The organism is Desulfovibrio ferrophilus (assembly GCF_003966735.1).
Lineage (GTDB): Bacteria > Desulfobacterota > Desulfovibrionia > Desulfovibrionales > Desulfovibrionaceae > Desulfovibrio_Q > Desulfovibrio_Q ferrophilus.
The window spans coordinates 3537501-3595171 of the sequence record NZ_AP017378.1 but is presented as its reverse complement, the minus strand read 5'-3'; the positions used below and the strand labels follow the sequence as shown (position 1 = coordinate 3595171).

The 57671-nt window shown below is 55.9% G+C and carries 44 protein-coding genes, 1 tRNA gene, 2 rRNA genes, 1 pseudogene and 1 riboswitch (2 of these 49 cut by a window edge); of the genes and pseudogenes, 25 read left to right on the top strand and 23 right to left on the bottom strand.

Annotated features, from left to right (window positions below):
• Positions 1-727, top strand: the final stretch of a protein-coding gene (locus tag EL361_RS16380) for a HAMP domain-containing methyl-accepting chemotaxis protein (protein WP_126381051.1). 1277 nt of this gene lie to the left of the window's left edge; the window shows 727 of its 2004 coding nt (coding positions 1278-2004); the start codon falls outside the window, past its left edge; it ends in the stop codon at positions 725-727.
• Between the two features lie 105 nt (positions 728-832).
• Positions 833-1354: a chemotaxis protein CheW gene (locus EL361_RS16375; protein ID WP_126381049.1), complete on the top strand. Its 522-nt coding sequence runs from the start codon at positions 833-835 to the stop codon at positions 1352-1354.
• A 74-nt stretch (positions 1355-1428) separates the two neighbouring features.
• Here the strand turns inward: EL361_RS16375 and EL361_RS16370 are convergent, their stop codons facing one another.
• From EL361_RS16370 to EL361_RS16300, 15 genes are all read right to left on the bottom strand, one after another.
• Positions 1429-1731, bottom strand: a complete 303-nt coding sequence (locus tag EL361_RS16370; protein WP_126381047.1) for a Dabb family protein — start codon at positions 1729-1731, stop codon at positions 1429-1431.
• A 25-nt stretch (positions 1732-1756) separates the two neighbouring features.
• Positions 1757-2266, bottom strand: coding sequence for an acyl-CoA thioesterase (locus EL361_RS16365; RefSeq protein ID WP_126381045.1), 510 nt, complete (start codon positions 2264-2266; stop codon positions 1757-1759).
• A gap of 78 nt (positions 2267-2344) precedes the next feature.
• A complete protein-coding gene (locus EL361_RS16360; protein ID WP_126381043.1) occupies positions 2345-3364 on the bottom strand; it encodes an alpha-hydroxy-acid oxidizing protein in 1020 nt (339 codons plus the stop codon).
• Positions 3365-3523: 159 nt separating this feature from the next.
• A complete protein-coding gene (gene ldhH, locus EL361_RS16355; RefSeq protein WP_126381041.1) occupies positions 3524-5683 on the bottom strand; it encodes an L-lactate dehydrogenase (quinone) large subunit LdhH in 2160 nt (719 codons plus the stop codon).
• Positions 5684-5685: 2 nt separating this feature from the next.
• The gene (locus EL361_RS16350) at positions 5686-6315 is read right to left on the bottom strand and encodes a LutC/YkgG family protein (protein ID WP_126381038.1); all 630 of its coding nucleotides are present in this window, start codon (positions 6313-6315) and stop codon (positions 5686-5688) included.
• 68 nt (positions 6316-6383) lie between these two features.
• Complete coding sequence (locus EL361_RS16345) at positions 6384-7586, bottom strand: acetate kinase (RefSeq protein WP_126381036.1); 1203 nt, start codon at positions 7584-7586, stop codon at positions 6384-6386.
• A 1-nt stretch (position 7587) separates the two neighbouring features.
• A complete protein-coding gene (pta, locus tag EL361_RS16340) occupies positions 7588-9699 on the bottom strand; it encodes a phosphate acetyltransferase (RefSeq protein WP_126381034.1) in 2112 nt (703 codons plus the stop codon).
• A gap of 55 nt (positions 9700-9754) precedes the next feature.
• Positions 9755-11047, bottom strand: a complete 1293-nt coding sequence (locus EL361_RS16335) for a (Fe-S)-binding protein (protein ID WP_126381032.1) — start codon at positions 11045-11047, stop codon at positions 9755-9757.
• 4 nt (positions 11048-11051) lie between these two features.
• Positions 11052-12434, bottom strand: coding sequence for an FAD-binding oxidoreductase (locus EL361_RS16330; protein ID WP_126381030.1), 1383 nt, complete (start codon positions 12432-12434; stop codon positions 11052-11054).
• Positions 12435-12572: 138 nt separating this feature from the next.
• Positions 12573-14282, bottom strand: coding sequence for an L-lactate permease (locus EL361_RS16325; protein ID WP_126381028.1), 1710 nt, complete (start codon positions 14280-14282; stop codon positions 12573-12575).
• A gap of 490 nt (positions 14283-14772) precedes the next feature.
• Positions 14773-18426, bottom strand: coding sequence for a pyruvate:ferredoxin (flavodoxin) oxidoreductase (nifJ, locus tag EL361_RS16320; protein ID WP_126381026.1), 3654 nt, complete (start codon positions 18424-18426; stop codon positions 14773-14775).
• Positions 18427-18832: 406 nt separating this feature from the next.
• Positions 18833-20377 (bottom strand): sigma-54-dependent transcriptional regulator, encoded by a 1545-nt coding sequence (locus EL361_RS16315; RefSeq protein WP_126381024.1) that lies wholly within the window; start codon positions 20375-20377, stop codon positions 18833-18835.
• The gene (locus EL361_RS16310; RefSeq protein ID WP_126381022.1) at positions 20361-23039 is read right to left on the bottom strand and encodes a hybrid sensor histidine kinase/response regulator; all 2679 of its coding nucleotides are present in this window, start codon (positions 23037-23039) and stop codon (positions 20361-20363) included. Before EL361_RS16310 ends, EL361_RS16315 begins: the two co-directional genes overlap by 17 nt.
• Before the next feature lie 235 nt (positions 23040-23274).
• Positions 23275-24036 (bottom strand): precorrin-4 C(11)-methyltransferase, encoded by a 762-nt coding sequence (gene cobM, locus EL361_RS16305; RefSeq protein WP_126381021.1) that lies wholly within the window; start codon positions 24034-24036, stop codon positions 23275-23277.
• Between the two features lie 83 nt (positions 24037-24119).
• Positions 24120-24995 carry a universal stress protein gene (locus EL361_RS16300; RefSeq protein ID WP_126381019.1) on the bottom strand — a complete coding sequence of 292 codons (876 nt, stop codon included), beginning with the start codon at positions 24993-24995 and terminating at the stop codon, positions 24120-24122.
• A gap of 260 nt (positions 24996-25255) precedes the next feature.
• Here EL361_RS16300 and EL361_RS16295 point away from each other — a divergent pair, with 260 nt between their 5' ends.
• From EL361_RS16295 to EL361_RS16260, 8 genes are all read left to right on the top strand, one after another.
• Positions 25256-25942 (top strand): HD-GYP domain-containing protein, encoded by a 687-nt coding sequence (locus tag EL361_RS16295; protein ID WP_126381017.1) that lies wholly within the window; start codon positions 25256-25258, stop codon positions 25940-25942.
• A gap of 190 nt (positions 25943-26132) precedes the next feature.
• The gene (locus EL361_RS16290; RefSeq protein WP_126381015.1) at positions 26133-26372 is read left to right on the top strand and encodes a hypothetical protein; all 240 of its coding nucleotides are present in this window, start codon (positions 26133-26135) and stop codon (positions 26370-26372) included.
• Between the two features lie 345 nt (positions 26373-26717).
• Entirely contained in the window at positions 26718-27758 is a 1041-nt protein-coding gene (locus EL361_RS16285; protein ID WP_126381013.1) for a 4Fe-4S dicluster domain-containing protein, read from the top strand.
• Positions 27755-28594: an FAD/NAD(P)-binding protein gene (locus EL361_RS16280; protein WP_126381011.1), complete on the top strand. Its 840-nt coding sequence runs from the start codon at positions 27755-27757 to the stop codon at positions 28592-28594. Before EL361_RS16285 ends, EL361_RS16280 begins: the two co-directional genes overlap by 4 nt.
• 15 nt (positions 28595-28609) lie before the next feature.
• Positions 28610-29356, top strand: coding sequence for an NADH-quinone oxidoreductase subunit B family protein (locus EL361_RS16275; RefSeq protein WP_126381009.1), 747 nt, complete (start codon positions 28610-28612; stop codon positions 29354-29356).
• A 19-nt stretch (positions 29357-29375) separates the two neighbouring features.
• Entirely contained in the window at positions 29376-30773 is a 1398-nt protein-coding gene (locus EL361_RS16270) for a Ni/Fe hydrogenase subunit alpha (RefSeq protein ID WP_232034815.1), read from the top strand.
• A gap of 178 nt (positions 30774-30951) precedes the next feature.
• Positions 30952-31698: a class I SAM-dependent methyltransferase gene (locus tag EL361_RS16265; RefSeq protein WP_126381007.1), complete on the top strand. Its 747-nt coding sequence runs from the start codon at positions 30952-30954 to the stop codon at positions 31696-31698.
• Between the two features lie 25 nt (positions 31699-31723).
• A complete protein-coding gene (locus tag EL361_RS16260) occupies positions 31724-32647 on the top strand; it encodes a class I SAM-dependent methyltransferase (RefSeq protein ID WP_126381005.1) in 924 nt (307 codons plus the stop codon).
• Between the two features lie 571 nt (positions 32648-33218).
• On the opposite strand, the gene EL361_RS16255 is transcribed toward EL361_RS16260, so the two are convergent.
• Together EL361_RS16255 and EL361_RS16250 are read right to left on the bottom strand one after the other, a co-directional pair.
• Positions 33219-34475 (bottom strand): sensor histidine kinase, encoded by a 1257-nt coding sequence (locus EL361_RS16255; protein ID WP_126381003.1) that lies wholly within the window; start codon positions 34473-34475, stop codon positions 33219-33221.
• A 3-nt stretch (positions 34476-34478) separates the two neighbouring features.
• Positions 34479-35414 (bottom strand): ABC transporter substrate-binding protein, encoded by a 936-nt coding sequence (locus EL361_RS16250; RefSeq protein ID WP_126381001.1) that lies wholly within the window; start codon positions 35412-35414, stop codon positions 34479-34481.
• A 313-nt stretch (positions 35415-35727) separates the two neighbouring features.
• Between EL361_RS16250 and EL361_RS16245 the strand changes: the two genes are divergently transcribed.
• From EL361_RS16245 to EL361_RS16225, 5 genes are all read left to right on the top strand, one after another.
• Positions 35728-35931 carry a hypothetical protein gene (locus EL361_RS16245; protein ID WP_126380999.1) on the top strand — a complete coding sequence of 68 codons (204 nt, stop codon included), beginning with the start codon at positions 35728-35730 and terminating at the stop codon, positions 35929-35931.
• Positions 35932-36579: a response regulator gene (locus EL361_RS16240; protein WP_126380997.1), complete on the top strand. Its 648-nt coding sequence runs from the start codon at positions 35932-35934 to the stop codon at positions 36577-36579.
• A gap of 111 nt (positions 36580-36690) precedes the next feature.
• Positions 36691-37275, top strand: a complete 585-nt coding sequence (locus EL361_RS16235) for a hypothetical protein (RefSeq protein WP_126380995.1) — start codon at positions 36691-36693, stop codon at positions 37273-37275.
• A gap of 124 nt (positions 37276-37399) precedes the next feature.
• Positions 37400-37813: a cupin domain-containing protein gene (locus tag EL361_RS16230; protein ID WP_126380993.1), complete on the top strand. Its 414-nt coding sequence runs from the start codon at positions 37400-37402 to the stop codon at positions 37811-37813.
• 106 nt (positions 37814-37919) lie between these two features.
• On the top strand, positions 37920-39074 hold the full coding sequence (locus tag EL361_RS16225) for an ABC transporter substrate-binding protein (RefSeq protein WP_126380991.1): 1155 nt from the start codon (positions 37920-37922) through the stop codon (positions 39072-39074).
• 17 nt (positions 39075-39091) lie between these two features.
• Here the strand turns inward: EL361_RS16225 and EL361_RS16215 are convergent.
• A pseudogene (locus tag EL361_RS16215) lies at positions 39092-39979 on the bottom strand (LysR family transcriptional regulator).
• A gap of 146 nt (positions 39980-40125) precedes the next feature.
• Here EL361_RS16215 and EL361_RS16210 point away from each other — a divergent pair.
• The gene (locus EL361_RS16210) at positions 40126-40581 is read left to right on the top strand and encodes a C-GCAxxG-C-C family protein (RefSeq protein WP_126380985.1); all 456 of its coding nucleotides are present in this window, start codon (positions 40126-40128) and stop codon (positions 40579-40581) included.
• Between the two features lie 117 nt (positions 40582-40698).
• Here the strand turns inward: EL361_RS16210 and EL361_RS17335 are convergent, their stop codons facing one another.
• Together EL361_RS17335 and EL361_RS16200 are read right to left on the bottom strand one after the other, a co-directional pair.
• Entirely contained in the window at positions 40699-42135 is a 1437-nt protein-coding gene (locus EL361_RS17335) for a calcium-binding protein (protein ID WP_197723446.1), read from the bottom strand.
• A 504-nt stretch (positions 42136-42639) separates the two neighbouring features.
• Positions 42640-42726, bottom strand: a tRNA-Leu gene (locus tag EL361_RS16200).
• A 93-nt stretch (positions 42727-42819) separates the two neighbouring features.
• Here EL361_RS16200 and EL361_RS16195 point away from each other — a divergent pair.
• From EL361_RS16195 to EL361_RS16165, 7 genes are all read left to right on the top strand, one after another.
• Positions 42820-44124, top strand: coding sequence for an alkaline phosphatase family protein (locus EL361_RS16195; protein WP_126380981.1), 1305 nt, complete (start codon positions 42820-42822; stop codon positions 44122-44124).
• A 39-nt stretch (positions 44125-44163) separates the two neighbouring features.
• Positions 44164-46326, top strand: coding sequence for an ATP-dependent helicase (locus EL361_RS16190; protein ID WP_126380979.1), 2163 nt, complete (start codon positions 44164-44166; stop codon positions 46324-46326).
• Between the two features lie 183 nt (positions 46327-46509).
• Entirely contained in the window at positions 46510-48363 is a 1854-nt protein-coding gene (locus EL361_RS16185; protein WP_172961806.1) for an adenylate/guanylate cyclase domain-containing protein, read from the top strand.
• A gap of 27 nt (positions 48364-48390) precedes the next feature.
• Positions 48391-49398, top strand: a complete 1008-nt coding sequence (locus EL361_RS16180) for a polysaccharide deacetylase family protein (protein ID WP_126380975.1) — start codon at positions 48391-48393, stop codon at positions 49396-49398.
• Positions 49395-50570: a LysM peptidoglycan-binding domain-containing protein gene (locus tag EL361_RS16175; protein ID WP_126380973.1), complete on the top strand. Its 1176-nt coding sequence runs from the start codon at positions 49395-49397 to the stop codon at positions 50568-50570. The genes EL361_RS16180 and EL361_RS16175 overlap by 4 nt, the downstream gene beginning before the upstream one ends.
• Before the next feature lie 144 nt (positions 50571-50714).
• The gene (locus tag EL361_RS16170; protein WP_126380972.1) at positions 50715-51953 is read left to right on the top strand and encodes a NupC/NupG family nucleoside CNT transporter; all 1239 of its coding nucleotides are present in this window, start codon (positions 50715-50717) and stop codon (positions 51951-51953) included.
• A gap of 80 nt (positions 51954-52033) precedes the next feature.
• The gene (locus EL361_RS16165) at positions 52034-52639 is read left to right on the top strand and encodes a YceI family protein (RefSeq protein WP_172961805.1); all 606 of its coding nucleotides are present in this window, start codon (positions 52034-52036) and stop codon (positions 52637-52639) included.
• Between the two features lie 75 nt (positions 52640-52714).
• Here the strand turns inward: EL361_RS16165 and EL361_RS16160 are convergent, their stop codons facing one another.
• Positions 52715-53266 (bottom strand): hypothetical protein, encoded by a 552-nt coding sequence (locus tag EL361_RS16160; RefSeq protein WP_126380970.1) that lies wholly within the window; start codon positions 53264-53266, stop codon positions 52715-52717.
• A gap of 519 nt (positions 53267-53785) precedes the next feature.
• Positions 53786-53962: riboswitch (cobalamin riboswitch) on the top strand.
• Positions 53963-54143: 181 nt separating this feature from the next.
• Here EL361_RS16160 and EL361_RS16155 point away from each other — a divergent pair.
• On the top strand, positions 54144-56207 hold the full coding sequence (locus tag EL361_RS16155) for a ribonucleoside triphosphate reductase (protein ID WP_126380969.1): 2064 nt from the start codon (positions 54144-54146) through the stop codon (positions 56205-56207).
• Between the two features lie 21 nt (positions 56208-56228).
• Positions 56229-56468, top strand: coding sequence for a hypothetical protein (locus EL361_RS16150; RefSeq protein ID WP_126380968.1), 240 nt, complete (start codon positions 56229-56231; stop codon positions 56466-56468).
• A gap of 665 nt (positions 56469-57133) precedes the next feature.
• On the opposite strand, the gene rrf is transcribed toward EL361_RS16150, so the two are convergent.
• Together rrf and EL361_RS16140 are read right to left on the bottom strand one after the other, a co-directional pair.
• Positions 57134-57248, bottom strand: a 5S ribosomal RNA gene (gene rrf, locus EL361_RS16145).
• A 47-nt stretch (positions 57249-57295) separates the two neighbouring features.
• Positions 57296-57671 (bottom strand): 23S ribosomal RNA (locus tag EL361_RS16140) (it continues 2562 nt past the right edge of the window).

Here is a 57671-nt window from a genome sequence, read left to right as displayed (position 1 = left end):
CCAGACAACGGAACGTATCGCCACTCAGTCAGCCTCTGATGCCGAGTCCGGTGGGAAGGCGGTAACCGATACTGTTCTGGCCATGAAGCAGATTGCGGACAAGATCAACATCATCGAGGAAATTGCTCGGCAGACCAACCTCCTGGCTCTGAATGCCGCCATTGAAGCCGCCCGGGCTGGTGAGCATGGCAAGGGATTTGCTGTTGTTGCCGCCGAAGTCCGTAAATTGGCCGAACGCAGCGGCTCTGCTGCTGCAGAGATCAGCGAACTGTCCACGGGCAGCGTCGAGATCGCAGAAAAAGCAGGTGAAATGCTCACCAAGATGGTCCCAGATATCCGCAAGACCGCAGAACTGGTCCAGGAAATTGCCGCGGCCAGCAACGAGCAGAACTCCGGCGCCGATCAGATCAACAAGGCCATCCAGCAACTTGACCAGGTTGTTCAGCAAAATGCCTCGGCGGCAGAGGAAATGGCCTCCACGTCCGAAGAACTCTCCAGTCAGGCCACCCAGTTGCAGGGCACCATCGGCTTCTTCAGATTGGATGGCAGAGCCACACAGAATCAAGGTCCCAGCCGGTTGCTAACGGCCCAGGCCGCTCCTCCCAGAAAGCTGACGCCTCAGCCTGCGGAACGTAACGAATCGGTCAAACCGAGACAGTCATCTCATGGCGGTTTGGCTCTTGATATGAGTTCGGATGAAGGAGATGATGAATTCGAACGCTTCTAGGCTGACAGAAATCCTCACATCGGATACGATATGTGATGTCCACCTTTCCGGACAGGGGACTGTCAAGCTGGAAAGCAAGCAACCGAACAGAGATGGAGTGAAGGCATGAGCAATCCACAAACCGATGAGACCAACCAGTACCTGACGTTCAGCCTGGATAAGGAAATCTTCGCATTGGATATCACGCAGGTCCGCGAAGTACTGGAAGTGGCCTCGGTCACCCGCATTCCGCGCACCCCCCCCTTCATGCGTGGGGTCATCAACCTGAGAGGACACGCCGTACCCGTGGTGGATATGCGGTGCAAATTCGGAATGCCCTCCATGGACGATACGGTAGACACCTGCATCGTCATTACCGAGGTCGATCTGGGCGGTGAATCCGCTGTCCTTGGAGCGCTGGTGGACTCGGTACGAGAGGTCTTCGAAATGATGCCCGAGAGCATTGAACCTGCACCGCGCATGGGCACATCGATCCGCACGGACTTCATTCGCGGCATGGGCAAACAGAACGACCAGTTCGTGATCATCCTGGATATCAACCGCATCTTCTCCAGCGAGGAACTCGCGGTGCTGGCGACTGCAGAAGATCTGGATAGCCAGACAGAAGCAACAGCCGAGGCGATCTAAATCAGCTTGCCTGAATCATCAAAAAAGAAGGGCGGCCTATGGGCCGCCCTTCTTCATAATCACGTCTTCAACCATTAGCACTCATAATCCGTGGCGCGCCGCTCGGTCACCACCATCTTGATGAAGGCCACACACTTCTGGTGCTCGGGATGGGCCTGATAGGCGTCCATCTCCTCAAGGTTGTTAAATTCGCTGTACAGACAGACGTCGGAACAGGTCTCGGATTCGACCACATTGATTCCAACTTCCAGCTTCAGCACACCAGCCACCTTGGCCGGTAGCGCCTCTAGCATCTCTTTCATCTTCTTTGCATTTTCAGCCTTGGTCGCCCCTTCGGCCTCGTCCTTTAAGCGCCACATGACGATATGCTTGAGCATCTGTCCATCTCCTGTCGTTTCAGATTCAGTCCGATTTGCATTGAGCTCCGCCGTCCTGGGAGCAACGTTCACGGGCCTTTTCTGCCAAGCGTGCCTTGCGGCGCTCTTTGGCTTCGCGCCAGCGACGCTCCTCATCCTCATTTTCCAGAATCAACGGAGCAACAGAAGTGGGCCGTCCGTGTTCGTCCAGCGCCACAAAAGTCAAATACGCGGAGTTGGTATAGCGGACTTCGCCGGTAAGCAGATTCTCAGCCTCGACCCGCACGCCAATCTCCATGGACGTCGTGCCGACATAATTCATACAGGCCTTGAAGGTCACCAATTCGCCCACATAAACAGGGGCCAGAAAATCCATCCTGTCGATGGAGGCGGTGACCACATTCCCCCGGGCGTGGCGCATGCCCACGGTTCCGGCTGCGGTATCAATGTACTTGAGAATCACACCGCCGTGCACATTGCCTGCAGGGTTGGCGTCCTGAGGGAGCACCCGTTGCGAGAGGGTAATGCACGATTCCTTGCTGGTCTTGCCTTTCATGGCTGCTCCTTCTGAGAAGTCAGTTGGCTCGCCACCTTTGCGCATATAAATATTTGAGCTGCAATACTCGTGGAAAAACTATCTTCGACCGTACAACACGGATCGACTGACCGAATCGGCTCTCATGGTTCCGGTCAGGATCATGGCCTGCTCAAGCTCCCGCTTCAGCTGCCTGACCTGCTCTTCCACTCCACTGCGGCCGCCACCCATGGCGGCAATGGCGAACGGTCTGCCAATCATAACGGCATCCGCCCCCAGTGCAAGCATCTTCAAAACATCACCCCCACTGCGCACTCCACCGTCGGCCAGAATGGTGGCCTGACCTTTAACGGCCTCGGCAATCCAGGGCAGTACTTCGGCCACACCGGGTGTATAATCCAGGACCCGCCCCCCGTGGTTGGAGACCACGATGGCGTCCGCTCCTGCTTCCACGGCAATCCTTGCCTCGTCAGGGGTCATGATACCCTTGACCACGAATTTGAGAGGCGTGTGGCGTATGATTCGGGCCAGTTTGGCCGGTGATTTGGGTGAAACGGAACGGCCCATCTGCTTGAGTGCAAGCAGCCCCGCGGCGTCCACGTCCATGCCTATGGCAGTGACGCCCAGTGTTTCGGCCTTTTCGATCTTGCGAAAGAGTTCGAGTTCTTCCCATGGCTTGATAAACGGAATGCCCTTGCCGCCAGCCTTGCGTATTGCCTCGAAGCCGGCTTCATGGATAAAATCAGGGCCGCCATCGCCAGTGCAGCCAATGATGCCGCCGCTCACCGCGCCACCAATGACAGCACCCACAAAGCTTTCCTCGGACACCCTGCCCCCCATATTGGAGGACACACCGCCGATGGGCGCTGCCAGTACAGGAAAGGATAATTCCATACCCAATACATTCACACGGGTTTCCGGCTCGGTCACATCGTGCAGCACGCGCATATTCAAACGGCAGTCGTCCAGAGCCTGGATATTAGCCGCAAACGAACTGCCCGTCCCCAAGCCACCCATGCCAGGCACATCACCCGCACAGGCACCGCCGTCACAAGTGGGACAGACATGGCAGAATCCCTGAAGCGATTCTCTGGCTTTCTGAAAGGTGTTGTCGGTCATGATTTCGCCCTGGTCACCAAGATGATTCGGCGCCCGGCCTATCCGCCGCACCCAGATGGTGGGGTACCTTGGGGTGTATGGATGCGACGGATGGTCGGACCGAATGAGAGGTGGGTGTGTGTATGAGTGGACGGGGGCGCATGCGCCCCCGCCTGATCATTATTTTTTCTGGTCGGCCAAAGCCTCGGCGATATGCCGCACGCGGAATCCGTCTTTACGGACTTCGGCTCCACCGCGCAGCTGCATCACGCAACCGGGGCAATCGGTGACAAGCTGCTGTGCACCGGTGGCGGCAGCGTTGTTGAGCTTCTTGTTGAGCAGCTCCTTGGATTCTTCGGGGAACTTCATGGAGAAGGTCCCACCGAATCCGCAACAGACGTCTTCCTCGGCGGACGGGATATAATCCAATCCGGATTCAACCATCAGCTGACGAGGAGCCTCGGTCACTTCCAGCCCGCGGCACAGATGACACGGTGCATGGTACGTGGTCTTGGTGTTGACATTGACGTCCTTGAAGTCATCCCTGCGAACTCCCAGCACGTCGTAGACAAACGAACTGAAGTCGATAACCTTATCAGCAAAGCGACGAGCGGCATCGGCCATGCGCGGATCATCACCCAGGATTTTGGGGTAGGCATGTTTCAGATGCGAGGCACACGAGGCGCACAGGGTGACGATGTAGTCGAACTTGCCTGGGTCAATGGCCTTGACGTTCTGCTCGGCCACATCACGGGCAGCGACGGACTCACCCATCATGGTCAGGGGGAGACCGCAGCAGGACTGGCCCATGGGGAAGTCCATGTCAGCCCCATGTCCGGACATGACCTTCACGCCGGCCTTCATCTGCTCGGGGTACACGAAATCCTGCACACAGCCCGAGAACAGAGCCACACGATATTTGGCATTTTCCACAATCGGCTTGATCTTTTCCCAGTCATCGCGGAAGGCCCGATCAGCCACTGCGGGTAGAGCGCGGAAATCCTGCTCCTTGCCGAAGATCATGGGCAGATGGCGGATGTATCCGGTATTGCCTTTCTTGATGGGCTTCTGGCCCCATTTGGCGGTCTTGAGCAGCGTATGGAAAAGCTTGCGGTTCTTCATGACCTTGCCAAGCAGGACGCTGGGCAGAGCATGGCCGTCCTCATCCTGAATGCGGGCGTGCACTTCCTTGATCAGTCGCGGCAGATCGATGCCAGCAGCACAAACGCTCTTGCAGGCGCCACAGTTAATGCAGTTCTGGACCAGGTTCTTGGCCTTGTCACGGCCATGGAAGAAGTAGGTCAGCAGCAGGCCAATGGCACCAATGTAGATATGGCCCATCTTGTGTCCACCCACCAGGCGGTAGACCGGACAGACATTGGCACAGGCACCACAGCGCACGCAGCGCAGAATCTGACGGAAGTCCTTGTCCTCGGCCATGGCCGAACGGCCATTGTCCAGGAAGATGATATGAGAGACCTTCTTGCCGTCGGGACCAGGAGCACACTCGTTGGCGCCGGTAATCCAGGTCACGTACGAGGTAATGGCCTGTCCAGTGGCGTTACGCGGCAGGGCCTTGATAATGCGCAAGGCGTCATGCAGCGTGGGGGTCAGCTTGTCCAGACCGCACAGAGTAACGTGGACACGCGGCAAGGTGGAGACCAGACGGGCGTTGCCCTCGTTGGTGATCAGACCAATGCCGCCGGTTTCGCATACGGCAAAGTTGGCACCAGTAATGCCCATGTCGGCCTGGATGTATTCGCTACGCAGTTCGCGGCGAGCCACCTTGACCAGCTTCTCGATGTCCACTTCCTGCTTCTTGCCAGTGACATCGGTAAACAGGTCCGCCACCTGATAGCGCGACAGGTGAATGGCGGGCATGACCATGTGCGAGGGGCCTTCGTGTCTGAGCTGAATGATCCATTCACCCAGGTCTGTCTCGACCACATCGAAATTCTCGGCTTCCAGATGATGATTGAGCAGAGTCTCCTCTGCGGTCATGGACTTGGACTTGACGATCTTCTTGCAGTTCTCTTCGCGGGCGATCTGAGCGATCATCTCGTTGGCCTCGGCAGCGGTCTTGGCCAGATGGACCTTGACCCCGGCCTTTTCCGCATTGGCCTTGAACTCTGCATACAGCTCGGGCAAGCGGCTGATTCCAGCGTCCTTGGCGTCGGCAATCTTGGCGATCAGATCTCGCTCATCCATGTCGGCAAAGGCATTGGCACGGTTGGTGCGGTAGGCAATGGCAAAAGCGTCCATTGCCTCGCGCAGAAACTCGTCATTCAGGGCTTCCTTGCAATCCTCACGGTAGCCTTGGAGATTTTTAGTATCTTGCATGATTATTTGTCCTCCCAGAGCAGGATGTGCAGTTCCAGCGGACCGTGAACACCCAGGGCCAGAACACGTTCGATATCGGCGGTACGGGAAGCGCCGGTAATAAAGGCCAAATAATTGGGGATGTTCTTCATGAATTCGAGCACTTCGGCCTCGGCATCATAGGAAGTCGCGCGCAACTTGGATTTGGGAAGCACGGCCACATGCGTTTCGGCGACCATGGTGGCAAGACGGACATCTTCGCTTGCGGAATTCAGGACCAGAGTGCCTGTCTCGGCGATGCCCAGGTCACAGATAGTGAACCCGATGTCGATGCCAGCCAGATACTTGCGCAGGCCGCTGTCGATAAGTTCAAAGCCCTTGCCTTCGGCCAGCTTTGCCAGAGCGCTGTACTGTTGCTTCTTCATGCCAGGAGCAGCAATGATCTTGCTGGTCTTCTCTTCGCAGAGCTTCTCGGACCCTTCGGAAAGATTCAACTCACAGCCGGAAACCAGCAGTTGGCACATCTCTTTCTTATCGCACAAATCAACGGTGTACTCGTAGGCCTCTTTCAAGGTTTTCACCTCGGAGACGACCGCAGAAACGAGTCCCGCCTTGGTAGTGAAAGTCTCCACCACGTTCTTTGTCGCTGTCATTTCTTACTCCCTGGTAATTGATCCCCTCCGGCCCAGTCCCCAGGGCCGGAGAGGTCTATTTCTCACTTCTATTTAACGAATTTGACTGTCTCGCGTGCGATCTCAAGCTCTTCATTGGTGCGAACTACAAGCACGTCCACCTTGCTCTCAGGAGTACTGATGCGTGCCCATTCCCCGGCGCGCTTGGCATTGGCGGCCTCGTCCAGAATCACACCCATGGGCTCCATGCCCTTCAGGACACCCAGACGCACGATGTCGTCGTTCTCGCCAATGCCTGCGGTAAAGACGATGGCATCCACCCGACCCAGCTCGGCCCAGTAGGCACCAATATACTGACGCACCCGGTGGCAAACCATATCCAGGGCCAGCTTGGCACGCTCGTCGCCCTTTTCGATGGCGGAATGAATGTCACGCATGTCGCTCATGCCACAGATGCCCACCAGTCCGGAGCGCTTGGTCAGCATTTCCTCGACTTCCTGAATGCTCAGGCCCTTTTTCTCGGCGATGAACTTCAGCACAGCGGGATCGACGTTGCCCGAGCGGGTGCCCATGATCACACCGGCCAGAGGAGTCATGCCCATGGAGGTGTCGATGCACTTGCCGCCCTGAATGGCAGCGAGGGACGAACCGTTGCCCAGGTGCACGGTGATGATGTTCAGGTCCTCGGCAGGCTTGCCCAGCAGCTCGGCGGTACGCCGGGCCACGTATTTGTGAGAGGTGCCGTGGAAGCCATAACGGCGCACGTGCAGCTCCTCGTAGATCTCATAAGGGATGGCGTACTGGTATGCCTTGGCAGGCATGGTCTGATGGAAGGCTGTATCGAACACGGTCACATGCTTGCACTTGAAGATGGACTGAGCCACTTCAATGCCCGTCAGGTGGGCAAGATTGTGCAGGGGCGCCAAATCGGCGACCTCTCTGATGCCATCAATCACGGATTGATCGACAAGCATCGGAGTGGTGAATTTCTCACCACCATGCACGATGCGGTGACCAACGCCGTCAATCTCGGAGGCATCGGTGATGACGCCATGCTCGGGATGGGTCAGTGCGTCAACCGCCAGATGCATTCCCACTGCGTGATCGGGGATGGGCTGTTCGACAACAATCTTTATTGCGGCATCGGTGTCAGGGGCTTTCTTGTGGGTCAGAATGCCCTGCTCCAGCCCGATGCATTCGATCACGCCGGAAGCCAGCACGCTGTCGTTTTCCATATCCAACAGCTGGTATTTAATGGACGAGCTGCCAGAGTTGATGACCAGAATCTTCATGTTAAATCAGTCCTTTTTCGGCCTGCGCCTGGATGGCGGTGATGGCCACGGTGTTGACGATATCGGGAACAGTGCAACCTCGGGACAGGTCGTTCACGGGCTTGTTCAAACCCTGCAAGACCGGGCCAATGGCCACGGCGCCCGAAGAACGCTGCACTGCCTTGTAAGTATTGTTGCCGGTGTTCAGGTCCGGGAAGATGAACACGGTCGCCCTGCCAGCCACTTCGCTGTTGGGCATCTTGGTCTTGGCCACGTCAGGGTCCACTGCGGCATCGAACTGCAAGGGACCTTCAATGGCCACGCCCTCGACGCCGCGTTCCTGAGCGATACGGGTCGCTTCCTTGACCTTGTCCACCTGTTCACCCCGACCGGACTGGCCGGTGGAATACGACAGCATGGCCACACGGGGCTCGACACCGAAGACACGAGCGGTCTCGGCAGAACCCAGGGCGATCTCGGCCAGTTGCTCGGCATTGGGATCAGGGTTCACCGCGCAATCGCCGTACACATGAACGCGATCCTTCATGCACATCAGGAACACGGAGGAAACGATACTCGCACCGGGCTTGGTCTTCACGAACTCGAAGGCCGGGCGGATGGTATGGGCCGTGGTGTTCTGCGCACCGGAGACCATGCCGTCGGCATCACCCTTCTGGACCATCATGGTTCCGAAGTAGGTGGCGTCCTGCATGCGATCGCGGGCGTCTTCCAGAAGAATGCCCTTGTGCTTGCGGGCTTCGAAATAGGCCTCGGCATACGCTTCCAGATGTTCGCTTTTGGTCGGATCCACAATCTGGACGTTCTCCAGAGTCAACCCCAGATTGGAAATCTTGGCTCTGATATTGTCCTCACGACCGAGCAGCACCAGATCAGCCACACCCCGGCGGGACAGGATATCTGCCGCACGCAGCACACGCTCGCAGTCACCCTCGGGCATCACGATGCGCATCTTGTTGGCCTTGGCCTGTGCCACCAGATTGTATTCGAACATCTTGGGGGTCACGCGCCGGGCTTTGGTCTGCCCGAGGCGACCACTCAGTTCCGGCACATCCACACAGGATTCAAAATTGCCCAGAGCCGAGGCGATCTTGCGCTGATCCTCGGGATCAATGCGCCCGTAGAGTTCGGACAGCAGGCGGGTGGTCTTGAAGGTGTTGTCCGGCACGGACACCACAGGAACCGGAACACCAGTCCATCCTTCGATCAGACGATGGACATTGGTGGAAGGCTGCAACCCGCCGGTCAGCAGGATGCCCGCCACATCGGGATAGGAAGACGAAAGCCGCGAAGCCAGGCTGGCGAGAATGATGTCCTCGCGATCACCGGGGGTGATGATCAGGCTTCCCGCAGAAGTGTATTCCAGAAAATTGCCGACCTGCATGGCGGCGATGACATATTCCTGAACCAGGGTATCCATGCGCCCGTGCCCGTACAGAATCTGTCCGTTCAGCCACTTACTCACATCACCCATGGTGGGATTGCCCAGCGAGGCATCCTCGGAAATGGCATAGACCAGAAGCGGCTGTTCGCAACGAATCTTGCACTTCAGGTTGCCGGTGATCTCCGCACCATCACCGTTCTCGACACGGTTGACGATGCAGGCCACGAGATCGAGGCCCTTCTCTTCCAGGGTCTCGATGGTCAGTTGGGTCGATTCGACCACTTCCTTGAAGCCCTTGTTCCTGCCGCTGGCCACCAGGATGACAGGAGCGCCCATGTTGGCGGCAATATCGGCATTGAGTTCGAACTCAAACGCCGGGTCTTTGCCCAAAAAATCGGACCCTTCACACAGCACGAAATCATAGCTGCTCTCCAGCGTCTTGAACTTGTTCAAGATGTTTTCGAGAAGCAAAGCATGCTGGCCCGCATTAATCAGCTCACGCGCTTCGGAAAGCGTGTAGGCATATGTATCCTCATAGGGAATTTCGAGATTGAAATGCGTCAGGATCAGATTGATATCGTGATCCGGGCGGCCCCCCACGTTGTCATTGATGATCGGGCGGAAGAAGGCCACATTGCGCAGATCGTTCAACAGCATCTGCATGACGCCCAGGGCGATGGCGCTCTTCCCGCTTCGTGACTCGGTGGCGGTGATGTACAGGGACTTGGACATGGATTCGGGCTCCTCAAAAGGCTCAGGGCGGACCCGAAGGCCCGCCCAAGCCTGACTAATCCAGGGACTCCGCGTAGATTTCCACGGCGTGGCGCACGGCGATGCGGTCGCCGTTACGAGAGAGCGTATCCGTCAGCTGCATCATGCAGGCAGGACAGCTCGTGGCCACAACGTCGGCCTTGGAAGCAACGACATTGTCGCGCTTGCGCTGGCCAATCTTCTTGGAGACCTCGTAATGATGTAGATTGAAGGTACCGCCGTTGCCGCAACAGCGATTCGCCTCAGACATTTCAACAAAATCATAATCCTTGCAGGCACCCAACACCGTGCGGGGCTGAGCGGAAACACCGAGAGATTTCACCAGGTGGCAAGGGTCGTGATACGTCACGCGCGTGCCGCCAGTGGGAGAATCCACGGTCTTGACTCCAACCTTGTCCACCAGGAATTGACTCACATCCATGGCTTTCTCGGCCATGGCCAGAACATCGGCCTTGAGTTCGGCGGGATAATTCTCGGCGAACTTGGGCCACATTTCCTTGATGGTGGCAGTGCAGGTGGCACAGGGAGTGATCAACGCATCGTATTTGCCCTTCCTGAAGGCCTTGACGTTAAGCTTCACCAGCTTGTCAAAGGACTCACGATCACCGGAACTCAGAGTCGGAATACCGCAGCAGGCCTGTCCCTTGGGCAGGAACACGCCAACGCCGTGGTGCTTCATGACCTTGAGCACAGCCTCGCCCACATGGGGTAGCATCTTGTCCACAACACAACCGGGGAAGAACGCCACCTTCAGGCCGGACTTGCCGGGGGCAGTGTCCAGTCCGGAAGCGATCTTGCGGAACGGCTTTTCAGCCAGGGTCAGGAAATGACGATCACCGATCAGCGGAGACATGATCTTCGAGCAGGAAGAACCCAGCAGGTCGTCCACCTTGGAGGTGAACAGTCCCTGGAACTTCCCACCAAAGGACAAGAGCGCATTGAACAGGGTCGGCTTGGTCAGCATGCCTCTGAAAATGGCCTTCTTGACCGGGGACAACCCCAGATAACCGTTCACGATGACACGGCCTTTCAGGAAGATGTCCATGATCTGCACGCCCGAGGGGCAGTTGGCAGCACAGGAACCGCACAACAGACACTTGTTCAGTTTTTCCTTCACACCCTGAGCGTCGGCAATCATCTCGTGCGCCAGATTCTCCAGCAGAGCGATCTTGCCTCGGGTCACATCGGACTCATTCATGGTTTCCGCGAAGACAGGACACACAGCCTGGCACATCCCGCACTTCATGCAGGCGACCATCTGATCGTCAAGCTCCTGGAGCATGATGGCTAATTTATGGAGGTCTGCCATTTCATTAACCTCCGATGATCTTGCCGGGGTTCAGGATCCCCTTGGGATCAATAGCAGCCTTCAAAGCCTTGGCATAAGCGATGGTGGCGGGGGAGGTTTCCTTCTCCAGCCACTTGGACTTGGCCAGGCCAATGCCGTGCTCACCAGACAGGGTTCCCTTGAGGGACAGAGCCACGTCGAAGATCTCGTCAACGGCCTCTTCCACGCGATGGAATTCTTCCTTGTCCCGCTTGTCGCACAGGATGGTCGGATGCAGGTTGCCGTCGCCAGCGTGACCGAAGGTACCGATATCAAGCCTGTACTTCTTGCCGATCTCGTTGATAGCTCGAATCATGGCCGGAATCTGGGAACGAGGCACAGTGGCGTCCTCGAGTACGGTGGTCGGTTTGGCACGGGCAAGGGCAGGCAGCGCGGCGCGGCGGGCTTCCCACAGCTTGTTGCGCTCGGCCTCGTCCTTGGCCGCCTTGACTTCCACAGCGCCAGCCTTCTTGCACAACTCCACGACCTTCTCGGCTTCCTCTGCGACCTGGGCGGCATGGCCGTCCACTTCGATCAGCAGGATTGCCTGGGCGCTGGTGGGCAGACCGGCCTTGGTGAAGTCCTCGACATAGTTGATGGTGGCGTTGTCCAGCAGCTCAAGGGTGCAAGGCACGATGTGATGGGCAATGATGGAGGCCACGGTTTCGGAGGCTTTATCGATATCATCGAAGATGGCCATCATGGCCTTGTTGGCCGCCGGGGGCGGAACCAGCTTCAGGATGATTTCGTTGAACACGCCCATGGTGCCCTCGGAGGCCACCTGGAGGGCGGAGAGATTCAGACCGGTCACACACTTCACGGTACGGGAACCGGACTTGACCAGCTCGCCGTTCACATCGAAGAAATCGACGCCCATGACGTAGTCCTTGGTCACGCCGTACTTCAGGCCACGCAGGCCACCTGCGTTTTCGGCCACGTTGCCACCCAGGGTGGACACAGCCTGAGAACCCGGGTCCGGGGGGTAGAACAGGCCGCGCTTGGCCACTTCGTTCGCAAAAGTCGCGGTCACCACACCGGGCTGAACCACGGCGTAGAGGTCTTCCTCGTTGATCTCGACAATCTTATTGAGGGCATTGGTCAGCAGCACGATGCCACCCTGCGCAGGAATGGTGCCGCCGGAGAGGTTTGTCCCGGACCCGCGGGGGGTCAGAGGCAATCCGTGCTGGTTGCAGAGACGGACAACCTTGCCCAGCTCCTCGCTCGTGGTGGGGCGGACAGCCAGTTCGGGAACCACCGGATCGAGTACAGCCGAGTCATATGAGTAGGAGTGACGATCGGCCTCGGACTCCAGGACATTTTCCTTTCCGACGATGGCCTGAAATTCTTTAGTAAGGGCATCACTGGGCATGGACTTATTCTCCTAAAGATTCTTGTCTTGTATGTTGACCCCGGGGCCGGGCAAGCCCAGCCCCGGGGAATGCGTTTCGGTTTTGCCTGTGCGCGTCGGATACCGACATGGACCAACGCGCGACTCTTCAATCCGAACCTAGAAAAGGTGCGGAAGGAAGACGAAGCTCATCAGGCTGGCAACGATGCCAACCACGGTGCCGTAAAGCAGGAAGGGCCAGACGGTCTTCTTGAGAATCTGACCTTCCATGCCGGAGAGACCGACAACGGCGCACACAGCCACGATGTTGTGGATGCAGATCATGTTACCCATGCCACCACCGACAGCCTGCGCGGCCACGATGATCTGACGGGGCAGATCAAGCTGAGTTGCAACGCCCCACTGGAATTCAGCGAACAGCAGGTCGGAGACGGTGTTGGAACCGGTGATGAAGGCACCCAGGCCACCCACGAAGGAGGCAAAAACGGGCCATGCATTACCGGCCACGCCAGCCACAGCCTTGGCCATGGCCAGAGGCATGGAAGGATAGGCGTTGGGATTCAGAGCAACATCGGCAATGCCGGAGCCACGGAAGATGGACACCAGGGCAACTGCAGCGAACAGGGCGATGGTGGGGTTCTTCATGGTGGCGATAGCCTGGCCCCAGGCCATCTTAACCTTGTCGCCGGGCATGCCGTGAATGAAGATGGTCAGGACGGCCACCAGCATGAACGGAATGGTACCGGGCAGGTACAGATAAGCGATCTTGGCGTTGACAGACTCAAAGCCCAGGATGTGGCTGAACTTGATGGCCACGCCAGCGAGCATACCCTTCAGGCCGAGCTCTGGGATACGGGTCACGACCAGAATCAGGCCGATCAGAATGTAAGGCAACCAGGCCTTGAACTGGCTCATGTGAGCCTTGAACTCGGTGGTGCCATCAGACTTGACGGAACCGGTCCACTCAGGCTCCCACTTGTCGGAGGGGCCGAAATCAAAAGATTCCTTGGGCATGCAGAAACCGGCCTTAGCACCGGCCACGATGACACCAAGACCAATCAGTCCACCGATCAGGGACGGGAACTCGGGGCCAACATTCCAAGCAAAGAACAGATAGGGAACGGTGAAGGACACTGCGGCGAAGATACAGAACTTCCAGGCAGCGAACCCATCAGCCCAGCTGCGCTTGGGACCGAAGAAACGAGTGATGAAGCCAAGCATGAAGACCGGCAGGATGAAGATCATGCCGAGGTGCATCAGGGTGGCCCACTGGCCGACGACCATGTTGAAGTCGCCCATGTTGGCAAAGTTCACTGCGGCGCCGGAAGCGACAGCGTCGTTCACGGAGGGAGCCAGGAACTTCAGACCCAGCACAACGGGGGTACCGACTGCGCCGAAGGTCACGGGGAAAGAGTTGAACACAAGGCAGATAACTGCGGCGGCCAGCGGGGGGAAGCCCAGGGACAGCAGCAGCGGTGCGGCCAGTGCGGCAGGAGTACCGAAACCGGCAGCGCCTTCGATGAAAGCGGCGAACATGTAACCGATGATGATCGCCTGGATGCGACGGTCAGCGGTGATGTTCTGCATGCCATACTGGATGGTCTCCATGCCGCCCGAGTGCTGCAGCGTGCGCAGAATCAGGATGGCGCCGAAGACGATGATCAGGATGCCGATGGCGGTCACAAATCCCTGCAGGGTCAATGCGGTCACGTAACCGACGGGCAGGCCCCAAACGCCGATGGCGCCCAGAGCTGCGGCCAACCAGGCCAGAGGCATGGCTTTGGTGGCGGGCCAGCGCATGCCGACCATGAGCACCAGAGCGATAAGGATGGGAACAGCGGCGACGAGCGCCAGAACACCGATAGACATAGACAGGCTCCTTTAAAAAATCGGTTAGGGTTGAACGAAAAGCAACCCTTCTAAAACAAGGAGCGTGCCAAATCGCTCAGCCCCTTTTTACTACTATCATTTCAGCAAGTTACAAGACCACACCCCCTGAGTGGTTATTTTTGGTGTTCCAATGGTCTGATAAACCGGACTGAAAAACAGGACAAAGAGCATTCTTGATCGGCGAGACACCTGCCAGGAGAGAATCCGAACACTCTTCAACGACCAATCTGAAGATGTTCAAAACGAGGTCGAAATCCTAGAACCTTCATCATACCTCATTCGCGAGTGAAAACAAGCACGGTCTGGGTGACAGATTGGTCACACCTTGTCCGAAAAAAAAGACTCGAAAAACCAGTGACTCGAAAAACAGAACGGGGCGGCGCCTATTGGCGTCGCCCCGTCTGCGTAAGAAGTAGTGTATGGAGGTGAGTTGATTAATAACTCGAAACACTACGTGTCAGTTTATTCGTTATTTGCCGGACCGTCCGTCGTCACAGGCTTCGCCGCTCTTGTGGGCATGCTCAGCAGTGTCAGAGACTTCGCACTTGCCACCGTCTTCGGCGGATGCGCTACCGGTGGCACCGGATGCCGCCACGGTAATGGGAGCAGCGTCGGCCATATTCTTCAACAGCTCATGCCGCACGAGGTAATCGGCCTCGATCTGGGCACGCAGCTTCTTGGACTCCTCGGGGAAGGTACGCTCCAGCAGACCGTATCGGTTTTCACCGGACAGGAACTCCTGCAGAGAACCATCGGGGTCCTTCTTGTAATCGAGCTGGAAGGGGTTCTTACCCTGGTCAGCCAACTCAGGATTGTAGCGATACAGCGGCCAGTAACCGGACTTCACTGCCAGATCCTGCTCGAGCTGGGTCTTGCCCATACCCTTGCGGATGCCCTGGTTGATACAGGGGGCGTAAGCGATGACCAGGGACGGACCGGGGTAGGCCTCGGCCTCGGTGATGGCCTTCATGAACTGCTGTTTGTTAGCGCCCATAGCAACGGAAGCCACGTACACGTATCCGTAGGTCATTGCCATACGGCCCAGGTCCTTCTTGCCGGTCTTCTTGCCGGAAGCGGCAAACTTGGCAATGGAACCGACCGGCGTGGCCTTGGAGGACTGTCCGCCGGTGTTGGAGTACACCTCGGTGTCCATGACGAACACGTTGATGTCCTCGCCGGAAGCCAGAACGTGGTCCAGACCGCCGTAACCGATGTCGTAGGCCCAACCGTCACCACCGAAGATCCAGCTGGACTTCTTGGTGAACAGGTCATCCATGGACAGGATCTCTTCCAGCAGCTCGGAGGGCGCTGCGACACAGATCAGGTCACGCATCTGGTCGCCGAAGGTCTTGGACTCTTCAGCGTTGTCCTTGTTCTCCAACCAGCCAGTCATGGCCTCCTTGAGCTCGGCCGGGAGTTCACCCTCAAGGGCGGTGGTCACCAGGTCGGTCAACTTGGCTCGACGTTGCTGCACACCCATGGCCATGCCGTAACCGAACTCGGCAGCATCCTCGAACAGGGAGTTCCCCCAGGTCGGGCCAAAGCCTTCGCGGTTCACGGTGTAGGGAGTGGTGGGAGCGGAAGCACCCCAGATGGAGGAGCAACCCGTGGCATTGGCGATGACCATACGCTCACCGAACAACTGGGTCAGAACCTTCACATAGGGGGTCTCGCCACAACCGGCGCAGGCACCGGAGAATTCCATCAGGGGCTGGAACAGCTGGGAGTTCTTGACGTTATCGCGCTTGCCCAGCAGGCCGGACTTCTCGGTGATGCTCGCCTGGGCAAAGGCCAGATTGGGGACCTCGGCCTCCAACTGCGAAGCGATGGGCTTCATGACCAGCGCCTTTTCCTTGGCCGGGCAGATGTCCGCACAGTTGCCACAACCCAGACAATCCTGAGCGTAGACCTGCATGCGGTACTTCATGTCCTTGAGCTCCTTGGAGCCCTTGATATCAATGGTCTCGAAGGCAGCCGGAGCACCCTTGAGTTCTTCGTCAGTGGCCACATAGGGACGGATGGCAGCGTGCGGGCAGACAAAGGAGCACTGGTTGCACTGAATGCAGTTGTCAGCAATCCACTCGGGCACGTTGATGGCCACGCCGCGCTTCTCGTACTGGGCGGTTGCGACCGGGAACAGTCCATCAGGCTCAAAGGCGGAGACCGGCAGGTCATCACCCTTCTGGCCCAGGATGGGACGAACCACATCGGCGATGAACCGGGGCTCGGACGCGGAGTCGGCGTCACCGGCCACGGCCTCGGCCCAGGAAGCAGGCACCTTGATCTCAACGATGGCTTCGGTGGCTTTGTCCACGGCGGCGTAGTTCATATTGACGATCTTGTCGCCCTTCTTGCCGTAGGCTTTGTGAATGGCACCCTTCAAGAGCTCAACGGCCTTGTCGAAGGGAATCACGTTGGCCAGCTTGAAGAAGGCGGTCTGCATGACCATGTTGATGCGGCCACCAAGACCCACTTCGGCTGCAATCTTCACAGCGTCAATGGTGTAGAACTTCAGGTTCTTCTCGGCAATGGTGCGGCGCAGCGCGGCAGGCAGCTCTTTTTCCATTTCCTCGGCGCTCAAGGGACTGTTCAGCACGAAGGTGCCGCCGTCCTTGATACCATCCAGCAGGTCGTACTGATGCACGTAGGCCGGATTGTGGCAGGCCACGTAATCAGCGGCGTTGACCAGGTAGGTGGACTGGATGGGGCTGTCACCAAAGCGCAGGTGCGACACGGTGATACCGCCGGACTTCTTGGAGTCGTAGGCGAAGTAACCCTGGGCGTACATGTCGGTGTTGTCACCGATGATCTTGATGGCGCTCTTGTTGGCGCCAACGGTACCGTCGGCACCCAGGCCCCAGAACTTGCACTGCACGGTGCCTTCGGGGGTGGTATCCAGGGCGGCCTCGACTTCCAGTGAAGTGTTGGTCACATCGTCGATGATGCCCACGTTGAACTTGGTCTTGGGCTGGGCAGACTTCATATTGTCGAACACGGCACGCGCCATGGCAGGAGTGAACTCCTTGGATCCGAGACCGTAACGACCGGCCACGACGGTGGGGGCGTGACTCTTCTCCATGAAGGCGGTGCAGATGTCCATGTACATGGGGTCACCGATGGCGCCAGGCTCCTTGGTGCGGTCCAGGACAGTGACGGTGCTCGCGGTGGCGGGCAGAGCCTCCAGGAAGGAGTCGGTCACGAACGGACGGAACAGGCGAACCTTGATCAGACCAACGCGCTCACCCTGGCTGTTCAGGTAGTTGACAACCTCTTCCAGACACTCGTTGGAGGAACCCATGGACACGACAACACGGTCGGCCTCGGGATCACCAACGTAATCAAAGAGCTTGTACTTGCGGCCGGTGATGGAAGCGACCTTCTTCATGGACTCGGCCACGATGCCGGGCACGGCGTCGTAGAAGGAGTTGGCGGCCTCACGCCCCTGGTAGTAAATATCGGGGTTCTGGGCAGTACCACGAATCTCGGGATGCTCGGGGTTGGCAGCGCGGGCACGGAAATCCTCGATGGCTTCCCAGTTCACGATCTTCTTGATGTCTTCGTAGTCGATGACCTCGACCTTCTGAATCTCATGGGAGGTCCGGAAGCCGTCAAAGAAGTGCAGGAAAGGCACGCTGGACTCGATGGCGGACAAATGCGCCACAAGAGCCATATCCATGGCTTCCTGAACGGAACCGGAAGCCAGCATGGAGAAGCCGGTCTGGCGGCAGGCCATGACGTCCTGATGATCGCCGAAGATTGACAGCGCATGGGCTGCAATGGCTCGGGCAGTGACATGGAAGACGCCGGGCAGCAGTTCGCCGGACATCTTATACATGTTGGGGATCATCAGCAGCAGGCCCTGGGAGGCGGTGAAGGTGCTGGTCAGGGCACCGGCCGCCAGCATGCCGTGCATGGCACCGGCAGCTCCGGCCTCGGACTGCATCTGTTTGACGTCGACGGTCTGACCGAAAATGTTCTTCAGGCCAGCGGCAGCCCAGTCGTCAGACAGTTCGCCCATAGGCGTGGAAGGCGTGATGGGATAGATAGCTGAGGAATCAGACAACGCATAAGCGATGTGTGCAGCAGCTGTATTCCCGTCCATAGTTTTCATTTTCTTAGGCATTGGGTTACCTCTCCTTTATTTGAAAATGTACGGATCTTCTCTTCCTTAAAGCCACAGCCCGAAAGAACCGGCCAGGCATAAAACGATGATCCCCTAGAACAAATTCCGTGCCATTCATGTGATATCACGGCATTTCAAGCCACCCGATTGAGCGCGCAACCAATCTAGGCCGACTCTTGACGACTTTCAAGACCCCAAGGTCCGATAAACCAGACACTCTTGCAATCTACACTTTTTTTGACGGAGAACCATGTCATTCGCAAGTGAATATTCGGTGAGTGGCATAATATGCCCGCTGAAATGACACATCACCTGACCAGAGTCACCTCAAGAAGGGGCAAAACCATCAGCAAGCACAGACAAATACAGTCCGGCAAAGCAGACCGATCCGTTTCCTTTGGTTATTCTAGTCGGCTTTCATCTGAACATCGTTCTTTTTGAGCAACGCGTAAAAATGTGATCGCGACAAGCCTGACGCCGCAAGGATAGCCTTCACGTCACCGTCGTGCATGGCAATGAGCTGTTCCAGATAACGCTTCTCCATCTGGGACTTGAATTCCTTCAGGCTTGGCGTGGACTGGGCAAACAACGAGTCCACGCCTTCAAGGGCAGGAGCCTGCACAGGGTTCGTCTGCCAATGAGTCTGTACGGGGGGAACGGCTACAGTATCCGCAGATTGTGATTGCGAAGGCCTTGGTTCCATCCCGGATGCCGCCTGAGACGAGACGTCCTTGCAGGGCCGGTCCATTCCGCCTCCCAGAGAAGCCTTGGCCACCTTGATGCGCACGTCTCTGGGCAGATGCATGGCATACAAAGTGCGCTCTTCACCGGCAGCAACAAAGGCTCGCTCCAGAACATTGAAAAGTTCACGCACGTTGCCAGGCCAGTCATAGCTGGACAGCACCTCAAAGAAGTCGGAACCAAAACCCTTGACCGGCGCATCATACTGCTCACACAGACGACTCACGTGGTGCATGGCCAACAACTTGATGTCCGCCAGACGACAGCGCAGGGGCGGTAGCTCCATGCTCATGGTCTTCAGCCGGAACAGCAGATCCCCGCGAAAATGCCCCGACTCAACCATCTGATCCAAATTTTTATTGGTGGCCGAAACAATCCGGAAGTCGCTCTTTTCCTCGCGAGTTTCTCCTACTGGTCGAAAACGCTTTTCCTGCAACACTCTCAAGAACGACTTCTGAGTGCTCATGGGCATTTCACCCACCTCATCCAGAAACAACGTCCCGCCGTCGGCCAGCTTGACCAACCCGGTCCGGTCCTTGTCCGCACCGGTAAAGGCGCCTCTGCGATGACCAAACAAGGTTGATTCCAGCAAGGTTTCCGTCAGCGAAGCGCAATCCACCACCACAAACCGGTTCCCCGAACGGAAGCTGTTCTCGTGAATGGTCTGCGCGGTCAGTTCCTTGCCTGTCCCTGTTTCACCGGTGATCAACACTCCGGCATGGCTTCGTGCGGCCTGGGCGATAAAGTCGAAGACCTGTTTCATCTCCGGCCCATGGCCAACCATGTTGTCCAGGTCCAGAGCAACGGGCGTGGCGCCCTTCTTTTCCATATGATACTTCAGCGCCCGCTGGACACTCAGCATGGTCTGCTTGATGGGTGAGGGCTTGACCAGATAGTCCCAGACACCACCTTGGATGGCCAACTCCGCACCGTCGGGATCACCCTGCCCCGTCAGGATGATAACCTCGGGCGAACCGGGCATTCCCTTGATCTGACCCAAGGCATTCAGGCCATTGCCGTCAGGCAAACGCACATCCAGAAACACCAAGTCGAACTCGCTGGCTGCAAGGGCATCCAGGCCGTCGGCGAGGGTTCCTGCGGTTTCGCATTCCAACAACATCCGGGACAGCAGGCTCTGCATGGTGCCCCGCACTTCCAGGTCATCATCGATGACAAGGATTCTGCCGAAGGTCTCAGTCTCTTGATTCATGATTCGTCAAGACCTCCCGTATCGCCTGGGCGATGGTATTTCGATCGTAAGGTTTGAGTACGATCCGGCTCACGTTATCCAACGCACTGGCATGGTCCACAGCCCGCTCACGCCCGGTGATCATGACCACCGGCACACCGGGCAGATCATACGCAAGCCTTCGGGCCAACTCCAGGCCATTCAGGCCCGGCATATCAAAATCAGTAATCACCAGATCAAAACCATCGGGATCGCCCGCTACGATTTCCAAAGCCTCGGCAGCATTGCGAGCTGGGGTCACTGAATAGCCCAATGTTTCCAAGACCCTGGGGATGGTCTCATATTGATCCTCGTCGTCTTCCACAAACAGCAGATGACCTGCTCCGGGTATAAACTCCGGCAGAATGGGAGTCACTGGCTGCACCTCGTCTCCCAGAGCTTCCGGGAACAGTGCCGTAAAGGCCGTATGCCCAGGGGAGCTTTCCACTTCGATGGACCCTCGATGCCCACGAACAATCCCCAAGACCACGGCCAAACCAAGCCCCGTACCCTCGGCTTTGCCCTTGGTGGTGAAGAACGGATCAAAAATCTTGTCCACAACCTCCGGGGATATCCCCGGGCCGGAGTCTGCAACCGTCAATTTGACGTAACGCCCGGGCTCGATATTTCGAATCTCAGCATCATCTCCCCAGACCCCCACTTCACCCAGTGACACGGACAGATGGCCACCGGTTTCGCGCATGGCCTGAAAGGCATTGGTACACAGATTCATCAGAATCTGGTTGATCTGATTGGGATCTGCCACACAAAGCGGCAAATCCTCGGTCACGTGAGTTTCCACTTGGATATTTCGGGGCAGTGAGGCCCGGAGCAGAGCAACAGCTTCGCTCACGACTCCCTGAATCTTGATGGGGGCAAAACCCTCTTTCGAAGGTCGAGAGAAGGTCAGAATCTGCTTGACCAAACCGCTTCCCCGCTGAGCAGCTTTCAGTGACCGCTCCAGATCCTGCCCAGCTGGGGTCTGACCATCCACATCCATCAATGCCAGCTCGGTGGAATTGATGATCGAGGTCAGAATATTATTGAAATCATGTGCAATTCCACCAGCCAGAGTACCGATGGCCTCCATCTTCTGGGACTGCAGCAACTGCTTTTCCAGATTGGCGGCACGGGTCACATCCTCGGCAGTGGTCAGTGTTCCCACCACTCCTCCGCTTTTGTCACGAAGGGGAACCTTCTTGATCTCCAGTTGCCGTTGCTCACCAGCGGCATTGGGCACGCCCCGTTTGAGTCCGGTCAGGGGCTTCTCCGAGAGCACAACCCTCCGGTCCAAACGGTTGGTCCAGTCGATAAATTCACGATGCAAGGGGGACACAATGTGCCCGATTGTGGTCTTCCGGGCCGGGTCGGCCACTCCGAAAAATTCCATGAAATACCGGTTGGCCCCCAGATAATTCAACTGCCTGTCTTTCCAGCACACCAAATGCGGGATGGTGTCCATCAGGATTTCCTGGAAGGACAACTGGTCCTGCATGCGCAGTTCCACGGCCCGTCGACGAATGATATTGAAATACAGAAACACCGTGGTCACCAACAACAGCATAAAACTGACCATGATGGTCCAAAAAACCTGCTTATCCAACTCATAAAACGCTTTGGGCTCGTTGATCAGCGTGCTGCCCTCGGGCAACAGGCCCACGGGAATGCCTTGCGAGACCAACACGTCGTAGTCAAAACGATACAGTGTCGTGGCCTTGGTGATGACAGGAATGTCAGCCGCAGACTCACCGGTAATAATTCGCATGGACAGCGCAGCGGTCTGCCGCCCGTGTTCCTCGCCCGACAACAACTTTCCACCGACGATGCCGTGCCCCAGAAGAAACTCCCAACTGGAATAGATAGGAGCTACCGTGCTTTGGTAGACTAAATCCAGAAGCTGCTGGGCCGAGTAGAAGCGACCATTGATCTCGGTGTAAAAGGGAATAAAATAGAAGAACGTATCGTCGTCGGCCTGGGCTGCGCGAGACATGATCTCGTCGAGATCGTACTTGGTCCAGTATTCGAAGCTCAACCTGTTGGCGAACTGGGATTCGGCCTGCTTGACCTGGTTCATGATGGCCGTACCGGTATTGGATCTGTCCCCAATGACCACCAGCCTCTTCTTCCCTGGATGCTGATTGAGAGCCAACTCCAGAGTATCTCCAACGTCATAGTTCTCCACAATGCCCGTGATATTTCGACCTTCGATGAGGGCTGGATCGAAATCATTCACGCCGCAGAAGATCACGGGAAGCCCCGGGAACAGCAATTCGCCATACTGACGGATAAAAGAAAAGGCGTTGTTATCGGAGACCACGATCAGGTCGAACTTCTTGTCACTGAACTTGCGAGCATACAGATCAACCAACAGAGGAGCGAGATGAGCCAATTCGTATCGCTTGAAATCCATATATTCGACCTGGAGTTCGATTCCCGGGAAGGGGCTAAACCCCTCACGCAGACCGCGGACGATCTCGTCGGACCAGGGGTACCCATAATGGTACGAGTTCAGAATCAGGATATTCGCCCGAAGCTGGGACGACGAAACTCCACTCGTCTCAGGGGCCTCAGCTCCACCGGAGGCCCATGCAGAGGACACCAGCAACACGGTTACAGCCAGACACGCAAGCAGCAATCTTTTCATTGGACCCATCGTGGACGATATCATTGTTTACTCCAATGGCCCCGCTTCCGACGCGCCGGCCTGTGTTCGCCCATTGTACAAAAAACGTTCCAGTGCCTCTTGGGCACAGAATTCCCGCAGGGTGCGGGTTCCGCACCACCAGAGTAAGGTCCCAAAGACAAATTGCAAAGGATTTTGTCCGAAAATTCAGACTCGACAAAAGGAACGTAGAATTACCCAGTTCCCAGAAGAACAATCAGTCGCTGGAGTCGCGCCAGCCATGGGCAAAGGAGGGGTCATACAGTCGCGAAACCGGAGCTTTTTCAGCCTTCCCCGGGAGCACAAGAAATACCGCCTGGCGGGTCCATTGCTTGTACTCGACGTCCTGAGACAATTTCTCCAGCGTGGTCCTCAACACTTCACCGTCCGGCCAGCCGGCGCGGTGCACAACCACCACGGGTGTGTCACCCGTCAGACCACCCTCAAGCAACTGGGCCTGAACAGACTGAGCCAGGGATGTCGACAGATAAATGGCCATGGAACACCCATGTGCCGCAAACGCTGCCAGTTCTTCGCCATCAGGGACGGCGGTTCGCCCCGGGGCCCGCGTCACCACCAGAGACTGAACGCGTTCCGGCACCGTAAACGATTCGCCAGCCATCGCCGCAGCAGCAAAGGCCGCCGTGACACCTGGGACAATCTCCCAAGAGATGCCATCCCGATCCAGAAGTCTCGCCTGCTCCTGCACGGCCCCATACAGAGAGGGATCACCGGTATGCACACGCGCCACCATCCCGCCCCTTTCCACGGCCTCGGCCAACAGGGCATGCGTCTGGTCCAGCGTCAGGGACGATGAATCTTCCACCCGGGCATCTTCCCGTGCGCAGGCAACCACCTCTGATGGAACCAATGACCCCGCATACAACACAAGATCAGCTTCACAAATAAGCCTGCGCCCTTTGACCGTAATCAGTTCAGGATCTCCGGGTCCGGCCCCAATAAAATACACAGATGCCATCTGGCGATTCTCCTTGGCAGTTGTCATGCAGCCAAGGAAGTATGAGGCTCGGAACCCGGTTTGTCCATGACCTTGGCTTCAATCTAGGCACTCACCCAGAGCACAGCCCCGGTCAGCAGCTTCATGAGATCACGCACCACCGAACCAAATATCGCCCGGCGCAACCTGCTCCGCTTGCGCTCCATGCTGCCCGTGGCCACCACGGCGTAATTCCCGGAACGGGCCTCGGCGATGATTGCTGCAGAAACGGCGCCCGACACAGCCGGGACTTCGCTGATCCGGGCTTCATCCACTCCATTCTCCTGCAAAGCCTTTCTGGCCCGTGCATAGATTGATGGCGTTGAATCAGCGGCAAACAAGCCACTCTCCGCCACATGCATCAAGCAGACATTATGCCGAGGCTCATTGGCCAATATGCACCCTACATGTTCGGCAACCCTGAATGCCGCATCGGACCCGTCAAGACAGAGCAGAACATTGCGCCGCCCCTGCTCAGGCTCGCGACAAATCCACAAGGGAGCACCCAACTGCCTTTCCACCACCTGCTCGGTGACGCTTTCATCCATCATTTCCTGAAACCGACGAGCCCCCCGTTGCCCCAAAACAATGGCGTCGTACCCCCCTCTTTCGCCCTCACTCAAAATATCCTTGGCCGTGGAGACCTCTCGCAGATGCAGCTTGGTATTCACCTGCCCCTCTGGAAATTCATATTCCGCCAACAACTTCCGAGCAGCACTCAATGATTCACGCCCCACCTGCTTGCCTTGGCGGATTGTGCGATCATATTCATCCATGGCTTCGAAGAATTCCTCCTCTACCCAGACGGCCCTTGGCTTGGGCGCCGTATAGAACAAGGTCAACCCCAAAGCACCCTGATGCTCAAAAAAATCATGAATGAAATGAATCCCTTTCAGAGCACAGCCTTCTTCACTCACGGTGACCAGCAATTGTTTTTCCATCGTTCCTCCATTGAGAAACCGTCGCACAGTCCTTTTGAGTAAAACCTACCATCTCCACCTCCTGCGTCAAAGAAAAAGAGTGAATTATACTTGACCATTGTACTAACATATTAACAGCACATTCCAGTTCTCCTCTAGCCTCTCCCGAGTACTCTCCCAACTTTAATCGAGGCTGGTATTGACTTTGAAAATCATTTTCAATAGACACTGTTTTGCCACATCCACCAGTCCGGCGAACCGGACACAAAAAGGACCCATGCATGCTCACACCACTGCCCAATACCAAGCCCTTTCTGCAATGCCCCCAGTCGTCAGACATCGAATGCACCACGCTCTCCATCAGTCTTCATCAACTGGCCGAATCGCTGGGAATGGCTGTGGATGCCAAGGACCCCTGCACCTGTGAACATTCCGAGGAAGTTGCCGTTATCAGCCAGATTCTTGCTCTGCGCATGGGCTATAGCCCACGCAAGGCCGAAACCATTCATATCGCAGGCCACCTGCACGATATTGGCAAGATAGGCATCCCGGACGATATCCTGCGCAAACCAGGTACACTGACAACTCGGGAATGGGGAATCATCAAACGCCACCCGGAGATCGGGGCGCAAATCGTGCGTCCGGTCAAAGCCCTGGGGCACCCCGGAGGAATAGCCGACATCATTCTGCATCACCACGAGAGCTATGATGGTACAGGCTACCCTCACGGGCTTCGCGGTCGCAATATTCCTGACGGAGCACGCATTATTGCAGTAGCGGACAGCCTCTCCGCGATGCTGCAACCTCGGACATACAAGCCCGCTATGGATTTCGAGGCCGCTGCAGCAGACATAGTCCGGTATTCCGGACAGCGATACGACCCTCGAGTCGTTGAAGCCTTCACCCAGTGCGACAGTGAAATCAACGCCTGGATCACAGGAATGCACAACTCGAGCATTCAGGAATAGCAAGTTAATTCCTACTATTATACCATACCCAGGAGATCCCCATGACCGCTTCATATTCAAGCATCACATCAAATCGTGAACCAAAAAAATTTCTGGCACGGGGCTTGCTGTCAATGGGCATCCCCTGCGGTGGCCTTCAGGAAATATCCAGAACCACCACGGGCAGGAAGAAAAACAAGGAGGAGTCCACATGACCATTGAATTACGCAAAGACCACAACCATTTGGTCTGCTCATGGGAAGAACCCGCCAATGCAGTCTTTCAGGGCAAACAGGTCACGATCCGTCGCAAACTCATGCGCCGCCTCAAGCTGACCACCAGCGGCCAGATCGGTGCTGCGGAGCTGTCCAAGCTCGGAAGCAGCAAGCGCACCAACGCCGTGCGCACCGAACTGAACCGCCTGCGCCGTTCCGGGGCATTCAGCGGCTAATCAGTCGCGCCCCGGGCGGTGCCGCCCACCATTAAAAAACTCTAAATTTTACGATTTGAGCTAAATCAAGCCGCACAAACTTACATTTCCGCAAAAAACCACCACGCCAAGGTTACAAATACGGCAAAAAAGTCTATAAAGTCGTATCCTACTGCGCTTCGGCCCTGCTTGCATAAATGAATCATCTATTATAGGCCCTGTGCTCAGACGCTTGTTTCCAGGCGTCTTGCCACACAGCATCTTCTTGATGTTCCAAGCGTTTTTCCTTTTGCGGCCCCAACCCGCCCCCAAAAACAGGGTGCCCGGGATTTTTGCCCCGACCGCAAAGGACCCAGTGGAGGACACATGGCTGCCTACATCGTTTATCAAGAGCAACTCCCCGGCCTGCTCAAGCTCTGGGCACGGCGTTACGGCGTTCACGTTCCCGTGGACACTGGCAACGGGCTGTATGACTTCAGCCCCTGGAGCGAAAATACCGTCATCGCCTGGGATTATGACGTCACCGTCAATCCACTCAAGCGATACCTGCTCCCCCCCCGGGAAGAACTGATCACCTTCGATCTGACGGACTATTCCGCCAAAGGGGTCTTCGAAGCCCCCAGGCAACTGCTCTTCGGGGTGCATCCATATGACTTGAATGCCATCGCCCAGATGGATCAGTTGATGGAAGCCGGCAGCCCTGATCGCAACTATTTGAATCGCCGTGAAAACACCGTCATCTTCGCCATGGAACCCATGCGCGTTGCTGAGAATTCCTTCTGGCCAAGCATGGGCGGCGGGCGGTCCGACATCGGTTTCGATCTGTTCTGGACACGCATTGGCCCCGCGACATTCTTCGTGGAGGTCGGGTCCAAGACAGGAGAGGACCTGCTCATGGCCGGAGGCGAGTTGCCCAGCGCTTCAGCACCGCAACACGACGCGGCCAGACGCCAACGCGAAAAGATCCGTGAATCGAGCGATCTATCCAGTCTGAATGTCCCCTGGGAAGAGCTTCCCAAGATTCTGTCCAAGTCCTGGAACAGCCCCATCTGGCGCGAACGCTCCACCATGTGCCTGGCCTGTGGGTCATGCAACCTGGTCTGCCCCACCTGCTACTGTTTCGATATCAAGGAAGAAGTGGACGAATCGTTGAAAACGGGTCGCCGCTGGCGTGAATGGGACGCCTGCATGCTGCCGTCCTTCGCCTTGGTCGCAGGCGGGCACAACTTCCGTTCCCGTGCCGCAGAGCGCTATCGCCATCGTTATTTCCGCAAAGGCAAATACATCTACGACCTCATCGGAGAGTTGGGATGCGTAGGTTGCGGTCGTTGCATCAAGGCCTGCACCGCACGTATTGCCAACCCTCTGGCCGTATACAATCAGCTGTCGGAGGAGGCCGCCCGATGACCCCACTGAAAGAGTTTACACCTTACGCGCCTCGCGCCGCGACCCTGGTTCGCAAGGAAACCCTGTCCGACTACGTGACCCTGTTCGAATTCAACCAGGACAATGGACGCCCTCTGGCCCACAAGCCCGGCCAGTTCATCCAAGTCTCGGTATACGGCGTGGGCGAGGCACCGTTCTCCATCAGCTCACGGCCCAAGGCTGGCAGCAACTCCTTTGAGATCGCCGTCCGCAAGATCGGTGCGGTGACCACCGCCCTGCACAATCTGGAAGCCGGTGACAAGGTCGGCATTCGGGGGCCGTTCGGCTCGTCCTTCCCGGTGCAGGAATTCGTGGGCAAGGACACCATCTTCGTGGCCGGAGGATTGGGATACATCCCCTTGCGCAGCCTGCTGCGCTACCAACTCCGCCACCGCGATGAATTCGGAAGGATCATTGTCATGATCGGCTGTCGCTCGCCCGAAGAACGCATCTTCATCAACGAAATTGAAGATCTCGCCGGACGAAACGATGTGGAGGTTCTGGAGACCGTGGACTGTTCCAACGACTCCTGGACGGGCAATGTGGGCGTCATCACCACGCTACTGCCCAAGGTGGAGCTGGATGTGGAAAACACCTACGTGGCCATGGTTGGCCCGCCTATCATGTACAAATTCGTCATTGGCAGTTGCGTCAGCGACCAGTGCATCTCGCCGGACAGAATCTATGTTTCCCTGGAACGCAAGATGAAATGCGGCCTAGGCAAATGCGGCCACTGCCAAATCAACGGCATCAGCGCCTGTGTTGACGGGCCGGTGTTCCGCTACACGGACATCGACCTGCTCAAGGAAGCCCTCTAGGGCATGGGAGGAACAATGGCCCCCAAACCGAAAATTGCCTTTTTCGACTTCGCCGGCTGTGAAGGCGACCAGCTTCAGGTGGCAAACCTGGAGGAAAAACTGCTCGACCTGCTTGAGCACGTGGAACTGGTCAACTTCCGTGAAGTCATGACCGAGGCCTCCGACGACTACGACATTGCTTTCGTGGAAGGCTCCATCACCCGCCCCGAAGATGAAGTGCGCCTGAAGGAGATTCGCTCCAAGGCAAAACTGGTCATCGCTCTGGGCGCCTGCGCGGCCATCGGCGGCGTGAACTGCATGAAGAATTTCATGGACGACATGGAAGTGCGCGAAATCGTCTATGGCGACATGGCCCGTGCCTATCCGACATACGCTGCACGCCCGGCCAAGGCCGTTGTGCATGTGGATGCCGAAATTCCCGGTTGTCCCATCGATGGCAAGGAATTCCTGCGCGTGACCAAAGAGCTGTTGCTTGGCAAGCCGCCAACGTTGCCCGATTATCCGGTCTGCGTGGAATGCAAAGCCGCTGGCAACATCTGCCGCTATGAGCAGGGCAAGCTCTGCCTGGGCATCATCACCCGTGGCGGCTGCGGCGCATGCTGTGTCTCCGAGGGCTCCCATTGCTGGGGTTGCCGGGGGCTGGCTCCCGACGCCAATCTGGATGCTGCCCGTTATGTCATGGAAGACCAGGCCGGTTTCTCACGCATTCAGGTTCAGGACCTGATGCGCATGTACCTGGGCTACACCAACGCCCCCCTCTAGGACCCCGAGGAGTCGACGCATGAGCGCCAAAAAAGCCACCGCCAAGACCAAGAAGGCCGCCCCCAAGGCAGCACCAGTCATGGGCAAGCGGGTCGAAGTCAAACATATCTCGCGAGTCGAGGGCCACGGCAATATCGTCGTGGAGATCGATGCCAAGAACAAGGTCAAGGCCTGCCGCTGGGAAGTCCCCGAGGCTCCGCGATTCTTCGAGGCCATGATCCTGGGGAAAAGTTATACCCAGATTCACCAGATCGTCTCGCGCATCTGCGGCATCTGCTCCATCGGTCATCAGCTGTGCTCCATCCAAGCCACTGAGGATGCCATGGGCATCATGGTCTCGGACCAGACCGTGCGCTTGCGCAAGCTGGCCCTGCACGGCGAGAACCTGCAAAGCCACCTGCTGCATGTGGCCTATCTGGCCCTGCCGGATCTGATGGGCGTGGGTTCCGTGATCCCTCTGGCTCAGACCCACAAAAAAGAATTATTGACCCTGATTGGCCTGCACCGCATGGCCAACGAGTTCTCCCGCGCCACCACAGGCCGCACCACCCACCCGCAGCGCCTGGTCCCCGGTGGATTCACCAAGGTACCCACCGAAGCCGAGCTGCGCGACATGAAGAAGATGCTCGAGGATTCCATCCCTGGGCTGGAAGCGGCCTCGGATCTGTTTGCCTCGGTGGTGGACAAACTGCCAAACTTCACGCGCGAGACCGAATACGTTGGGCTGGTGTCCCCGGCCGAATACGCCATGTATTGGGGAGAGGTGGGCTCCACCATGGATCAAGCCCGTCCCGCCATCTACTACAAAGACATCACCAACGAATACATGGTGCCACAGTCCACAGCAAAGTGGACCAAGAACAAAGGCGAATCGCTGATGGTGGGAGCCCTTGCGCGCTTTAACCTGAATCACAAGCGCCTGTCTCCTCTTGCCAAGGGCATCGCCCGCAAGCTGGGCCTCAAGGCTCCATGCCACAATCCTTATTACAACAATCTCGCTCAGTTGGTGGAATGCGCCCACTCGGTGGAAGATTCCATCCGCCTCATTGACGAAATGCTCAACTCGGGCATCAAGTCCGAAACCGAACCCAAAATCACCCCGCGGGCAGGCAAGGGCGTAGGTGCAGTGGAAGTCCCACGCGGCATTCTGTTCCACGCTTACGAGTATGACGACCGGGGCCGCATCCTGAACGCGGACTGTGTCATCCCCACCAACCAGAACCACGCCAATATCCAGAAAGATTTTGAAGCACTGGTTCCCACGCTGGTGGACGAAGACGAGGCCACCATCGAGCTGAAGACCAGTATGCTGGTCCGGGCCTACGACCCCTGCATCTCCTGCTCCACCCATTTCGTGGACATGACCAGTGCCCGTGAAGAGCGTCGCCTGGTGAAATTCGTGCGTGTGGACGACTAGCAGCCTACGGCAAAAATCTGCAATAAAACGGGCCCCGGCAGAGATGCCGGGGCCCGTTTTATTGCGCCACCTTTCTTGCTTAAAGACAACCATACGCGCATCCGCACGCCAAGCCGGAACAGATGTTGCTAATTCTCGCCGGGGTGGATATTTCTGCCATCAGATGAAAGGAGAGCAAATGCACGTCGACAAGCACACCATGGTCCCCCCCGAGGACCTGAATATCCAATTCGGTGGCGGCGACTTTCTGGCCGTGGGGCGCGAGATGTTCCAATTCTTCAGGGACAAATTCGATTTGCAGCCCCAGCACAAGGTTCTGGACGTGGGCTGCGGAGCCGGGCGCGTTGCCATAGGCCTGACGGACTATCTGGAACCTCCGGGCGAGTATCACGGGTTCGACACCTATCCCTTTGGTATTGAGTGGTGCAATGAGCGTATCGCCCCACACTATCCGCATTTCCATTTCAGCATCAGCGACGTGCACAACAGCACATACAACCCCTTCGCGCAGACCAAGGCTTCGGAATACGTCTTCCCCTTTGAGGATGACCTGTTCGATGTGGTGGTGCTGCGGTCGGTGTTCACACACATGTTCCCGGATGACATGCTCAACTATAGCTCAGAGATCGCCCGTGTCATGCGCCCAGGTGGTCACGCCCTGATCACCTTCTTTCTGCTGAATGAAGATTCACAGGCCCAGCAAAAACGCTCAGGCAAGGGACCAGCCTTCCAAAAATTCGGTCTGTTTTATACCGAAAACACAGAAGACCCACTGGATTGCGTGGGCTATGACGAAGAATTCACGCGCAAAATGTTTGCGGGCTGCGGCCTTGATATCAGTGAAGTCATGTACGGAAGTTGGTGCGGGCGCGATGGCGAGAATATGCAGGACTATGTGCTGCTAAAAAAAGTATTGCCGCTGTGATAACACCATCAAAAGGAATTTGAACATGAGCTATCTGGCGATTGATCACCATAAGAACCTCTCCCAACTTCTCCCAAACCAGATTACCACCAATATCAAGCCCATTACCCAAATCAAACAGGCCATTTTGGACCGCGATCACTCCATTCCCTTGAGAAGGGACATCAAATTCCTTTCCCGGTTAAATGATATTTTCGCTCCAGTTCATGCCGCGCAAGTAAAAGGGCGTATTCCATCCAAGGAACATGAAGCAATCCTGAGTGCTGCAAAAAGAAATCTCGACCTTATTGAAGAATGTACCCAAACCAAAATGCAGGGCCGCAGCTATTTGGATATTGGCTGTGGATGGGGATACAACATTGACGAAGCCCATCGCAGGAAAGCTCGCTATTCAGCCGGAATCGAAATAGGCCAGGTCAGACACAAGTCCTGGGAGGAAAGAGTAGGTGATACTGACGACATGAAATTCATCCTGGATGATCTGCACACGCACGATTTCCAAGAACAGACTTTCGACATTATCTCATCATTCAATAGCTTTGAACATTTCGACGACCCAGCGCTCATTCTCCACAGGTGCAGTAAAATCATTGCCCCTCAAGGATTGTTGCTGATCTCCTTTAATCCACTTTTTTGTGCTCCCATGGGCTCGCACAAATACCGTATGATTAACATTCCATACGTACAAAACATCTTCGATGACGACATTGTCAGCAAATATTTCTTCAAAAAAAAGGTGAAAGATCCCTATCCTGGACTCAACCGCAAACGGGTCCGTGAATTTGAAAGTATCCTCTGCGAGGATGAACACTTTTCCCCTCTCGTTTTCAACAAGCACACAGATTATCGATTTGCATGGATGAAGGGGTGTTTCCGCAATGAGTTCACGGACTTTTCCAATGACGACTTGTTCATAAGCGGAATCACTGCAGTCCTCAAACTCAAGTAATGCAGCCAGCGCCTGCATTCCCCTTCATCTCTGCCACTTGCGTTAATGAATCTTAATTCATCCAACCGCAAGATTCGAGCCCGTCCTGCACTATCCCCCATAAGACGGGGCGAAGATCAGCAGCAGCCCATGGAGATCCATCTCATGCCTTGTGATTGCTCCCCGACAACAGGTCACAATAGGCAAGCCTCTACCAGAGACAAAAAATTAAGCCGCTACGGTTGTCATCACCAACCTCAACGGCTTCAGAACTCCGGTCCAGTTTTCCCGTATCGCTCACAAACAATAGAAGGGAACCAAACGGCAAATGCGCTTTGGCGTCCCTACCGAGAAGCAGTTACAACCGAAGTACGTTCTGCACTGAGCCTCATCCCGACACAGTCACAGAGTCATGTCCTGACCGTGTACATTTTGCAAAACTAGCTCAAAAAGCCCCATTTCAAGGACCAGACAAACACATCCTCTTCAGGGTAGACTGGGCACAAAGCCAGGGTTTTCCTCCCTGACTACTGGCAGAACAACTCAAAAGAAATGCCCATGAGCCACTGCAGAGCTGACAGAGGCATGCAATCTAAACTTGAAAACCCACTGAAATCAGCGTCCCCTTTCCCGGGCGGCTTTCAATCTCCGCCTCTCCACCCCATGTCCTGGCTCGGCTACGGATGTTGGACAGACCATTACCCTCGATTTCGACTTCCAGATCGAAGCCACACCCGTCGTCCTCCACGGTAAGCACCAGTTCATCAGTCAGAGTCAGTTGAATATCCACGCGTCTGGCTCGTGCGTGACGAAACACATTATTCAGTGCCTCCTGCACGATCCGATAGACCTGGGTCCGCAAAGCGAGGGGAACAAGATCATCGTCAGCGGGCAATGCCAGGCTCACAACAAGTCCAGAGACCTCGAATTGCCGTGCAAGAGTCCGTAAGGCGGCATTCAGGCCGATATCATCCAGAGCTACGGGACGCAGATCATTAACCACACGCCGCAAGTCCTCGGATGTCTGCAGCATATAATCACACAGCTTGCGCCGCTGCTCGGCACCGTATTGCTCCGAAGGTTGGGCTTCAAGTAACAACCGTACTGCTGACAGTGCCTGCCCCACTCCGTCATGCAGTTCCTGCCCAATGCGCGAGCGTTCCTCTTCCACTGCTGCGAGCATTCTGCGTTGCGCGTCCTGGAGCGCTGTCTCCGCGACCATGCGCCGTTCCAATTCCTGGGCCAGTTCATTGCGGTGCACAGTCAGTTCTTGCTGCTTGATCACCGAGCGCCGGACAATGCTCAACCAGACCACTACAAACAACCCTACGGACACCATCAATCCCAGTACCAGGGAAGTCCCCAGACGCTGGACACTTTTCAGCCGTGAAGAACTCTCTTCCACCAATTGGCGAGTTGCCTCTCCTGTTTCCTGAACCGTGGCGATGAAATGTAGCAGCAAGGCACGCTGTAGGATTCCAGCCTGAGGAATGTCCCCCCGTGCGGAAGAATCGAACAGGCGGTGCGCAATGAGCTTGGCCTGACTGAACTTCCTCTCCAAAGCGAGCAGTCCCACGGCCTCGTACTGCCCGACAAACCGATGCATCCGCTCTTCCTGGGATGCAATGGCGATTTCCCATTGGGCGCGCACCCTGGGGGCGCTATCGGAAGAGTACTCGTTAGCGAGCAGAAACAACGCAGAAGCCCCGGAGTTCAACGCCTGAGCGTCGTGCATTTCCTCCAAAGCCACGCTCAGCCTGAACTGAATCCAAACCAGACATCCAATGACCAGTAGGACCTGTAGGATCGTCAACGCGATCACGATCAGCAACCGGGTACGAATGCGCATAAATTACTTGATGATGGTCACGCGGTTGGGATCAATCTCCTCCAACAGGGAAGAATCGATGAACTCCAGATAATTCCGAGGGCGTGTGCGCTGCACAAGTTTGTACTCAATGGCCCAGCGATCAACGATCTCCATATCCGTCAAAAGCCCCTGCTTCAGAGACAAGCTAAAATCGACGGAGTTCACGATAAGATCCGTGACCGTATCGAGGTTCAGATTCTTCCTCTGAGCGACAATAGCCGCTCCCCTGCGCGGGTCATTCTTGATAAATTCTTCGGCACGAATCAAAGCCCGCAGATGCGCGATCAACTCTGTGCGATGGTCTCGGATCAGCGAACGCCGGACCATCAAGGGGACCTGCTTCAAATCGATATAGGGATCGGTGAAGATGATCGCATTATCGCCCAGCAGCTTCGCGGCCTTGTCCCACACTCCGACGCCCATGACGATGGCGTCCACCTTACCAGAGGCAATGACCTCCGGCAGCTTGTTCTTCTTGTAATATTCCACGGTAACATCGCTTGATGTCATCCCGTGCTGCGCCAGCCATTTATAAATCCAGTAATGCGAAGTTGTTCCGTAAGCGGTCCCGATTCTCTTGCCCCGCAACGATGCCGCGTCGGTGATGCCACTGTCGCGACGCCCCACTATCGTGGCATCATTGCTATTGTAAGCCAGAATACCAATCACGACGTGCTCTTCAGGATCGATATCCGTCAGAGCAAGGGAGACCCGGTTGATCGTGGTCATATCGGCCTTGCCTTGCAGGTAATCCTGCAGCGCCGCATATCCCTTGGGGAATTTTTTCATGTGAACGGATTGGCCCTCATCGGTAAAGTATCCGTTCTCAACACCCACATGATGAGCAGCGGTCATGAGCCCCTTGCCCTCGGTCACCTTAAACGAGACCGGAGGTTTCGCCGCGCACGGCAACGCCATCAGACAACCTAGAAGTATGAAGACGATTTTTTTAATCACGAGGCCCCCGCGTGTTGAATATTCAATACCCTACCTTCTTCGCCAGGCTACGGCATACAAGTAATCAAAAGGCTTTTCAATCATCTGATAAAAAATATCAAGCAGCGTAGGGCAATGCTAAACAGTCAAAAACGTTACTTATATTTCGATTCATCACATAAACCCTACCGCAATCCGTAGTAGACCCCACCATCAAAATACAGGGATGGAGCCATTTCTCCATTGCCCCGGATAGGCCACCATCCATTCAATCGTTGCTGAATGGAGGAATAATATGGGATACACGTACACCTGTTTTGGGACATTGATTGAGGAATGGCTTCGCCAGCAGTCAGGCGACGCGCCAGACCCCGCCACCGGTGAAGTCATTGACATGCTGTGTTCGGCAATCGAAGAAAACAACGACCCGACCCCCCTGCAGCTCATGGCCGCCCATTGTGGCTACGGGCTTGTAAAACTTGAGGAGTGCCACGAATAGGTGAAGAGCGACGCCCAAACAATATTTCTGGTTGAGAACCATGACCTCATGCGTGATGGCCTGCGGGCCATGTTCGCCGATTCTCCATGGCATGTCGTCGGTGAGGCCGACAACGGTCAGGATGCTTTGCGCGCTCTTGAGGGCTGCGAGCCACCGGATCTGCTGATCGTCGATCTCTCCATGCCCATAATGCCCGGCACCAGATTTGTGGAACTTTACCGCCAGACCAACCGGACGACACGAATTCTTGTCCTCACGGCCTATGCCGAAGAAGAATACGTTTACCGTGCGCTCCGGGCCGGGGCCAACGGCTATGCCCTCAAAGACAGCCCCATGGACGAATTACGCCATGCCATCGCCGTAGTTTTGGATGGTCACGGCTACCTCTCTCCCCAAATCTGCTCCGGCGTCATCAAGGGCTACATCAACGGCAATCGCGATGACTCAGACATTTCCCTGCTCACGCCAAGGGAACGGGATGTCCTGCACCTTGTGGCAGAAGGCATGCAAAACATGCAAATTGCCAACCATCTGATTATCAGCGTCAAAACCGTGGAAAAGCACAAAGCCAACCTGCTACGCAAACTCGGCATGGGCAGCACCGCGGAGCTACGCGAATATCTTCGGACCAAGGACCTGAAGTTGTAGTTTCATCCTCCCTTGGACACCTCATCATGACAACCTGCATCACCATCCACGGCACCCCCGCACGCCCTCGCACCGACACATCTAAACATCATCTTCTCGCACGAGGTCATCATGACGCTTTTCGCGGATGATGAAGCAGCAAAGAAGCTGTTTATTCACGCGGCGAAAACCAGGCCCGTTCTCGCCGACATCGTTAAAAGCTCCCGAGTGGCCACAGCCCGGCGCGGGAATATATACAGCAAGACTTCCAGCGACGCCCAGCGCAACGAAATCTGGAAAACCTGCTCCTGCTTTCTCGAATACCACCTCAGCCACTACCGGGACGGATTCGTGCAGGAAGAGCCACACATTCGCAATATTCAACGGCTCCAGCAGAAAGTCACAGAGAAGCATGGGGGAGCCCTCCAAGGTCAAAATATGCGCTTCGGCACCGCACAAAAATTCCTGAATCTCGCTCTCAAATACCTATGGGTGCACGGCGAGATCAAAGAACCGCCTCACCTTCCTGTCGACAGGCTTATTGCTCAAAACGTAGGCGCCGATTATCTCTGGACCCAAAACGATGACGCCAACGAATACCAGCACGCCATTGAATGTTGCCAACGGGTCAGTCAGCATTATGGATTGTCCCTTGCGAGATGGGAGCTCCATTACTGGAATCTTACAGTGCTTTCTGCACGCATCGGAAACCCGTGACGAGTCACACAACATCTTAAACGTCGGCTTGTTATGCCTCCCTGATTACCCGCAACAGCTTTGCTTCTGCAACGGGATGCCCTATCGTGTGCCGACGAATCCCCTCATCATCAAGGAGCCAATCGTGATTGCCAAAAATGTGATGGACGTGGCAGGCGTACGCATCGACAAATTCCCCTACAAAGGCGAAATGCACGAGGTCAAAGGCGTGACCGTACGCTGGCTGTCCAAGGTCGGAAACGATGCGAACGGCCAACCGGAATACGGCCTGCGGCATTTTACGGTGGAGCCTGGCGGCTTGATCCCGGCGCATAATCACTACTATTTGCAAACTCTGTGCATCGTCAGTGGGCAATTCGAATGCCTGTCCTATGATCCTGACACCAACGAACCCGTGGATTCCAAAATCTGTGGCCCCGGTGACTGGGTCTACTCCGAGAGCATGGAACCCCATGGCATGCGCAACCTGTCCGAGACCGAACCGGGCACGTTTTTATGCTGTATCTGCAGTGTCTACGGGGACCAGGAAACCATCTGACCTCCCTCGTTCTGCCCGGATAAAGACGCCCCTAACCGTTGGACCCCACCCATCGATTACTTTTGATGTCTTTGCGGGGAGGCGTTTTCAGAGAGGAAAATGAATCATGTGTCATTCCAGGCCGGACAGGATGCTTGTCAACGTCACAGCTCTATATGTGACTGCCTGTCTACTGGTGTTGGCCGGAGGCGCCCATGCTGCGTCCCTGCCGCAAAAGAACCCAGCTCCCTCCATCTGCTTCCTGTCCCCTTCCGAAGACAACCAGCACCCGTTCTGGAGCCGATTCATCGGCACCATGCAGGCCGCGGCAAAGGACCTTGGCATATCCCTCCACGTGGATAAACACATCGGCCGATTCGCCCTACCCGAGGCCCTTGAAAGAGGGCTTGCGCGCCAACCGGATTACATTGTCTCCATCTTCTATCGCCAGACGGGCGAAGATTTTCTGAGAGAAGTGAACAAGGCCGGGGTGGACGCCATGATCGTCAATACGGACATCCTACAAGAAGATAAACAGATCACGGGAGCACCCGGGCAGCGGTTCAGACACTGGATCGCACACCTGGCGCCCGATGACCACGGCGCCGGGCAGAAATTGGGAGATCACATTCTCAAGGAGGCCTTGGGCAACGATCTCAGGGCATCAGACGGCAAGGTTCATCTGATCGGTATCAGTGGGGCCCGAGACAGCGCCGCCGCTCTGCAGCGCAACCAGGGGCTGTATGCAGCCCTGGTCCGACACCCTGACGACGTGGTGCTCGATCGCTTGGTAATGACGGATTGGACACAGGAAGAAGCTTACGAGAAAACCAAGCGCCTTCTGGGGTTCTATCCCGAAACCACAATCATCTGGGCTGGGGGCGAGACGATTATTCGAGGTGTGCTCCAAGCGGTACGAGACACCGGACGATTGGCGGGAGAGGACGTCATTATTGGCGGAATTGGCGGTTCACCCACAAGCCTGGACGCCATTCGCAGCGGAGAGCTCTGCGCTCTGACTGGCGGGCACTTCATGGAAGGAGCCTACTCGATGATCCTGTTATACGACGACTTCAATAGCCGTCCTCTTCCCGAATCCAAACGGACCATTCGTTCATCAATGCACCTTATCACCCGAGAGAATCTTGATGACTTCGAAACACTGCTCGACCCGACAAGCTGGGACAAGATCGACTTCAAGTCATTGAGCAAAGTCTATAGCGCTCACCGGGAGTACGACTTCACCCTGGACGCCCTGATCAAAAACCTACGTACGCAATAGCAACACGGAGCACTGAGTCATTCCAGACGGATCCCCTCGCGGGCCATGTCCATGAAATCCTCAAGCAAGGGGGAGCGCCACTTCTCGACATGGGTAATCATGAGGATCATGGTTTCGGCTGGGGCATGCGGCCAATTCAGGCGCTTCAGCCTCCCGCGAGCAATGTCATCGGCCACCACTCGCTCCGGACACAGCGCGATGCCCACCCCGCGCAAAAGGCACCGCCGCTGGCTCCTCCCGCTGGAAAAAATCAGGGATCTCGTCTTCACACTCTCGTCTTCGAGCGACCGCTCGAACTGACGCCTGTAGCTTCAATCCACCCGCAGATGCAGAATCTTCTGCCCCTGCATGTCCCGTGAGGTCACTCCTGGCAGCAATGACAGAGGATGATCCGGGGCAGCCACAAGTACCAACGGTTCGATCCCCAGCGTGTCCACCGCGACATTGGCGTAATTCACTCCGTCAATGAGCAGAAAGGCCAGGTCGATTCGCCCCGTCCCCAATTCCTCACGAAGTTGCGCATCATCGCAGTTGATGAAGTTCAACTCGGCCCGCGGATTTGCCGCATGGAATCGCTCCACTACATCGGGCATGTATTCGGCCCCAATGGTTTCGGGCATGCGGATGGTCAGCGATCCATCCAATGGCCCGGTCCCGCTGAGCTGGGAACGCATCTCGTCGGCCATCTGCTCCATACGCCTGGAAAAGTGCAGCAGCTTCTCACCAGCTTCAGTCAGCACCACACGCCGCCCCAAACGATCGAACAGCCGAACCCCCAGGTGCTCTTCGAGGGCCCTGATCTGGGCCGAAACCGAGGATTGGGCCAGGTGCAGATCCTCAGCCGCACGGGTGAAGCTGCCCCGCTCGGCAACAACGCGAAAAGTCTTCAATTGACGCAATTCCATGCCTTTCCTCCATCAGCCACTCATCTTCATGACTCCCATCGCGGACAACGATCACAGCCATCGGAATGAATCGTTTGACTCGATCAATCAATTAAACAATAGCCTATACCGATTGATATGAAAAACTCAAGACAGAGGAGCTCACGATGCAGAACACGAAGATCAATCTTGAGAAAGCCATCGAGTTGGCTGGAAACTACTTTGGTCAGGAATACCACTGTGCCGAGGCCGTAGCCAAGGCAACACTGGAAGCCTTGGGCCAGGAATCAGAAGCAAGCGTGGCCTGCGCCACCCCCTTTGGTGGCGGATTTGGCAAAACCCATCAGGAAGTCTGCGGCGCTCTCAGTGGAGCACTCATTGCCATCGGCCAAATGCATGGTCGAAAAGCACCGGGACAGGATTGGACCGAGACCGCAGACCTGGGGGCAGCGGTTCGCGAGGCATTCCTTGCGAGGTACGCCACCACCCATTGCCAGACCCTTCGACTGCGCTTTGGGGAAGAAGCTCAAATGGACGAATGCCGAAAGATCGTACGACTAGTCACTCAAGACGTTCTGGAGTCACTGATCTTATACAGCAGGCAGGGCTTGGCGCTAGTCTGACGATACCGGTGTCGCGCCCAGCCAACACTCTTGCCATGGTGGTCAGGGGGGTCGGGTCACGAGTGTCATCGGACGCAGTGCTTATGTTCGGCTGAACAGAGATTTCTGCCCCGGTCATCAGGTCTGGACCCGGTCCCAAACCTCTTCCTCGGTCATTTCCACGCCTTGCAAGGTGATGGTGGTTGTTCCGTATTGGATGATGGTGTTCCCATCCTGAACGGTGACATCGAAGTCTCCGGACTCGGCCCCTTTCATCATCAGCCAATCTTCCTGCGGGTTGAAATCCGTAATGGTGTCGGCGCTCGAGACATGGGCTCCCTTTTCAAAGACAAAAACATCAGCACCGGCTCCGCCAGTCAGCATGTCGTTGCCGTAGGCCCCAACCAGGGTGTCGTTGCCGTCGCCACCGTCCAGGGTGTTGTTGCCGTAGTAATCGCCGCCGAGGAGAAGGTCGTCGCCTGCACCACCAAACAGCGAATCGCTGTTTCTCCCGCCGTCCAGGGTGTCATTCCCCGATCCGCCGTACAATGTATCGTACCCCTCACCGCCAGTCATGAAATCGTCGTCATCGCCGCCATCCATAAAATCGTTGCCGACTCCGCCGTCCATGGAGTCGTTACCGGCATCGCCATACATGGAATCATGGCCATAATCTTCATGGCCGTACATGGCCCCGCCAGACATACTGTCGTCCCCCTCGCCCCCGTAGAGGTGGTCCCCGCCTTCGCCGCCCAGCAAGGTGTCGTTGCCCGCCCCGCCGCGCAGGGTATCGTTCTGATCCCCACCGAACAGGAAATCATCACCTGCTTCACCGAGTAGGGAGTCGTCGCCCGTGCCGCCATACAGGGTGTCGTTCCCGTCCCCACCGTACAAGGTGTCGTTCCCCTGGTCCCCGTAGAGCTTGTCGTCGCCCGAGCCGCCCACCATGCTGTCGCCGCCCCAACCTCCATACAGGGTGTCGTGCCCGTCCCCGCCGTACAGGGTATCTACACCACTCCCCCCGCGGACGCTGTCATCTCCCGTGCCACCATCCAAATAGTCATTGCCGTCGCCGCCTTCGAGCGTATCGTTGCCCCTGCCACCCCAAAGGCTGTCGTCTCCCGTGCCGCCATCCAGGTAATCGTTGCCGCCACCCCCTTCGAGTGTGTCATTGCCATGACCGCCCGATAATAAATCGTTACCAGAGCCACCGGACAAGAAATCATCGCCACCGTAACCGTACAGGGAATCATCTCCACCATAGCCCTTGATGGTATCATCCTCCTGCCCCCCCAGAATCTCGTCGTTGCCCGCAAAAAGGGACGCCAGCAGATCCTCGATGCTGCCGAACTTCCCACCGACTACCATTTCCAATTCCTGGTCGGACAATTCCCTGCTCGCAGGGTGCTCGAAGAAATCCATCACTTCTTGCGATGTCACGGGAATACCATGCTGTCGGCCCAGCTTTTCCACCGTCGCGACGAAGTCCTCCGTGCTTGACGCTTTCAGCACATCAGAGAGCAACTGCTTGTTTTCCGTAATCACACGATAGAGTTCGGGCTGCCGGTTGGACATAATCTCATTCCTCCCAAGAATTGGACTGCGGAACCTCCCTCCGCACGTCAATGCGACGTATGTGGCACCGTAGAAAGAGGAGCCTCTACACATGCTCCTCCAAACTATTCGCCAAGAAAAAACCTGCACGATCATTACAGATCGCACGCAAAAGAAAAAATGTATTTGCTGGGTTCAGCCGCCACAAAAAATCTGGACATGTACCATGATGACATAAACCACATTTATTCGCGACTGTTGAAAAACTAACGTAGCGACTCTGATCTAACACACCTTGCGGACATCAATTTCAAATTCGATTCGAACAGGTCGGCTGAGCGTCAAAAATGACATGCAACCTGCAAGAGGATCACCCTCTATAATGCAAGGAGGCAACTAAGACGGACGCCGAACAATCGTAAACGCGGCCAAGCCGGGACACCATGGGGATGAAATGGGACATACTGCATACAAAAAGGCTTGCCTGCATTCTCCATGAACACAGACAAGCCCTCGACATGCTTATGGTACCCGGGGCGGGATTTGAACCCGCACAGTATCACTACCGAGGGATTTTAAGTCCCTTGTGTCTACCAATTCCACCACCCGGGCATGAGTGGCATTTCATACTCGCGATAACACCACGGGTCAATGAGAACAAGACATGTCCTTGACCGACGCGCCCACGCCCGGTAGCACCGGCCCATGACCTATAATCAACGCCCGCGTTTGGCCGTCCTTGGCCTGGACGGTCTGCCCCTGTCACTGGCCCGCGACTGGTGCCGCCGTGGGCTGACGCCCAACCTGGCGCGCATCGCCATGACGGATGAAGCGCGCTCCATGCGCTCCGAACTGCCGGAGCTGTCGCCCGTCAACTGGACCTCATTTGCCACCGGGGCTGGACCCGAAGAACATGGTGTCTTCGGTTTCACGCGCATTGATCCGCATACTTACGAGGTCGCTATTGCCGACTCCAGCGCCGTGCGCTGCCCCACGATCCTGCAACGGCTTAGCGCACAGGGCTTGACCAGCAAGGTCATCAACCTCCCCAACACCTACCCGGCGCACCCCCTGAAGGGCATGCTCATCGCCGGATTCGTAGCCCCGGAACTCTCACGGGCAGTCTATCCTCCTTTTCTCTCCGGCCCCCTCACACAAGCCGGATACCAACTAGAGGCTGATACGGCCCGCGGCAAAGATGACCCAGACCTGTTGCTCACTGAACTGCGCACAACCCTGCATTCACGCCACACGGCGCTGAACATGCTCTGGCCCGATCTCGCCTGGGACCTCTTCGTCTTTGTACTGACCGAGACCGACCGCCTGTTCCACTTTCATTATCCGGCGCTCAGCGATCCGACCCACCCATTGGCCCCGGCCTGCGAAAATTTCATCCGAAAATGGGATGCCCTTATCGGAGAATTTCTGAATATGTACGAAGCGCTGCCAGACCCCAAGCGGCTAATCGCCCTGGCGGACCATGGTTTTACGGAACTGATCACCGAGGTGGACCTCAACACTTGGCTCACAGAACAAGGCCTGCTGAGGCTGACCGGAACTCATGACCACGAAAACGATGCACGTGCCATCGCCTCGGACTCAGCAGCCTTTGCCCTGGACCCTGGACGCATCTACCTGCACACGCGCGAACGGTTCTCGCGCGGCGGAGTCACCCCCACAGAGGTTCCTGGCCTGCTGGATCGCATCCGTAAGGGTCTCATGAGCCTGACGTTTGAGGGCCGCCCGGTCATCCGCACAGTCCATGAGCGCGAAATCCTCTATCCAGGGCCCATGGCCGGGATAGCCCCGGAACTGGTGGCCGAGCCGCATCCAGGCTTCAGCCTGACTGCCAAATTCGATAGCCGCTCGCTTTTCGGTTTTCATGGCCGCCATGGCGTACACTGTGCCGATGATGTTTTTTTCTATGATTCCAATGGAGCGGCACCACGGCGCCTTCGCGATACTGGCCGGTTGGTTCTGGACTTTTTCGACTTCCCCAAGCAAGATTAGGCGCTTCGCCATCCTCAATCTCCGACCCCCGGTATCCTCATGATCGACCTAAAAAATGATTTGAACCCAGCCCAATGGGAAGCCGTAAGTCACACCGAAGGTCCAGTGCTCGTCATCGCTGGTGCAGGCTCGGGCAAGACCCGAACCATCGTCTACCGCCTGGCGCACCTGGTACGAAACGGCGTGGCCCCGGAAAACATTCTGCTGCTGACCTTCACCCGCAAGGCCGCGCAGGAGATGCAGGACCGGGCCGAGCTGCTGCTCGAAGGCGGGCTGGCCGGAGTAACGGGGGGCACCTTCCATGCTTTTGCCTTCTCCATGCTGCGCCGTTTCCCGGGAGCCTTGGACGAAGCCGGTCGTGTATCCATCATGGATCAGGGAGATGCCGAAAATGCCCTGCGCGACATCAAAAGTGATCTCGGCATGGGCAAAGGCGATCGATCTTTCCCAAAAAAATCAACGCTCATGGGCCTGATCAGCAAGTCCCGAAATAAAGAGTTGGCCCTCAGTGCGGTGCTGCAGAACGAGGCCTTCCACATGCTGCGCTACGAGGGCGAGATCGAGCAACTGGCCAAGGCCTACGCCGTCTTCAAAAAACGCCATGGACTCTACGACTACGACGACCTGCTCTTCGGGTTGGAGCGCCTGCTTCGTGACCACGAACCGGCACGCGACTTTGCCCGCAGCCGCTTCAAATACGTCATGGTGGACGAATTCCAGGACACCAACCTCGTGCAGGCGCGCATCGTCAAACTGCTGGGTGGAAAAAGCGGAAATGTGATGGCCGTGGGCGATGATGCCCAGTCCATCTATGCCTTTCGCGGAGCCAACGTGCATAACATCCTGTCCTTCGAGCAGATGTTCGACGGTGCAAAACTGATCCGCCTGGAACAGAACTACCGCTCGACCCAGCCCATTCTGGACCTGACCAACGCCCTGCTGGAGCAGGCAGAGTTGAAAATCAGGAAAAACCTGTTTACCGAACGCAAGGACAGCCACAAGCCTCAGATGGTGCGCACCATCTCGGATCGATCCCAGGCCCAGGCCGTGGTTTCAAAAGTTCTGGAGTTCGGGCGCAAGTTTCCCTTGCACGAAGTCGCAGTGCTCTTCCGTGCGGGGTACCAGTCCTACTCCCTTGAAGTCGCACTGAACAAACTCGGCATCCGCTTCCAGAAGTTCGGCGGCATCCGCTTCACCGAGGCCGCGCACATTCGCGATGCCCTGAGTTTCCTGCGGCTGATGCAGAACCCCTCAGACATCCCTGCATGGCAACGCGTTTTCGATCATGTAAAAGGGGTTGGCCCCAAGACCTGCGCCAAGATCTTCGCAGCTGTCATGGACGGTGACAAAAAATATCTTACGGCTTCCTGCAAACGCAACCCGCAAGTCAACGAAGTGCTGGATTTTCTGGACGGATTGCGCACTCAGGACCAGCGGCCTTCCCCGCTGCTTGGCAGGGTATTGGAATTCTACCAACCCATTCTGGAAAAGAAATTCGCGGACGACTATCCCCGCCGTCAATCCGGCCTGGAACAGTTGCAGCGCATTGCCGCAGGCTACGAGAACCTGGACGGATTCCTGGGTGATATCTCACTGGAGAACCCGGAACCGGAGAAAGACACAGGCAAAGAGGATACGCTGGTGCTGTCCACCGTGCACTCGGCCAAAGGTTTGGAATGGTCGGCCGTAGTCATCATCGACCTGGTGCAGGACCGCTTTCCCTCCCGCCACGCATTGCAACGCGCCGAGGATCTGGAAGAGGAACGCCGCCTGCTCTACGTCGCCTGCACCCGCGCCAAAGACAGGCTGGCCCTGTTCGTCCCTAGCGTAATTTACAATCAATACAACGGTACAAGTGAGCCCGCCCTGGAAAGCCCCTTCCTGTCCGAGTTGCCCCTGAGCACCTACGAGGCCTGGCGCGAAAACTACTCGGGTGGCCTGGCCAGGGTGGACGGTGGCACCACGCGCACGCCTGAGGCACCTGCATCGTCGGTGCAATCCTCCACAGCCAAGCACTCCTCAAAAGGGGCAGGCACTGGCCCAACCGCCACAGGAAACGGCCCGACTCAACTCGGATATTGCCGACACAAGATTTTTGGACGCGGCAAGGTCATCGCCACCGTGGGTGAGGGGAAATTTCGCATCAATTTCCCGGGGTTCGGCCTCAAAGTAATCCTAGCGGATTACCTCGAAATGGAATAGACACCAGACATATCAGCTCTTTCTTCACGTTTTCTACCCCAAAATATAGGCACACTTGATTTTTTAGCCATTCAAGAGCTATATATTGATATAGTATCGATTTCTGAATGCCATAAGGCAGACTCTCCTGCTGAGAGGGGCGCAGGATACTTTGTTGATGTGCATGGGCACGAGGAGATGACAATGTCACTCGGCAACCTGTTTGGCTCAAGTGGTGGAGCACATATACCACTCGGTGAAGCGTTGATCCGCGAAGGCCTGATCAATGCAATGCAACTGGCCCAGGCCGTGGAACGCCAAAATCAGGCAGAGGCGCAGGGACACTCCCTCCCCCTGTCACGGGTTGTTGTAGAAAGCGGGTTCGCAGACAAGAAGGATGTTCTGGCCCTGATCAACAGAGTCTATGGCCTGGGTGCCACCTCCCTTACCGATGACATTGATGAGCAACTCGATCCCGCCGCCAAAGGGCTTTTAGGCATACGAATCCCCATCAGCGTCAAGCTGTCACTTACCCTGGCAGTATTCCTGCTGACCATCATGTTGGTGCTATCCTACTTCATGCTCAAACGACAGGCCAACAACCTGTATCGAGAAAGCGTCAAATCCGGGAAAATCAGCCTTGGCTACTTCACCACGGAAGCCAAAATCCCCTTGGTGAACGACGACACATTGCGCCTGAATTCCCTGATCAAGGAAGTCACCCAAATCGAAGGACTGGTCTACGCAATTATCGCCGGGCGAGACGGGACCATCAAGGCTCATACGGATTTGAGCCAAGTCGGAAAGCCCCTGGTCCTCCCGGGCAGGATCGGAGATGTCTCCACAGAGGGCAACATCTCCTACTTCAAGCGCAGACTCATCAATAACGAACAAATTTTGAATGTTACAGCGCCGGTGGAATTCCAGAGCAAAGCGCTGGGTGAAGTGCACGTCGGCATCTCTCTGGACTTCATTCAGGACCGCATCGGCAAGGAAAAGGTCTTCATCTACGTGATGACCATCATCTTCTTCCTGATCGGCATGGCCGTGGCAGGACTGCTCGGCACCAACTTTTCACGCCCCATCTCGAAACTTGTGGTCGCCACCAAGGAAATTTCCGGTGGAAACTACCACCACAAAGTCAATTTCAGACGCAAGGACGAATTCGACGACCTGGGGAAGGCGTTCAACTACATGAGCCACGAACTGTGGCTCAAATCCATCATGCGCGAAAGCTTTGGTCGATATGTATCCACCACCATCCGCGATCTGATCCTGGCCGACCCCGAGAGTGTCTGGCTCAAGGGTAACAAGTCCGAGGCGACCATCATGTTCGCCGACGTCCGGGGGTTCACCAAATATTCGGAGTCAAGCGATCCTGCCGTCATCGTCGAAAACTTGAACGAATTCTTCGACGTGGCGAGTAAGCATATCGCAGCCAACGACGGCTACATCGACAAATTCATTGGAGACGAAGTGCTGGCAGTATTTGGTGGCCTGCCGGACTACGAAGGAGATCACGCCGTCAACGCCGTGAAAGCTGCATGGGACATGCAGCAGGAACTTATGCAGCGGGCCGAAAATACGACCAATCCTGTTCTCGGGCGGGTGGGAGCCTCTATCAATACCGGAGAGGTTGTCTCTGGTAACATCGGTTCGGAAGTGCGCATGGAATACACAGTCATTGGTGACACGGTAAACGTGGCATCCCGCCTGAATGCGCTGGCCGGACCAGGTAAAATCGTACTCAGCGAGAGCACTTTCGGCAGGGTCAAAGACCTCGCTGCCACCAGGATGATGCAGCCGCAGATGGTCAAGGGAAAATCACAGCCGTTGCAGCCTTTTGAAATCCTGAAGATACACGGGAAAGAAGACGGACCGGCCCCGGAGCCCATCCCCTTCAGCGGCGAGGGCATTGCGGCTCCTCCGCCTTCCAAGGCTGGACCGGCGGCACCACCGCCTCCCAAGACTCGTCCGACGACAGTAACGGATCAATCAGCGGAAACCGCTTCCGGCGGGACTTCACCTACACCGCAGGCTCCCAAAAAGTCTGCTTAGTCTCAACAACGAGGAGGGGGGAGGACTGTGAACTCGAAAACCCTGCGCCACATCTTGATGGCAGCTCTACTTTTGATTCTGGCCGTTGCAATCACCGGCTGCGGCTCACAAAGGTCCAAACGGGTATCACCAACTCGCACCTCCAAGAACTACTCCGTGGTCAAGGTGCGCGCCAAGGATACACTGAAGACTCTGTCCAACCGTTATCTGAAGGATCCGGACAAAGCATGGATCATTGCCGCCTACAACCGAATCGATTCCGTCAAGGAAGGGGATATCGTCATCATCCCTCGTACCCCCATCAACCTGGGCGGTATTCAAGACAACCGGATTCAGACTGTCCCGGTGCTGGCCTATAGCGGTTTTTCAGAAGACGTTTCCGACGCCATCACCGTCAAGCGCTCCGATTTCGAGGCACAGATGCAGTTCCTGAAAGACAAGGGATACACACCCCTGCCTCTGGATCGCTTCTATGATTTCCTGGAATTCAAGGAACAGGCTCCTGAAAAAGCGGTGGTGATCACCATCGACGATGTGGGCAAAAACACCTTCAGCGTGGCCTACCCTGTCCTCCAAAAGTTCGGGTATCCTGCCACCGTGTTCGTGGCCACCGATCTGGTCAGTGGCAAGGGCGCAGCCCTGTCCTGGGAACAGATTCGCCAGATGCACGATTCGGGCATCGGCATTGGTCACAGAACCAAAACCCTGCGCAACCTGACCCGTCGCCAGGGCGATGAGACCCTTGAAGATTTCGTCATTGCCGTAGATCGGGAAATGACCGTACCCACCCTGCAGTTCAAGACGGAAATCGGATATGCTCCAGACTTCTTTGCCTACCCCTTTGGCGCCACCAACGAAATGGTCATTTCATTGTTGAAGAAGAACGGATTCAGGGGTGCACTGACCATGGGAAAAGGAGCCAATCCATTCTTTACGAACAACTACTTGGTGAAGCGAAATTCCGTACCCGGTAATATGAGTATGGCCGAGTTCGAAAAGCTGTTTATCTTCTCCCAAAAAGGAGAATCAAAATGAAAGCCGTCATTTTTACCCTGATCATGACCCTGGCGGCTTTGCTGTCCATGCCAATGCAGGCAGATGCCGACCTTGTGGACGAAGTCAAAGCCATTGCAACCCTGGAGCAAGACGACCCCTTTGAGTTGATTGCACCGTTGGTCCTGGAAAAGGCCAAGGCAGCACAGGCCGAAGGTGATCTACTCGCGGCTCTGGAGCTGTATCGCCTCGCGGTAACAATCAACAGGGGCGACCGAGAATCCCTGCGACTTGCCCGAGAAATCAAGAAAGACCTGAACGCCAAGGCCAAAGCCCAATTCGATCGCGGACAGGCCAAGTTCGAAGCCGGAAACAAAGACGGGGCACGCGCTGAGCTGCTGGCCTCCCTGCACCTGGATCCTGACAACACAATGGCACTGCCCTACCTGAAGGACGGATACAACCCTCCTGTTCTTCAGGACTACACCGTAGAGGAAGGGGACACTCTGCGCCGCATCGCCGAAAAGATCTACGGCAATCCGGGTGGAGAGCTGCTGCTCACCCGCATCAACAACCTGTCCATCGTGGACACGCTGAATCCCGGCGACATCCTCAAAACGCCCGTCTTGAACAAGAAACTCACCCGTCGGCTCCATGCCGCTGCATCGCCAAAGAAAAAGGATCAGATCGGCAAGAATGGTTCGACTATCGTGGTTGCCATTCAGGAACCTGCAGCATCGTCCATGTACGAAGAAGATCTGGGCATGGCTGAAGCAGGCAGTGCCGACGCATTACTGGTCATGGCCAAATTGCAGTTCGGCAACGGCCTATACGAGACGGCAGTTTCCATGACCGATGAAATACTCTCCGCCAATCCTGATAATGCTGATGCCCGCGAAGTACGCAATGAGTCCTACTACAGGCTGGCCAGCAAGCTGTGGACCGAAGGATCGGCAAGCGAGGCCATGCGTTCCTTGATCCGCCTGCCAAAGGGGTACAAGGACTCAGGCAAACTCCGCAAACATGTTGAAGGCAAACTCGCTGCCGACTCCGAGCCTCTCTACCTCTCAGGGGTCAAGCACTTCCTAAACGAAGATCTTGAGAAAGCCGTGGAACAATGGGAACTGACTCTGCAGGTCAACCCCTTCCACGGCAAGGCCCGTACGGACCTGGAGAAGGCCCGCAAGCTGCTTGAGGCTGTTCGAGGACTTTAGGCCTGCACCGACGCCCATATTGTCCCCCTCCCGTGTAACGGCAGGGGGACAATTCATTTCCACAGCCCACAGCCTTGTTCTGACTGACCATACGTTGTATTCGTCAGCACGGCTGTTTCAAACACTTATTCCAAGGACTCTCGCATGCTTCAAGGACTGCTCGGACTCTTCGCCTTCATCTCCCTCGCCTGGATTTTTTCCGAGAACCGCCGGGCAGTTCGCCCTGGGCTCATCGCTACCGGATTGGGCCTTCAATTCGGGGTGGGCCTGTTGCTGCTCAAAGTCCCTGGAGCACAGCACGTTTTCATTTTCCTGAACCATGCCGTAGAAATCCTGGACAAGGCCACCACTGCTGGCACCAGTTTCGTCTTCGGCTATCTTGGTGGCGGCACCCTGCCTTTTGCCGAACCATGGCCAGGTGCTGCTTTCATCTTTGCCTTGAAGGCCCTGCCCATCATTATCGTCATGAGTGCATTGTCCTCACTGCTTTTCTACTGGAACATCATCCCCGCAGTTGTCCGTTTCTTTTCACTCATTCTGCAACGAACCATGCATATTGGAGGAGCGCTTGGAGTCGGAACAGCTTCCAATATCTTTGTAGGCATGGTCGAAGCTCCGCTCCTCATTCGGCCCTACCTTCTCAACATGACTCGTAGCGAACTGTTTGCGCTCATGACCTGTGGCATGGCAACCGTGGCCGGTACGGTTCTGGTGCTGTATGCCCAGATCATTGCCCCGGTCGTTCCTGGGGCCATGGGACATATCCTTGCAGCTTCGCTCATGAGTGCACCGGCCTCCATCATGCTGGCCATGATCGTCATACCCGAAAATGCGGACTCGACTCAGGGTGACATCGCATCGCCAGACAACGCAATCAGCTCCATGGACGCCGTCACCAAAGGCACTGCCAGTGGAGTTCAACTGCTGATCAATGTCATCGGCCTGCTCATCGTGTTGGTCTCCATCGTCAGCCTGACCAATCAGATTCTGGGACTGATACCTGATGTCGCCAACGCCCCCCTGACTCTGGAGAGATTATTGGGATGGGTCATGAGCCCACTGGTCTGGCTGGCTGGAGTCCCCTGGGCTGAAGCAACAACAGCAGGCACGTTGATGGGAACCAAAACCATACTCAACGAATTCCTGGCCTATCTTGCCCTGGCGGCCACTTCACCCGAAGCTCTCTCTGAAAAGAGCCGAGTCATCATGACATACGCCATGTGTGGTTTCGCCAATCCGGGTAGCCTGGGCATCATGATTGCCGGATTGGGGACCATGGTCCCTGAACGGCGTGAAGAGATTGTCTCCCTGGGAATCAAATCGGTTGCTGTTGGGACATTGGCAACGCTCATGACCGGGGCCGTGGTCAGCCTGCTCTACTAAAACGGCGTCCAGGCGACTACACGTGCACCTATATCCGTGATATGATGGCGCGTCATCCCCTTCACAAAACGGAGGTCACTGTGAAACGCGTCATGTTGCTTGTCATGATATTAATGACAGTACTCATCACCTCACATGCCCAGGCCAGATCCTGGCGCATCGATAACAACCACAGCCAGGCCGTATTCACCATTCGGCATATTGCTGGCAACGTTACAGGATTCTTCAACAACTTTGAGGGCACCATCATTGACCCCGAAATACCGGGGATCGGCATGATCGACATACAAATCCATGTCGACTCCATCAACACCGGGGTGGACAAACGTGACGCTCATCTGAAAACCCCAGACTTCTTCGACAGCGCAAACCACCCACAACTCCACTTCACCAGCACAAAAATCACCAATCAAGGTGACGGCTGGTTCAATGCGCATGGAGTTCTCACCATTCGCAACACCAACCATCCCGCGACTCTGACCTTCGCACTGACCGAGATGACACAGCACCCTCCCTTTCCGGGCATGGAATGTATGGATGTCCTTGGTTTTAAAGCTCATCACACCCTGAATAGACTCGATTTTGGGGTGGGTGACGGAAAATTCCTGCAGATGGGGCTCGTGGACAACACGGTTGGTATCACGCTGCAAGGCGAGCTACTCAGTCCAAGAGAAGACTGCCAATAGCCATGCAAAAAGCCGCCACCTTGGCAGGTAGCGGCTTTCATTATCACCAGTCAGCTCCCAAGGGAGCAATCAGTATTATTTACCGAAGCTGCGCTCGAACAGTTCGGTCAGGGCTTTGCGCCCATCGTCATTCATGAAACGGGTGCCCGTTCCGGTGAAATGATGGTGGCTGATCACCGGCGCTTCCACCACTTCCCAGCTTCCCTTCAGCCACTGGAACCACGACTTTTTCTCCTGATCGAAGACAAACAACGGCTTGTTGCATATCTTTGCGTACTCGGCCCCCCAGCCGGTACCACCTTTGACGGTACCATCTTCCTGAATGGCACCTACCACGTAGACCTCATGCCCACTGGCGACCTGCCAACAGATGCTCTGCAATACCTTGCGGAAGATGGGGGCACTGGAAAATTTGCGATTCATCAAACGAGACACGTAGGTCAGACTCACATCTTTAAGAGTCAGCTCTTCCGTAGTCAAAACCCGTGCACCGCGTTCGCGCCCGGTCTGGTGCCCTTCAAAGCTATAATTGACCTCTTCCAGACCGTATCGCTCGGCCAGGGCTCCAAACTCGGCTTCGGCGCCGTTTGCGCCACCGCTGTAGAGAATGTAAACGCTATTTCCCATTGCCTTCCTCCTGGGTTGGTATCGACGTAATAACTAAAAATAGCACAGCAATATGACAGCTGCAATGTGTTCGCTATCGATTCCGCAAGTCCATGCCGGACCAACGGTTGTCTCTCTTAAGAGCTTGAGCATTCTCCGTCAAGTTCAGAAGCACGTTATTCATGACCAAGGACACAACCTGCACGCAGTTAACGAGACCTGAAATTCAAAACGTTGTATAAGATCCGGTCAATCACTGTGTATCGTCAACAACTTCGTACTGCTACATTAACCAAATCAAGTCTGTTCCTATTCCTCCGCGTGCCCATCAAAAACACTCAAACGCTTTGGCCCAGCATCTTTTCATTCACCATGAATTAAGTCCTCGGAAGCTGATGCCCACGGGATATCAGCTTCTCCCGTCCCGCCCAACCATCCGCCATCCATTTTGGATCATTGGACTTTATCATCATCCTGACATTTATCACAAAAGTCCCCGCTCTACCTTGCACTCGCAAGGCCCTTGGGCTAACCTTCCACACCTCGTGATGCCCTTCAGGTGGCAGCAAGCCATAACAAGGAATCCGGTGCAAAACCGGAGCGGTCCCGCCGCTGTAATCCCAATAAAAGTTCGGCCCCCTATGCCACTGCCCTCAAGGCGGGAAGGCTGACCGAACAAGGGAAAGCCAGAAGACCTACCTGAAGCGATTCTAGCCCGATGAGGCCCGCGGAGGCCACTGACGGAGATGCACATTCATACCCAATAACCGTTGTCGAATTCCCGGCGGTTCAGCTGAGCGGGAATTACACACGACAACCATGTAAACAGTCAGAACGCCGCCCCACAGGTCCGGCGTTTTCCGCTTTGCCGCCAAGCGCTGTTTATCAAGAGACACTTATGCCTAGCCAAATTCAAAAACGTGATGGATGCGTCGAGACCTGGTCTACCAAGCGCATTGGAAACGCCATATTCAAAGCCCTCAAGGGCAGCGGTATCAAGGACCCTCTTCTTGCCAACCGCTTGGCCAAGAAAGTGGAAGCCAAGCTTGTGGATGTAGATGTTCCCGAGCAGGAACAGGTGCAGGACATGGTCCAGCAGGTGCTGATGGAAGTCCGGCTGTACAAGGTTGCAGAGCGCTATATCATCTACCGCGAAAAACGCCGTGAGTTACGCACCCAGAATGACGCCTTTCTGGATATTTCCGGCGTCACCGAAAGCTATCTCGACAATGTGGACTGGCGGGTCAACGAGAACTCCAACATGGTTCACTCCTTCCAGGGACTGATCCTGCACATGGCCGGATCGGTTCAGGCCAGGTACGTACTTGAAAAGTATCCCGAAGAAGTGCGCATGGCCCACAATCACGGGTATTTTCATATCCATGACCTCTCTTTTGGCCTGGCAGGGTACTGCTCGGGCTGGAGCCTGCGTGATTTGCTGTTGGAAGGCTTCAACCTTCGTGACCGCTGTTCATCCACCCCGGCGAAGCACTTTGATGCGGCCTGCGGACAGATCGTCAATTTCCTTGGCACCCTCCAGAACGAATGGGCCGGAGCACAGGCCTTCAATAACGTGGATACATACCTGGCTCCGTTTATCCGGCACGATGGTCTGGATTACGCCACAGTGAAGCAGCAGATTCAGAAGCTGCTCCACAACCTGAATGCGACCTCCCGCTGGGGCGGACAAAGCCCGTTCACCAATTTCACATTCGATTTTGTCCCCCCGTCACACATTGCCAACGAGCCCATCATCATCGGTGGCGCATTTCAGGATTCGACCTATGGTGAATACGCCGAGGAAATGGCACTCATCAACCGGGCATTCCTGGAAGTCATGCTTGAAGGCGACGCAAACGGCCGGATCTTCTCCTTCCCCATTCCGACATACAACGTGACCGAGGACTTCCCCTGGGAGTCTCCAGAAGGAAAACTTCTGTTACAGATGACCGCCAAGTATGGTGCGCCGTACTTCCAGAATTTCATCAACTCGGATCTCAATCCGGAAGACGTACGCTCCATGTGCTGCCGTCTTCAGATGGACCTGCGTGAAATTCGCAAGAAAACCGGAGGACTGTTCGGAGCTGGCGATCTCACAGGCTCCATCGGTGTTGTCACTCTGAATCTTCCCAAACTGGCCTACCTGGCACACAACGAAGACGACTTCATCGACCTTGTTACCGAGTACGCCGAACTTGCCTGCGAGTCGCTGGAATTCAAGCGCAAGATCGTGGAGAAAAACCTGGACGCGGGGATGTTCCCTTTCTCCCGCCGCTACCTGAAGAACGGTTTCAACGGCCACTTCTCCACCATCGGACTCATCGGTGGTCATGAAGCCTGCATGAATATGCTGGGCAAGGGCGTTGACACTGAATCCGGTTCACGACTCATGCAACGGGTTCTCAACCACCTTCGGGAATTGGTGGTTCAGTTCCAGGAAAAGACAGGCCACCTGTACAACCTGGAAGCCACGCCAGGAGAAGGCACTTGCTACCGCTTGGCCAAGATCGACAAGGGGCTGTATGAAGACATCTACACCTCGGGTAATGCGGTACCGTATTACACCAACTCCACCTTGCTGCCCGTTGGCGCCACCGAAGATGTCTTTTTTGCCCTCGAGCATCAGGACAAGCTGCAGACGCTTTACAATGGCGGTACGGTTTTCCATACCTTCCTCGGCGAAGCCGTGCCCAATGAAGAAAGCGTGAAAAGCTTCCTGCTCAAGGCTATGAGCAAAACCAAGATTCCCTATATCTCGGTGACGCCCACCTTCTCTGTATGCAAGGAACACGGTTATATCTATGGCGAGCATTTCGATTGCCCGACCTGTGGTGACGAAACCGAGGTCTATACCCGAGTGGTGGGCTACTATCGCCCTGTTGGGCGCTGGAACAAGGGCAAGCAGGAAGAGTTCAAGGATCGCTCGGAATATACCATGGATACGTTCTGCACCTCGGCCTAATATCCGCAGGAGATAAACCCTATGATTCTCGACGCCAATCAACTTGCTGCCGTACGACAACGTAACGACGAGGAGTTGCGCAGAGGAAGCCGTTCAACCCACGGCTATCCTGCCCAGACCATCCAGAACCTGATGCACACCATTGAAGCCCTCAAAAAAGAGAAGCGTAAATGGAAGAAACTGGCACAGGGCAGAGCAAAGGCTCTTTCCGATATCAATGATATCGTAGTCCAGACCGGGAATGGATCTGACCATAGCTGAAGAGAATCATATCAATACGATAACGCCCGTCCTCCAATTTTTGGGGGCGGGCGTTTTTTCATGGGGCAAGTGTGCCTCAGGTGTAAAAATCGCATATACCTATCAAGCTTCAACTTACTCCGTTACCCCATTGCGAGCCTTGAAGTTTCGCAGAAGGCCTCAGGAACACCCTACAGGGTCTCAAGAGTGTCAGGCCAAATACCTTGCCGAAGATTGAGCTATGAGGCGCCACAGCCGAATACCCCAGCTAAACTATAGGCTGGCAACGAGTAGGGACGATTGAATGAGCCTCGTTAGCGTTAAGACGAAACGCCGGGAATCGAACCGTCCTCGCCCGCGTACAGAAATCCCACGGATAACGGGTGCTATGCAGACAGCCGTGTGGGGCATAACAGCGGCAATAAGAGACGATTGGATTCTGTTGAACCTCACAGCACCCCTCTGGAGCCCGTGATGCCTGGACAAGAGGCCAATGCCTGGCTGACCGCGCTTATGGCCGTGGCTGGCGTAACGGCCCCAATCAAAGCGTTCCTCCCCCCGGCAGAACACCTGACAGACACGTTGATCACCGTCGTCGCAACTTTCATTTTGCACTGTAGGTAAGGCTGTCTCCAACGCAGAAAGGCCCACAAGCTTGTTAGCTTGCGGGCCTTTCCAAAAGAGAGTCCTGGCACCGGCCTACTTTCCCACTGACTACTCAGCAGTATCATCGGCGATGAAGGGCTTAACTTCCGAGTTCGGAATGGGATCGGGTGTACCCCCTTCTCCATGGGCACCAGGACAAATATATTAGTTAATAAGGAAGGATGTAGTTGTTCTATAGTAAAGGAGTTAAGACTCACGACCTATTAGTACCGGTTTGCTGAATACATTGCTGCACTTACACATCCGGCCTATCAACGTTGTAGTCTTCAACGGGTCTTTAGGACTTGCGTCAGAGAGACCTAATCTTGAAGCAGGCTTCCCGCTTAGATGCTTTCAGCGGTTATCCTTTCCGAACATAGCTACCCTGCGATGCCGTTGGCACGACAACAGGAACACCAGAGGTTCGTTCACCCCGGTCCTCTCGTACTAGGGGCAACCCTTCTCAAGTCTCTTACGCCCACAGAAGATAGGGACCAAACTGTCTCACGACGTTTTAAACCCAGCTCGCGTACCACTTTAAACGGCGAACAGCCGTACCCTTGGGACCTGCTCCAGCCC

Bases quoted from the DNA above. Each gene is read 5' to 3' on its own strand.
- EL361_RS16375 (WP_126381049.1), top strand. From the start codon at position 833: ATGAGCAATCCACAAACCGATGAGACCAACCAGTACCTGACGTTCAGC.
- EL361_RS16370 (WP_126381047.1), bottom strand. From the start codon at position 1,731: ATGCTCAAGCATATCGTCATGTGGCGCTTAAAGGACGAGGCCGAAGGG.
- EL361_RS16365 (WP_126381045.1), bottom strand. From the start codon at position 2,266: ATGAAAGGCAAGACCAGCAAGGAATCGTGCATTACCCTCTCGCAACGG.
- EL361_RS16360 (WP_126381043.1), bottom strand. From the start codon at position 3,364: ATGACCGACAACACCTTTCAGAAAGCCAGAGAATCGCTTCAGGGATTC.
- ldhH (WP_126381041.1), bottom strand. From the start codon at position 5,683: ATGCAAGATACTAAAAATCTCCAAGGCTACCGTGAGGATTGCAAGGAA.
- EL361_RS16350 (WP_126381038.1), bottom strand. From the start codon at position 6,315: ATGACAGCGACAAAGAACGTGGTGGAGACTTTCACTACCAAGGCGGGA.
- EL361_RS16345 (WP_126381036.1), bottom strand. From the start codon at position 7,586: ATGAAGATTCTGGTCATCAACTCTGGCAGCTCGTCCATTAAATACCAG.
- pta (WP_126381034.1), bottom strand. From the start codon at position 9,699: ATGTCCAAGTCCCTGTACATCACCGCCACCGAGTCACGAAGCGGGAAG.
- EL361_RS16335 (WP_126381032.1), bottom strand. From the start codon at position 11,047: ATGGCAGACCTCCATAAATTAGCCATCATGCTCCAGGAGCTTGACGAT.
- EL361_RS16330 (WP_126381030.1), bottom strand. From the start codon at position 12,434: ATGCCCAGTGATGCCCTTACTAAAGAATTTCAGGCCATCGTCGGAAAG.
- EL361_RS16325 (WP_126381028.1), bottom strand. From the start codon at position 14,282: ATGTCTATCGGTGTTCTGGCGCTCGTCGCCGCTGTTCCCATCCTTATC.
- nifJ (WP_126381026.1), bottom strand. From the start codon at position 18,426: ATGCCTAAGAAAATGAAAACTATGGACGGGAATACAGCTGCTGCACAC.
- EL361_RS16315 (WP_126381024.1), bottom strand. From the start codon at position 20,377: ATGAATCAAGAGACTGAGACCTTCGGCAGAATCCTTGTCATCGATGAT.
- EL361_RS16310 (WP_126381022.1), bottom strand. From the start codon at position 23,039: ATGAAAAGATTGCTGCTTGCGTGTCTGGCTGTAACCGTGTTGCTGGTG.
- cobM (WP_126381021.1), bottom strand. From the start codon at position 24,036: ATGGCATCTGTGTATTTTATTGGGGCCGGACCCGGAGATCCTGAACTG.
- EL361_RS16300 (WP_126381019.1), bottom strand. From the start codon at position 24,995: ATGGAAAAACAATTGCTGGTCACCGTGAGTGAAGAAGGCTGTGCTCTG.
- EL361_RS16295 (WP_126381017.1), top strand. From the start codon at position 25,256: ATGCTCACACCACTGCCCAATACCAAGCCCTTTCTGCAATGCCCCCAG.
- EL361_RS16290 (WP_126381015.1), top strand. From the start codon at position 26,133: ATGACCATTGAATTACGCAAAGACCACAACCATTTGGTCTGCTCATGG.
- EL361_RS16285 (WP_126381013.1), top strand. From the start codon at position 26,718: ATGGCTGCCTACATCGTTTATCAAGAGCAACTCCCCGGCCTGCTCAAG.
- EL361_RS16280 (WP_126381011.1), top strand. From the start codon at position 27,755: ATGACCCCACTGAAAGAGTTTACACCTTACGCGCCTCGCGCCGCGACC.
- EL361_RS16275 (WP_126381009.1), top strand. From the start codon at position 28,610: ATGGCCCCCAAACCGAAAATTGCCTTTTTCGACTTCGCCGGCTGTGAA.
- EL361_RS16270 (WP_232034815.1), top strand. From the start codon at position 29,376: ATGAGCGCCAAAAAAGCCACCGCCAAGACCAAGAAGGCCGCCCCCAAG.
- EL361_RS16265 (WP_126381007.1), top strand. From the start codon at position 30,952: ATGCACGTCGACAAGCACACCATGGTCCCCCCCGAGGACCTGAATATC.
- EL361_RS16260 (WP_126381005.1), top strand. From the start codon at position 31,724: ATGAGCTATCTGGCGATTGATCACCATAAGAACCTCTCCCAACTTCTC.
- EL361_RS16255 (WP_126381003.1), bottom strand. From the start codon at position 34,475: ATGCGCATTCGTACCCGGTTGCTGATCGTGATCGCGTTGACGATCCTA.
- EL361_RS16250 (WP_126381001.1), bottom strand. From the start codon at position 35,414: ATGGCGTTGCCGTGCGCGGCGAAACCTCCGGTCTCGTTTAAGGTGACC.
- EL361_RS16245 (WP_126380999.1), top strand. From the start codon at position 35,728: ATGGGATACACGTACACCTGTTTTGGGACATTGATTGAGGAATGGCTT.
- EL361_RS16235 (WP_126380995.1), top strand. From the start codon at position 36,691: ATGACGCTTTTCGCGGATGATGAAGCAGCAAAGAAGCTGTTTATTCAC.
- EL361_RS16225 (WP_126380991.1), top strand. From the start codon at position 37,920: ATGTGTCATTCCAGGCCGGACAGGATGCTTGTCAACGTCACAGCTCTA.
- EL361_RS16210 (WP_126380985.1), top strand. From the start codon at position 40,126: ATGCAGAACACGAAGATCAATCTTGAGAAAGCCATCGAGTTGGCTGGA.
- EL361_RS17335 (WP_197723446.1), bottom strand. From the start codon at position 42,135: ATGTCCAACCGGCAGCCCGAACTCTATCGTGTGATTACGGAAAACAAG.
- EL361_RS16195 (WP_126380981.1), top strand. From the start codon at position 42,820: ATGACCTATAATCAACGCCCGCGTTTGGCCGTCCTTGGCCTGGACGGT.
- EL361_RS16190 (WP_126380979.1), top strand. From the start codon at position 44,164: ATGATCGACCTAAAAAATGATTTGAACCCAGCCCAATGGGAAGCCGTA.
- EL361_RS16185 (WP_172961806.1), top strand. From the start codon at position 46,510: ATGTCACTCGGCAACCTGTTTGGCTCAAGTGGTGGAGCACATATACCA.
- EL361_RS16175 (WP_126380973.1), top strand. From the start codon at position 49,395: ATGAAAGCCGTCATTTTTACCCTGATCATGACCCTGGCGGCTTTGCTG.
- EL361_RS16170 (WP_126380972.1), top strand. From the start codon at position 50,715: ATGCTTCAAGGACTGCTCGGACTCTTCGCCTTCATCTCCCTCGCCTGG.
- EL361_RS16160 (WP_126380970.1), bottom strand. From the start codon at position 53,266: ATGGGAAATAGCGTTTACATTCTCTACAGCGGTGGCGCAAACGGCGCC.
- EL361_RS16155 (WP_126380969.1), top strand. From the start codon at position 54,144: ATGCCTAGCCAAATTCAAAAACGTGATGGATGCGTCGAGACCTGGTCT.
- EL361_RS16150 (WP_126380968.1), top strand. From the start codon at position 56,229: ATGATTCTCGACGCCAATCAACTTGCTGCCGTACGACAACGTAACGAC.